We start from the raw sequence: 57,033 nt of genomic DNA, 5'->3' as shown, positions 1-57,033 counted from the left end.
ATCCATCAACATCATGCCCCAACCATCTGGTAAAGCGTCATAGACTGGACCTGGGAGTCCCATTTGATGAGTAGGAAAACCTTGTCTGAATGGTAGACCTTTTAAAGGCAGCAAGTAAGAAGAGAGCTCAACACCTTGCTGTATTGCTTCTGGACTATATTCAAAAGCAATGGTGGGTCTACCTGTCGTGGCTGTTGAACTAATCAGCGTTCCCCATAACCATGATTCGCCCCAACCGTTGTAATAAACATTAAGTCTATTGAGCATTATCCCTTCCTCTTAATACGGTGGCGCTTACTTTGACTCTCATAGCGAAGAATGTCATTCACACTGTTAAGCTGAGGTTTAAATAGTTCCTGAAGTTCGTTTAATCGACCCAAGACCATTGCAATACGGACTAAATTTTCAACAGATACATTTCGTCCCGCTTCAAGATTCGAAACTGTATTCACGCCGACACCAGCGCGTGCTGCTACCTCAGCTTGAGACATCTCCAGAAAGAGTCGTTGCTTACGTAAACGCTCACCTAAAAGAGTCACAACTTCTTCTGGTTTAGTGAAATATAAATCCATTAAATTGGGTCTTAAGAATGAATAATTTAATTAAATCACAAAATAATGGAATTAATCTATAGCTATAGTGTGGCTAAGGAGGGCTTTGTTGCACAGCACATCAGAAGGGTAGGTATAGTCCTTGGGTATCGGTTACAGAAAATCATCAGGATGTACTTTGACTGATTGTTGATACGGAGATTTCAGTATTTTCATTTTTCCTAATAGGTCACATTACTTAGAAAGGGTTCTTCGAAAATTAGTTCATACTTTAAAAATCCTATAAATATTGAGGATATTTTCTTAATGCTTTCAATATAGCATGCGGCTATATGTAACTCGAACGGGCTTAATCTGCCTTTCAGTATAAATTTTTTGGGCGTGAGAGGGGAGAGGTGTGAGGGCAAGCAATTTATATCGTGGATACTTCTAAATTACTTATGTAATAGAAGGTGGTAAACATGGATTTAGAGGTAATAACACTAAATATAAAAAAATTGGAAGAATAATTTATTAAATTATTGTTTTTATGTGGTTATTGGTGATGTTATGAATAATAATAACTTTTTCTTGATGAATTTTACCTAAAAAAATTGATCAGATAATTTTCTTTAAATGTCATGCATACATAAATTTGACAGTTTGAAGGGATCGGTATGTGCATTTTTCACAAGGTTAAAGATCGACCATAAATGTGATAAACGGCAGAGGATCATTGAAAAATGAATGGATTTAAACACTACATGTATGCACGAAAAAAAGTATCGCTGCGGTTCTGCTGACAGGCTGTATTGAGCATTGAATGCAAATGATGTAGTAATTGTCTACAGGCTATAGGACCAGCATGAAGAAGAATGAAATGTAGTTGCCAATTTATAACCTTGGTTGAAAAGCATAGCATTGTTATTCGGAGAAGTGAGGTAAGCCATCCTTCTCTTATTCATTTAAAATGATTCTTACTCAACTGATCTCGACTCATGGGCTGGTTCCAATTAGACGGATAATAACTTCCATCCCCTATCTTTTTCTTACCACATTTCTTGCATTTAATCCCTTCTTTGGAGATTTGATTCAGCATCACTGTTGTCGGTTGAATCAAATCAATGACATAGTTCGTTGGTTCAGGAAAAGCAGAAGAGGCTGCTTTATTGCAAAAGAGAACATTCGGATCAAATGGATTGGATTGCACAAAAGCCATGATACAGCCACAGAGTAATTCACCTGCATGTAATCTGTAACATCCATTCAGGTCATCAGACGAAGATTAATCTGAAATTTAAGCACTAAACGCCATAAATCTATGTATGGGCAGACTTTTTTGAGACATATGTTGATAAATATGCGGCAAGTTACATTGCTTAAAAGTCTATCTAAGTTAACGATCTATTCAATTCTGGATAAGTAATCTGAATATTACGATCCTAAATTACCCGAAGAGTATTAAGATTTCTAAGAATCGTGATTGTTGGTTTATTTGGGAAATTAATCAGTGGATTGAAGCAAAGATGATGGCTCATTAAGGATTGTGGGCTTCGACTACTTAAATTTTAGGTATTTTGAATAAAGCATATTTCAAAAATCTTAATTAATGGATTTAAATTACCATAAAAACCTTCAATATTGGCTTGAATCCATTGTTGTTGAGAGTCAATGCGAGACCAATCAATACCATAACCACAATGAGCAATCAGATGCTCAAAGAAAATCCGTTGTGTACGTCCATTACCTTCACGGAATGGGTGTATGACATTAAGCTCACAATACAAGTCGGCAAGTTGAGGAATCAGTTGTTGTGGTGCTAAGCCTTGAAAGTATTTTTTTTCTTGAAGCGGTTTGAGTAGTTTATTGGTTTCAATTTCAATACGGGAAAAATTACAAAAACGGGTGTCACCTTTGGAAATATCGATTTGTCTTAACTTTCCTGCCCAGTCGTATAAGTCGCCAAAGAGCTGCGCATGAATTGATTTTAAGTATTGTAAGTCGTAAGGTGGTTCAGCATATTCAATTAAGTTACTTGCCAATCCAGACAGTTCTAGTTCAGCTTGTTCTAAAATTTGTTCATCATGAATATTGAGTTTGTTCTTTAGGATATTTGTGCCAGGGTAACAATACAGGCTGTCACCCATTTCCCCATATTTATCCATACATGCACCTGACTAAGTTTCGGGTTGCGAATACTTCTTATATTTTTGCAAGATTTCAGCTTTACTTTGTTGAGTTGTTTGAGCTGTCGTTGTAATGCCTTCAAGCTTTAGGCTGGCTTGATAGTTTTGCGCACGTGTCGCTTGAATATATTTTTTTTTCTGTTCAGTGGTTCTGAGCATTTCGAAACTCCATTGATGCTACACGTGAAGTAAGTATAGCAGAGAATCTTTTTGATCAATGCTGCATACACAGCATTTCAAAATGAAATACAACGGTATTGTTTCATGTAATAACAGAAAACTAAAAAAAAGTGGAAGAATTTTTAAAATTTAGACCACCCATGATAAGTAAACCATATGTATTTGTTGATAATTGTAATTTTGAGAAAATTTAGTTGATAAATTAAATGAATTTTAATATACAAAGATATGCTCATTTTTTATATCGATAAAAATGTTAAAATTTGACTATTTAGTAAAAAATATAGAGATATTTATGGGGCAATTTATCATGCCCTTTTGCTTTGAGCGACAAAATGTTCAATTTAAGATAGTAAAAATTAACTCAGAACTACTGAAAATCAAAAAGATTAAACAGAGCCAGAAAGTAGTAGTACAAGCAAAGTTCAAAATAATCTATGTGAAAATTTGGCAAAAAATATTGCTATTAATGCAAACGGAGCCATGCTTACGTGTACATTCTAATTATGTTGCAATCTTACAGTTGATACATAATCTTGATGATTTTATCGAAAAATCACAGCAACACTTGTGCTTTGAGAGAAAAGCTCAGAAAGAGCTGGATGCTAAATTTTTTGCTAGATTTTTTAAGCTGACAAAGAGTTCAATAAAAGATCAACTTTTACCAAATTGTTCAGATCGTAATGAATTTAACCAATGCAATTTGATAAAAAATTAAGCGAAAGCGAATATGCCAAAGATTGAAACAGAAGAGCAATTCTTAGATTTAGCAGAAAAATTCCAAAAAGATTATTGTTTATTACGCAATCATGTTGTGAATACACAATTTGTCGATCTATCAGATGATTTACGTGAAAAAGCCCATGCTCTATATAAGGAAGCACAACAGATATATGGCTATATATCTAGTTCTAGACAATTAGGTAAATATTATTATCTAGCTTCTTTAAGTTATTTTGCATGCCCGACTACTAGTAATACTCAAGAGCTGTCGTCTGAACGTTATTTGATTCTACAAGCGAGTTTTTTAACATATCGGCAGTATCAAGAATTTGCAAAAATTGATAAAGCTGAGAATAAGCAAAAACATGTTTGTGATCTCTTTCGCTATGTATCACGATATGTTCTGGATTCTAATCATGCTGAATTATTTCAAGAATGCAGTGAGCTACTAAATCGCTATGTCATGTACGAACGTAACTTGAAAAAGGAGGATCGTAATCAACTTTTTAATATTAAAGATTTCAAACAAGTACAAGCCATAGAGTATTTATCGGCTCTATTAATAATTTTTAAAAGACTTGATGATCGTCGTGTTGTTCATCGTCAGCGTAAGTCAAAAAAAAGTAAAGTTTTGCAATGGCCGACGAAAAATGAACTCAAAAAATTTCGTGAAATTAAAACGGGTAAGCAAGTAGATATTGGACATAACGCAAAGATCAGTATTTATGATGCCGCTCTTCACAAAGATGAAGAGGGTGAAGTTGATCTATTAGATCCTGAAATGGAGTTTTATTCAGAAGATGAAAAGTCTAAAAATTTAAATTATATACTCAGCGATAATGCGACGCATCTAATGCGGCATCGCCAGCGCCGTCATGCTCCTTTTGTTACAAATCCACATTATTTGGCGCCAGATATACTGAAGCAAATTGTTTATGTGTTGAGAACCGAGTTATCCGGGCACTGGAGGGATGCTGCAATCGCTGCAGCATGTTTATTGTCACTTTTGACGGGATTATCACCCGTCGCACTGATGGATTTTAACGAGCTTATTCAAGATGGAATTTTGATCCAGAATGGTTCAAGTAGACGTCGCGAATATTTACTCAAATTAAATCTTAAAATTACAGAGCAGAAGATTAAGAGCTTAAATCATGTGCGGTGGAATGAAGTGATGACACATCAACTACATTTACCTTCTGCTTGGTTTGACTATATAGAACAAGCATCGAATCCACTAATTTCATCAACACACATTAATACGAAACTTAAGAATTGGCTTGATAATCGGTTTGTAGGTTCGATCACTGTAGAAAAACTGCAGGCTCAATTATATTTTCATATATATTATGAAACATATAATGAATATCTTGCTCATGTAATTGCTGGGCGGGATAGTCAGCATCACATGCCTGGTATCTATTATGGCGGGCTACCGAAAACTCAACTCAGTAGCACATATCTAGCCTTTTTAGAAAAAGCACTTACACCACATTCCACACATTTTACTGAGGACACGGCTGAACTAAAAATATTGCAACAACAATTCAAAGTGCAATCTGCATTATCTATAGGAAGGATAGGGAGCCAACTGGCACTTGAACCCAATTTTGTGAAAGAGCAATTCCATATTTTACATAGACATTGTCACGAAAACATCCAAGAAGATAAGCACATTATTAATCAACTTAATGCATATGCGTGTTGGATGTGGCATATCAGTTTGTTGAGTTTGGCAAGTCGGCCTAAAAAAAACCTGTTGGGGAATTTGGATGATTATTGTGTTGAGCTCAAGCTTTTATATGTGAATGATAAAAAAAATAGTAAAGCAAGAAAAGATGGTCGTTTTATCCCTTTATCTGATTTTTTCATAAAAACACTGCAAAATTACACTGCCTTTTTAGAACAAATTATTGAAGCGTACGGTTCATTTTTTAGACAAGTCTTTGCAAAGAAGAAGATAACTGTAAATGATCTTTTTGGTAAGGTCATTTTTAGTAAAGATATCTTGCCGATAACTGTCAAAGAATGGCAGAGCAGGAAAATTAAGTTAATCCCTTTATCGAGAAAATGGGTGAATTCATATATGCAAGGAGTCTTTCCAAAGAATATGTATTCGAATTGGTTACGTCATTTTGACATGAACTTTTTGATGCATGAGCAGCAAGAGGGTAAACCAGCATTAGCTTTTCACTTAATTCAGGCCCTGTATGGTCATGACCAACGTGACCGAGAGGCTTTTCATCCGCATTCTTCACTTATCCCGAATGTCTATGTACAGCAAGCCCGCCAGCAATTGCAAGATAATGTCAAATCTTTATCGATTAAACACTTAGAGCGAAAATAGTTGTATGCAAAAAATCAAAGAACTAATAAAACCACAACTAGATGATCTATTTGTTGATATTCATAAAATGGTGAAAAAGTCGCTAGATAGACAGCCTTCTCCACCTGAAGTATTGACGAAAGAAATGCAGCAAAAACTTGATCAGCAGATCGCTGAAAAATGGCATGACATTAAAGATAGTGTTGATTGTTTGAGTCAAAAGTTGAGCCGAGACGAACAATCAAAACTGATGCAATTTACTGAAGATGAATTTAATAAAAGAAGGAAGCAATTCAACCAGAATGTAGATAAAAAATCATACAGAATTAAGCTAAATCCACATACTAAACGGATCGTACTGCCTAGAAAAATTGAGAGTACAGAGTCACGGTTAGAACAGGGGCATCTACATATCCATGTACTTAAGGAATTAAGGCAGTATTGGCAAGATTCATTTGAATATTGGAATGAACCAAAGTACTTATGGGGAAATTTATGCTTAAGTTTTATATATATTTCAGGCTGTGCAGATGAACAGCATTTGATTGCTATTCAGAAGCAATTGCAGGAGGCCATTGAGCTTGGTACAGATCTGAATTGTTTTCGGTTATACCATTCGGACTACAAAAAAATCACTAATCCATTGTTACTACATTATCGTGTTGAAAACTCTCAATATGGCAACGATGTAGAACAGGGAAAGTTGTACCAATGGAAACATGTTTTTTTTAACCCATATGCGCAGTTCATTTTGCAATATTTAAAAAAGTTGAAAGCTACTCAGAAAGAATTTTGTCTGCAACATTCAGTTGAAGATTGTATTTTAGAAAGCTTGAGTAAGATAGGCAGGAAAAAAAGTCTTGGGGATCTGCAATATCAAATTAAACGCCGTGGATTTCGTGCATTTAATGATGTGCAAATGGTACTCGAATTTAATCCAAACCTCAGCATAGATATATTTTTGAGTAATGTGCTTCAGCAAGAGATTAATACTGTTGCTTTAAGGCCATCCGAATTTAGATTGCTGTGGAATAATGATTACAATCAAGTCACAGAACCAGATAATCGCCCTATTCATTTTGAACAAGAGCAGTTACTTCCTGAAGTTCCGACTGTTCAAAGCAAATTACAAACGATTCCGTATGAGTTGATGTTGTTTGGTCAAAAGAAACGTAAAGGTCAAAAAGTTGAGCGTTTAGATAAAAAGAGGAATAAAGAAGAACGCACGCTACGTTTTTGGCAAGAAACTAGAAGGGTGTTAGAGGAGAAGATAGTTGATGCTAATACGGAGGAAAAGTCTTTAATTGATGCTCAACTACGCTTAATTCACTGGTTAATGCATTTAAAAAAACGAGGGCTTCAATTATCAACTATTGAAAGCTACTTAGGATCGTTTGGCAAAGAATTTATATTTGAGATTTGGCTCAATAAATTAGATTTAAAGCAACAATCCATAGATGACTATGAGGATTTATATCGGCAGCTATTGAAATACAGCAGTGAACGTGATGAAAAAGCAGTTCAACGAGATTCGGTGAAAGGAAAAACCTCTCGTAAGATGCACCAAAGCGCAGAATACCGTTTTGGTCGCCTAAAAGATTTTCATCAATTCTGTATAGAGAATTATGATGCTCCAGGGGTATTGGTGTTACAGAATTCAAGTTTTAAGCATTTACAAATTTGCAATGCACGGCTAGTGAGTCCTTTGCTATTTGGCAAATTATTGGAAAAACTAGAAAATTTAAGTCAAGAGCCAACGGCATCAGAGTGGGTCGATCATCTGAGTTGTTTAAAGCTGATGTATTTACTAAGTTATAGAACTGGACTTCGATTAAATGAAGTTCGTTGTCTTAAAATACAAGATATTATTTGCCCAGAGCTACTTTATAAAGAAAAAGAAAATACAGTTTTTAATAATATCACGCTTCATATCCAAGACAATTCATATCGCCGTCTGAAAACGCGAAGTGCGAATCGTCAAATACCATTGAAAATTGCATTGTCAGAACATGAGTTTTTAGTAGTACAACGTTACATACAACATCGTTATGAGCAATATTTGGTTAATCAGCAGGATGATCTACTTTTTAGTGTGAATCATCGTGTATTAACTGATCAATGTATCAGCAAAATTACAGTAGATTTGTTTAGTCAAATATTAGGTATGCATCATGGCTTTAGTTTTCATACATTACGCCACAGTGCTGCTAACTATCTAGCAATAACTTTGCTCGGTTCAAAAGAAATGATCAAGACCTACACAGATTGTCCTTGGGTAAAAGCAAAAAAGATGAGGGATTTATTGTTTGGTATGAAAGCACGTGCTCAAGAAGAGATTATTCAACATAAATGGCAGGTGCTCGCCTCTTGGATGGGGCATAGCAGTATTGAGCAAACGGCTTCAAATTACCTTCATGTTTTGGATTTATTAGCAGTCGATCGAATTTATAATTCGCCGTGTATCATTTCAAAAAAAGTATTAGAACAGTGTTTTAGTCCAGTGAAGTCAAGTACAGACTACATAAACCTAAATCGTTATACTCAGCAGCAGAAATGGTTTAATTCTTATCAGCAAACACAGCCAGTTACGATGGCTGGCCGACAAGAAAAGAAGTTTAGTATAGAGAAGAGTACTCTGACACCTTTTCAACGTTTGATAAGTTTTAGAGAAGGTCGTTTAAGCGAAGATACCCAAGCTCAAGAATGGATGCAACGATGTCAATGGATGAGCACTAAATGGATGGATCGCCAAAAATTTAATTTAAAAACGAATTATGTTTATAGTAAGAATTTAGAAGAGAGTTGGTTTGATGAACTTTACGAAAAGGCTAAAAAACTGACTCGTCCAGATGAAATAATTCCTCTCCTTGATTTTCATTATAAAGATGATAGGCAGCAAGATGCACTGAAAGAAAAGAACATGGTTAAGGCGCTTAAAATATTATTATTATTTGGAAAACTGCGTAAGAATTTTCTACATTTTCAATGCCGAATGAAAGGTGATGAGCAACAAATTGTTAATTTTATTACTGGTATAGAGCCAATGTTAGGAGATCATCTGTATTTAGAAAAACAAAACTACCCAGTTAATTTGGATGCTCCTGAGCGAACCGTTAAATTTAGTTTTCAAAGAGTTGTCGGCTCTAACAAAAAAAATGTTACTCCGCTGGTTATATTTAATTTAATGTTAAAAATCATGCTAGAAGATGAACTCTGGTTGAAATAGCCTAAGCAAACTGAAAAGGGGAATTGTTTAAAAATCTCTCTGGTTATAAGTAAACTGTCTTTATGAAAAGCATCATACTAACTTTGATTCATAATAAAGGGAATTTAAAAGCTTTAGCATCACAATTTGGTCACTGGATTTTAGACAATAGTGTAAAGATTAGCACTTTGGTAAATCGATGAGCTAAAGTGTTGTAGTCCAAACTCGATCTGACAATTACCCATTTTTTAGTGTGCCCGTCAGGTTAAATTTGAACTGAATTTTTCTCAGCCCAAATTCATTTCCAATCAAGTTATGTTTCAAGTGGCGTGCGAACACTGCACAATTTAATTCACGGTGCCTAAGACAGGTATCAACTTCGGACCAGCCATTCTAGCTTTGCTAATGATTTCCACCAGCTCATCATAAGTCAGTTCAAACTTATCCTCACTATCAAATACATAGACCATATTCTTGCCTTCATGTTCAGGTGGAGTAGGTGGTACAAATCGTTTCGGGATAAGAATTTGTGCGAGTTGTTCGTCAGTTAATTTAAATAAGTGCATGTTTTTATCCTACTCTTGGTAAGTCAGACCATTTGGTTAAATACGAAGGTGATCTAAGGTTTTGATTCATGTGCCATGTGGCTTCTTTATTGTTGGCAATGCCTAGCGTGACGAGATTCTTCCCAAACCGTTCACTGATGGCTTCGATGGCATCTGAAAGCCTTTCTCGCTCTTGCTTATGTGAATAGTCCGTGAATAGATCGGGCACAAACTTGGATTGATCTGTAATTTCGAGCAGCACGATTCCCGCCTTTTTATACTTAAAGCCTTTCTTAAATATCTGATCGATGCCTTTCATCGCGGCCTTGGTGATGAGCAGTAGATCATCCGTATGCTCATGCATTTGAACGACGATGTAAGGCGAGTAGCGCTCTGTCTTATCAAAGCGACTGGTTTGGATATACACGCCGATCATCTTGCAGATTGAGCCATCTTCCCGCATTCGTTTCACGGCTCTGGCCACATAAAGCCGAACCGAAGCTTTAATGTCATCCATTTCATACACTGGGTTGCCATATGAACGGCTGCTGATGATTTGCTTCTTCGCTACAGTATCATCACTAAGGTCAATACAAGAAAGGCCCTGTAGCTCAAGCACCGTCTTTTCCATCACGATACTAAACTGCTTTTTGATTTCTTTAGGATTGGCATTGATCAGATCCAGCACAGATTGAACACCCATAGTATTGAGCTTCTTACAGTTCTGTCTGCCTACGCCCCAAACCTCAGACACATCAACCTGCGCGAGTAGCGTTTCTGTAGAGCATGGGTCCATATGGGCCAGATTACAGACCCCATTGAAGAACTTGTTTTTCTTGGCGAGATGATTGGCAATCTTGGCTTCGGTTTTAGAGCGACCAATTCCAATACAGCAGGGTAGGCCTAACCAACGCCAAGCCTTAGCCCTCATGTCTTGAGCATATACAGTCAGGTCAAATAGATGCTCGTAAGCTGTGAGCTTCAGAAAGCATTCATCAATGGAATAGACCTCTTGATCTCCTGGTGCAACATAGTCCCCAAGCAGCTCCATAAAGCGCTTGGACATTTCGCCATATAAGGAGAAATTACTGGATAGCACCTGAATGTTATGTTGTTTGATCAGCTCTTTAATTTGGAATACAGGAACACCCATCTTGATGCCTAAGTCTTTCGCTTCCTGGCTTCTGGCCACGGCACAGCCGTCATTGTTGCTGAGCACAATGGTTGGGCGATCATTCAAGGCAGGATTAAACACACGCTCACACGAGACGTAGCAATTATTCACGTCGACTAACGCGAATATTTCATTTTCACTTTGCATGGTTATTCTTCTTTTTATGAGCGGTGATAAATACGCTTTAAATTAAAAGTCACCACACCCCAGATTGATATGGTCTGACTATCATCAGGAATGATGTGATTGTAATTCGAATTTTCAGCCTTCAACCAAAGTTCTGGAAGCGGATAATCTTCATCTCCAAATATTTCTTTGATTTCAGACTTGGACATCTTATTGGTGATCATCAGCCGCTTAATGGTCGAGGCATTGTCATCAATCAGGGCAACCACGATATCGTAATGCTTGGCTTCAATACTGCGATCAATAATGATTGGATCATTAATCTCTAGGCCAGCATCGAGCATGGATTCACTGTCTACATAGGCAATAAAAGTAGAAATAGGGTTGTGAATCAGGAACTCATTCAGATCGAGTGCTTTGTCTTGCTCATCCTTGGTGCTGAAGGCCGGACCTGCAGGAATACGCTCTAAAGAGACGGGAATAGATACTTTGGATTTGGGTAGGACAGCAGTAAGCCCTAATTTTTCAACAAGCTCATTTTGAACAGCGATTTGTTCAAGCACGGTGTTGATGGTAGGACTTGGTTTACCCTCTGGACCCATGAGCTCTTGTAAAGATGACCATGCGTCGTCAGAGAAGTAAATAGGCAACTTCTTAGACATGAGATACTCCTACGCTACGAGGCGTGTTTGGAAGTAGAATTTGTTTAAATAGGATATTACTAACAGCGTTTAAAATTCAAATTTAAAAAGTTGTGGATAAACAAGGATGCGTCAGAATAAGACGTTTTGTTTCTGCTCATCGCGTGGAAATGTGACGAATTCATCGGGCATTTGAAAGAAATATTCATGCGCATGTTCATGATCGGCTGTTAGCCAGTCTTTTCTGTACTGTTCTGGAATAACGATGATGGATCGCTTCTCATCCTTCGGTGCATGGAATTGTTTCATAAAAGGGTGATGGTCCGAATTGATGGTCAACATTGAAAAGGAACGTACCTTATTGCCATTAATCACTGCATCATCATAGATCCCTGCAACAGTAAAAGGCTGATCATCTTTACGCTTGATGGTGTACCAGTGTGGCTTGCCATTGATGTATTTCGGCTCATAAAATTCTTGTACTGGGACTAGGCAGAACTTGCTGTACTTCCAAGCATGTCGAAAGCTAGGCTTATCTGCTACAGACTCAGTTCTGGCGTTATAAGTATGACTGCTGAACTTCAATTCTTTCGCCCAGCTCGGTAGTAATCCAAACTTTGCAATATCAAGCTCTAAGTGATCTGAGCCGTTCAGAATGATTGGAGCATGATAGGAAGGGAATACATGATCCTTAAGCTCAAGATCAAACTGGCTTGTATCGACACCTAAGAGTGTCAAATTTCTTTTATTTGGAAATAGGTAATTTGAGCACATAGCCTGATCACATAACTAAAGAATTTATCTGAAATTGTATACGATGCTTTATGGAACACATGGGATTTATGGTGTCAGTTCAAGTAGGCTATATGAAAAAAGTCATGATGGGGCAAGTTACATTTTCAGTTAAAGTATGACTTATGGGATGCAAAACTACGTTGGGCGTGAAGTCATAAAAAAATTAATCAGGATTTTGCATAAATAGTGCGCCGTAAGGCGCATTATTTTTAAGGAAGGTTTGTATTACTCGACAATATATAACTTATGTTTTTTCTTCGGGGGCTCAACTTTAGCTAAAGCATCAAATGTTAATTGATTAAAATCTTCTTCAGAGATTCCAATTTCATCAAGCATTTTATTTTTATCAAAAGATGGTTGTGAGGCTAAAACAGAGATAATTTTGGGCAACATCAAACTCTCATCTCGATGAGTTTCTTCAGGTTCATTAATGTTGTAGCCCAACGAATTGATCTTTATAGAGTTACTACGATTAACCCAATCACTAACTAATCCCAGCTTGTGAGCTTTATAGTTAATAGCCTTCAGGGATGTTCGCCAAATCTTTTTATACTCAATCATATTTTCTAGTGAAAAATAGCGTGGAGCAGTAGAAAGAAATGCATCTGTTGGCATTAAAAATTCAGATGAAAATTGATCCGCTTCAGTTTCGAGAACACGATTATCTTTCTCGACACGAATTTTTTTGTTATGCGTATGCATAACGATATGACCAAGTTCGTGTGCACAATCGAAGCGGGCTCTTTCGGCAGACTTAAATGTATTTAGAAATATGAAAGGGCTACCACTTTCATCATCAAAAAAAGATAGTGCATCAATTTCTCGAATTTCAGTCGGTAATCTAAAGACACGGATTCCCTTTAGCTCACACAACGAAACAATGTTATTAATAGGTTGATTACCTAAAGCCCATAAACCTCTCAACTCTGACGCTAGGTGATCGGCATACTTAGATTCACCCAAAAACTCAGTAATATCTAAATCAGGACGGTGAAAAGTAGGTAACTTTACTTTCTGATTTAAGTACTTGTTAATATTTATTGCTAAAAGAGTATATGCCTCATTAGCTTTTCTATGCTGTGCTTTAATACGAGCAACCGATCTATAGAAGATTTGGTCTGTTTCATGTGGTTGTGTGTCATTACCTGCAAAGAATGACTTGGGTAAATTTAATACACGGCATATATCATCTTGATCATTTTCATTGATTTCTTTATCCACGTCTAAAAGTTGCTTTACCTTAGAGATAGAGCAACTCAATTTTTCTGCGAAATCGGTATTGCTAAGTCCTCGTAATTCTTTAGCAATACGTAAACGATCTTTATTAAACACATTAACCTCAGATTAAACTACAAGCTGAATATCAAAATCATCTGGTTTAATTTCATTAGATGGTTCCAATACTGGCTTAGGATCAGTTTTTACAGGAACTGTATTATCTATTTCAAATGCAATTCTGCAAGTATGGTCACTTGGTAAAATTGAAATTTTTTTCGCTTTTAAGTCCTGTACGAAGCTAGTTGGGTATGCAAATTCAAAAGGAATATTTGGGATATCAATGTCTTTATAGGCTGGATGTGATGCTGAAGGAAAGTATAAAATCCATGTTCTCAATTTTGTCTCATCATCATAAGCAGACTGATTCTCCTTAATATTATTTAATGTCATTAATCCTTTTTCACAGTGTGCTGATACAACTTGATCAGCTAACCCCAATGCAATATTCCCGCTCATAAAGATAATTTGTATTTTCTTTACTGTATTCTCAATTCTTGGCTGGCTGTCATTGTGGAATATCCAAGCAGGATCAGATTGTCGAAGCAGTAAAGCAATCTGTTCTCCAATTTTTCCCCATCGTGCAATAAAGCGTGCACGGTTATAGTGAGTATTTGTTCTATAGTCAGCATCACCGATCATAATTGCGTTTCTGACTAACTCGAGATCAGGTAATCCTAACTGTTTAGCTTTTTTGATAGCATTTTCACCTTTGAAAAAATCACATGGCGTGGGTTCAGAAGGTTGGATTGATTCTTCATCAAGGAGATTTAAATTCATCTTAAAAGTTATCCTAAAGTAGCGAATGTCTTTTTTATAACATCTTTTGATGTTTTAAAAAAGACATTTTTATAAATGTGTGCTATCTTCACTTACAACTTGATAATAAGAATTTTGGAGAAGAGACGTTGAGTAACTTATTCATTAATCATAAAAATTGTCCTGAATGCGGTGGCCGTATCAAAGGCTATTATTACTACTGTGGGCAGTGTGGTAGTCAAAATGTTGTAAACTGGAAGCACACGGGGATATTTTTGTTGATTGCTGGAAAGATTTTTCTGGTTGCTATGCTTTTTTTGCTAAAAAATTTTGTTCAAATCCATTTTTTTCACAAGTTTCATTGTGCTAATTTTTTAAATAATTCATAGAGGTTGATAGTAAAATGAAAGTTAAAGATTTAATTAAATAATTAGAAGAGTTTGATCTGGAATTAGATGTTTTAATTGCTAATGAAGAGAACAAAATCATTGGCATAAAAACCCTAGCCCGATTCTTTGAAATAAGCTATGTTTCTTTTGTTCATCCAGAGACACAAAGAAATGATATGGAAAGAAATGTTGAATTTACCTTTTTAGGAATGTCGACTAAAGACTCTAGAGTTATTGTTTTTATTGACGTTGTTCCATAATTTTCAAGTAGTCAAAATGAGTATACAATATTCATGTGATGCAAGAAGATACAACTGGATAGGATGGGCCCATAAGTATTTGAAGCTGCCTCGTGTATGATCATGGGGACTGTCCAAACAAACGGCTTTTGAGAGTGCTGCCTGATACGAAAAATAATATCCAAGAGATGCTAGCGGTAAATTTAGTGTAAAATTTAATGCTAGCCATCATTAAAACTTATTTAAAAATATGAAGTTATATCGCACAGATTGGAATATGTTTCCTAAAACGGTTATTGACCGTGGTCTTGGAGATGCAACCTCTCATTACATGTATGAAGCTGCTAAAGCAGGGGATGTTGAAAGTGCGTATATTTTAGCTAAAGATTTAGTTTCGGATGAGGCGATTGCTGAACTAGAAAGAATTATCGATGGTCGGGAAACTATTATAGTACCTGTACATGCTGAGGAAGCAGTCGGTCGTAATATGATTCCTTTAGCTACTTCAGCAGTTATAGCAAAGAAACTTGGGCTTGAAGTTGATACGAATATAGTTCAAGCTATAAAAGTATCAAGAACTGGCGGTGATGGGTGGCATAGATTAGCCAACCCACCAGCATTTGATGGGACAATAAACAATGATAAATGTGTTATTATTGTTGATGATACCCAGACCCAAGGTGGTACTTTTGCAGCATTAAAAGGTCATATTGAAACAACTGGGACGAATAAAGTTATTGGAGCATATGCACTGACGGGTAAACAATACTCATCACAATTAGCTCTAAGTAAAGAAACTCTTCAGCAATTGAGGGATGTATATGGTAATCTTGAAGCATGGTGGAAATCGATTTACGGGTACGATTTCGAAAGGCTCACAGAGTGGGAAGCAAAGTATATCCTCAACTCTCGTAAAACAGCTGACGAAGTCCGAGATAGAATCATTGCGTCAAAACAAACGTGATGCTTATGCACTTATGATGAAAATGAATTAATTATTATTTAATTAAGTTAAAAGACTGCTATATAGCGGTCTTTTTTGTTTTTGAGCTCTACAAATTTTAATGAGTACATATAGTTACTTTTATAAAAATGATAATAAAGGGTAGAGGAGGTCATCTAAGAATTTAAAGCACAAGACTTATTTAACATTGATGACAGAAAAAGTGAGTTGTTGGGAACTTAAAGAAGAGGTGGTACTTATAATGGTTACTAAAATACAAATACTTAAAATATTAAATATATAAAACAATATATTACAAATATATATGATGCGTAGTGTACGCATCATATATAAAGCTTTCTATTTTGATATAATTGATCCAATCAACCCCTTATTAGGTTTCATTTAAATTCCATGAGTCTTACTGAAATTAAAGTTCGCCAAGCTCATTGCAAGGAAAAAACTTGTTTTTTATCCGATGAAGATGGACTTAGCCTGAAGATTGAGCCGACTGGAAGAAAATCTTGGTGCTATCGCTATACAGATCCACAAACAAAAAAACGTCGCCGCATTCAGTTGGGGCTTTATCCTGATTTATCGCTGAAAAAGGCACGACAAGTCAAAGATGACTTTAAAGACAATAATTATTGTTTTGAGCATGATACTGTCTCTAATGTCATCACCTTTCGTAAGGTAGGGGAGGAGTGGCTGCAGTTCAAACTGAAAAATGCATTTAATGATTCACCCCGCTGCGGTGTACTACAGTTAGCAGAAAGATGTTTACAGCAAGATATTTATCCAGACCTTCAGGATTTACCTTTTCAAAACATCAAGCGTTATGACCTGGTTTCAGTAATCAAAAAAATAGAGGGACGCCAAGTAAAAGAACCTGTCAAGAAAGCTTGTAGTTATTTGAACCAAATTTATGACTACGCTGTAGCGATGGGTTATTGTGAATTCAACATCGCGCATGGTTTAAATAAAATCGCCATTAACAGTAAAATCAAGAAGAATTATCCGTATTTGAAAGCGGAGGATATATCAGATTTTAAGAAAAATTTATTAAAATTGGATGCCCATCCGATTATTAAAAAAGCACTGCTGTTCAAATTACATACTGGCGTGCGAGGGGCTGAATTGTTATTGGCTGAGCCTCATCATTTTGATTTAAATGAAAAAATCTGGAAAATACCTGCCTTGCATATTAAACAGTTTCGACGAAAAGTCATATTAGGCCATGAGATTCCCGACTTCTTAGTTCCACTTTCAGATCAGGCTTTAGATATTTTAAAAGACGTCATGCAATGGTCATACGGTGAAAAGTACATTTTTGCTAGCCCACGGAAACATAATCAACCGATTCATTTTAATACATTAAATATGGCTATACGTAAGATGGGCTATGGAAAACATCAATTATCCTCTCATGGACTACGTTCCACTTTTAGTACCATTTTGAATGACTCAGGTTTGTTCCAGGATAACTGGATTGAGGCACAACTTTCACATATTGATAAGAACCGTACCCGTGCCAGCTATAATCACGCTGACTATTTAGCCCAGCGGACTGAAATGATGCAGTGGTGGGGTGATTATTTAAGTACTGCTAAGTGAAAATCGTACTTTTATACATAGACTTAAAACATTATGGGGTTTCAAATGGATAGTAAACAATATACTTGCCGTGTTACATGGTCAGCAGAAGATAATGAGTATGTTGGGTTGTGTGCTGAGTTTCCATCATTGTCTTGGCTTGATGCGGATCAGTCTAAAGCATTCTCAGGAATAGAGGAGCTCGTTGCTGATGTTGTCGCTGATATGATTAGCAATAATGAAAAAGTTCCTACACCACTCTCCGGGAAAATATAGTAGGCAGTTTGTTGTCCTTGTTCTCAGTGGTTCAACAAAAACTAGCCCTCGAAGCCGCAGAACGTGGCGTGGACATAAATTGTTTAGTATCAGTAAAAAGAGCGATGTAATTTTAGTACGAGTGAGTGATAGAGCAGGAACTTATGCTTCATATATTCAGTAAATGGTATGTTTTTGAATTAATAGGTATTTTTAAATAAAGCTTTCTTTGATTTAGTGCTTTTTATTTAATAAATTAATTTTAAAAACAACTTAGGCTAATTGATAAACACTATCTGGAAAGATTAAAAGAAAATATTTTTTAATTTCTGCTAATTCATTTAAGGCAGGTTCCCTTTCAAGCAGTTGAAATGTCCAAATAAGTACAGCCTGATGATTATCATAGCAAGTATTTACTCCAAGAAAATTAGCCATTCCATAACTTCTATTGATGTTCATTTCTTTAATTAATTGATTTCCTAAGTCACGAGCTTGCTGGCTGATCAATAACTCATTTGTTAACACGGCGGTCATCTCCACAAAATAATCTAGTGCAGGTTCAATCCTTATACTTAAAAAGTTATAATTTAGTTGAAATGGATAAAATATACTTTCTATAAGTTTTAATAACCTGCTGTAGGTTAATTTTAGCAAAGTATTACTCAGGCAACAACTTTAAATAACCCGCAGCAAGTTATTTTTTGTAAATTAATTTAAATATGATTACTTGTAAGTTATCTAGCCTCATGGGCGATAGAAAAATTTTAAAATTAAGTGAAGTGGTGCATGCAACAGGTATCAATCGCAATACGCTCACAAGTATGTATTATGACCGTGCTGTACGTATTGAATTACCAGTCGCCGATAAGTTGTGTAAGTACTTTAACTGTACGATGAATGATTTGTTTGAGTTTAAGGAAGAAGTTGAAGAAAAGGATTAACTAATACTTCGTTTGATAAGTTTTCCCTACAGGTCTAATACTGAATTTTATAAAGCTTCATCGAAAACATATATTTACTTTATTATTTATATAAAGGAATCAATCGAATGATAGAGGTATTTTTCTTATAACTTAGTTAAGAAGAGGGGCTAATGACCCACAATAGCGGTAACTATTGTGGGTTTGTTCCATGTAATGCAAATTGCCGTACAAGGAATTTAAAATGACTTCACTCCTCATCTTACGTTGCCCTTGTACTTATTGCAAGATTTTGAGTCTTTTTACAGGATTTTTCATTACACCATTTAAATTACTTCTTTTTATCATGTCGATAATGTTGGGTGCCAAGGCCTGTCGCCATAACATTTGAAATTGAAAGTTCTATAGATGTTCGCAATCCATCGAATAATTGAACCTCATTTGATGCACGAAGATAGTCCAATATATTTTCGCTCAAGGACTCTATGATTGCTTTGGGATTTCTAATTCTAAATTGATCACTTTCAGCCAATTTAATGAGATGTGACAGGTCTGGAAATGCTTTACTACCCGCCAGTTTGAGTGCCATTTTATGATCAATGGATTCATAAATGAGTGTATGCGTAATATCGAAAGGTGGCGAAACAAAAATGTTCTTCATATCTGAGGAATATTGCAGAGCAAAGTTTGATATACGCTGAATTATCAGGAGACTTTCCCTTGGGAGATTCTAGGCAGCCAACTTATAAAAGTCTTCGGCCATTTGATTTGGTGTCTTAAAACCCAAACCCTTTTGAATTCTTCGATGATTATAAAATAACTCAATGTATTTTATAATATCTGCTTTGGCTTCTTCTCTGGTTTGATAGTTGTAATGATGCACTAACTCATTTTTCAGTATTCCCCAAAAGCTTTCAATCGGTGCATTATCGTAACAGTCTCCGCGCTTGCTCATTGAACCTTGAAAACCATATTGCTCAAGTATATTTCGATATTCATGGCTGCAATATTGACTTCCTCTGTCTGAATGCACAATCAGTTCTTTGGTTGGTTTTTGATTGTGAATAGCCATATTTAGCGCATTACAAACAAGCTGTGCTGTCATGCGCTCATTTAAGCTATAGCCAACCACTTGCTTCGTGTAAAGGTCTTTTACCGCTGCTAAATACAGCCATCCTTCAACAGTCCATATGTACGTAATATCACTTGACCATGCTTGATTTGGTCTAGTCATTGAGAATTGTTTCTCCAGCAGGTTTTCATAGATCGCTCGATTATGGTCACTATTCGTAGTCCTTTTAAAACGCTTGTGTCGCTTACAATACAGGTGGTTCAGCGCTTTTATCTGACGTACAGCGTACATACTCATTTTTATACCCTGAGCTTGTAAGTATTTGGTTAATCGAATATAACCATAGCTCTGCCTTGTCTCCTCATGGGCTATTTTCACCAATATCGTCTGTTGATTTCGTTGAATCGTTCTTTTGCTCACGCCTCTCTTGAGCCAATCATAAAAACATGAAACTGAAACATGAAGTAATCGAGCCATTAAGGTAATTGGAAAAGAATATCTTTTTTGTTTCATATAGGCGTACCTTACTGACTTTCTTTGCCAAAGTACGCTGCTGCCTTTTTTAAAAATTCACGTTCCATTTCAGCTATTTTGAGCTGTTGTTTGAGTTTTTTATTTTCTTCGAGTAGAGCGTTTAGATCAGGTGAATACTGTTTTGTACCTGCTAAAGTTCCAGCCTTTGCTTTGGTATTCCAATTTGAAAGAGTTTGCATTGAAATGCTAAGTTGTCTAGCTGTTTCCGAGACATTGCCTTGATTGGCTTCAATTAATTTGATGGCTTCAGCTTTAAATTCTGTGGTGTAAGTCTTGTGTTTCTTGCTCATGGTAAACTCCTGATAAGTGTGTTTAGTTTACCAAGTTAAAACCTCCTGTTTTTTCAGCACACATCAGGTACAAGTTAGAGTGAAAAATAGGCTTAAGCAGCACAATATAACTGATGCAGGGTTTGCATAATCGTCAGGATTCTGGGGTCAGATACTTGATAGAAAATCTGTTTACCTTCACGACGAGTGCTGACCATATTATTTTTACGCAGTACAGTCAGTTGTTGGGACAGTGTTGGTTGATGAATATCAGTGCTTTCCTCAATTTTCTGTACATTGAGTTCGCCTTCTACCAAGACACATAAAATTTTTAGGCGGTCAGGATTTGATAAGACTTTTAAGTAGTTTGTGACTATATCGACTTCCGAAAAATCAATTTTAGCCTGATTAGTTCCAGTATTCATTACGATCTCCTTCAGTCCTGCATAGTTAAAAATCATTTATGAAAGAATATCACAGAGTGCTTGATTAATATTATATATTATATATTATATATAAATATATTGTAAAGTTAAGTAGACTCGCTATGCATGATTTCCTGATTGCTTTTCTCGGCGGTTTGATGCTCGGTGTATCGGTCGTTGGTTACCTGTATGTGCATGGTCGTATCGCAGGCATCAGTGGCTTAATCGGACAGGTGCTGAATCCTAAAATGATGTTTAAAACATCTGCGATTTGGTTCATGGCGGGTTTAATCACTGTGCCATTTATCTATGGACTGTTTGTTCAGCCAGAAATTGAATTGAATGCGAGTCCGCTGATGCTGGTGGTTGCGGGTCTCTTGGTCGGCTTTGGTACCCGCTTAGGTTCAGGCTGTACCAGCGGTCATGGCATTTGCGGGATGAGTCGTTTGTCTAAACGTTCCATCGTGGCCACCATGAGTTTCATGTTTGCTGGTTTTGTCACTGTTTATATTGTTCGTCACGTGACTGGAGCATTTTAAAATGAAAAATATTTTAGCTTTTATTTTTGGTGCTCTTTTTTCTGTCGGACTGATGGTTTCAGGCATGTCCAATCCGGAAAAAGTGCTGGATTTCCTGGATCTGTTTGGTGACTGGGATGCAAGTCTGGCCTTTGTGATGATGGGTGCAATTGCCGTGGCATTTATTCCCTTTCAAAAAGCCATGCGTTCTGCAGCACCGAAAACCGTATTTAACGAACCTATTGTATTGCCCACCAGTCAAAAACTTGATCCACGCTTAATCATTGGCAGCCTGTTGTTTGGTATCGGCTGGGGGATTGCTGGGGTATGTCCAGCACCAAGTTTCACCTTGATTGGCCTGGGGCATTACCAGGTCTTCTATTTTATTATCGCGATGTTGATTGGCGTATTGCTGCACCGTAAATGGGCTGGAGAATAACGATGGCAAAACACCCACTGGTACAGGATTTTTTTGACGAGGCGACCAATACCTTCAGTTACGTGGTATCCGATCCAATAACAAAGCGCTGTGCCATCATTGACAGTGTGCTGGATTATGATGCGGCATCTGCAACCACTTCAACCACACAGGCAGATCGTATCATTGCCTATGTCAAAGCACAGACTTTAGACGTGGAATGGATTTTGGAAACCCATGTTCATGCAGATCACTTGACTGCAGCCCAGTATTTGAAACAGGAACTGGGCGGAAAAATTGCAATCAGCCAGAAAATCGCTGTGGTGCAGCAGACCTTTGCTGCAATTTATAATCTGGATCTCAAGCAGGTGAATGCTAGTCAGCCATTTGATCATTTATTTGAAGATGGTGAGCATTTCAAAATCGGTGAGCTGGATGTCTATAACATAGCAACACCGGGGCATACGCCTGCTTGCTTGAGCTATGTGGTTGAAGATGCCGTCTTTGTCGGCGACACGCTGTTTATGCCGGACTATGGTACGGCACGTTGTGATTTTCCAAAGGGCAGTGCAGAAACGCTTTTTGATTCGGTACACAGCCTGTATCAGCTACCAGAAGATACTCGGGTCTTCTTGTGTCATGACTATCTGCCTGAGTCACGTCATGCGTATCAGTGTGAAACCACTGTTCAGATGCAGAAACAGCATAATATTCATGTGCATAGCGGGATCAGTAAAGCCGATTTTGTCGCAATGCGTCAGCAGCGTGATGCGGGACTGAGTATGCCGAAGCTGATCCTGCCTTCCATTCAGATCAATATGAAAGGTGGACAGTTTCCAACGCCAGAAGAGAATGGGGTTTCTTATTTAAAACTTCCGCTCAATTACTTCAAATAGACATGTTTCAAGATTAAACAAAAAGTTTGGTCTTTTGTTTAATTGCATTAGCAAAGAGAGGAACAGTGGCTATGTGGGTGTTAATACTGGAAGGGTTGGCCATCGGTGGCTTGCTGGGTTTAACCGGTGCTGGTGGCGGTATCCTGGCTGTACCGGCACTGATGGCGAGTCAGGGCTGGACCGTGGCACAGGCTGCGCCTGTGGGCTTGCTGGCAGTGACTCTGTCTGCCTTGGTCGGAACGTTCGAGGGTTTATTCAAGCGTATTGTACGTTATCGCGCTGCGCTCTGGATCGCCCTGATCAGTATTCCTTCAGCACGCTATGGCGTAAATCTGGCTGGTATTGTTTCTCCGGTCTGGCTGACGATGGCTTTCAGTCTAGTCATGTTGATTGTGGCTTACCGGATCTTCTTTAACAAAGTTAATGACCATGAGAATCCACCGTGTAAGGTCAATCAAACGACCGGTCGCCTGATCTGGAATGTGAAAACGGCCTCGTTCCTCGCCGGTATTGGCGTAGTGGCGGGTTTGCTGACTGGCTTGCTCGGGGTGGGCGGCGGTTTTGTGATTGTTCCAGCGCTGCGTAAATTCACCGACCTCGATATGCGCAGTATCGTCGCGACTTCCCTGATGATTATTTTCCTGATTGGCGGTGTCAGTATTACTGCACACGTGCTGGATGGTTTTCAATATCCTGTTTCGGTCACACTGACTTTTGTTCTGGCTTGTATTGTGGGAATGTTGATTGGACGCAGTCTGATGCACCGGATTGAAAGTAACCGGGTACAGAAAATTTTTGCCACGACTGTGATTGGGGTAGCTGTGTATTTAATCTATTCAGCACTCATGGGCTAGTCCCGTGAAGTGCTCTCCGGACGGAGATAGAAAGTCTGCTTCTGGATGACAGATGAATAGCCTGTTTTTCTGTCATTTGAATGAATATCCAACCGGTGTAGAGTCTAAAATGAATTTAGCAAATGGGCTGTTTGCAATAGTGTGATCGTTGTAACAGTGCTGGAATGAGAGTTTATAACAAAGTGCTTTTAAGTTGCTGATCTGGCATTTATAACAGATGAGGCTGATTTTGATGAGTGAGGAAGAGTAGAAATGATGAAAACGGCAGAGCAATTGATCCGGAATGCGAAAAGCCGGATTCAGGAAGTGAGTGTAGATGACTTACTTGAAGCCATGAAAAATCATAAAACCATTCTAATTGATGTTCGGGAACCAGATGAATTTCAGGCGGCAGCGATAGACCGTGCGGTGAACTATCCTCGTGGTGTTTTAGAAATGAGGATTCACCAGCATCCTTTGGCGAGCCATCATTGCGATACCCTACAGGCACTGGAACATCTTAAAGATCAGCCGATCTATTTGATCTGTGGTACAGGCGGCCGTTCGGCACTGGCTACAGATACTTTGCAGAATATGGGTTTTACTCAGGTTAAATCCGTTCAAGGGGGATTTCAAGCATGGCTAGAGCAGGGCTATCCGGTACAAAAATAATCTATTGAATAAGCAAAACCTTATTGTTGATTGTTTAGTTTGAGAGAAAGTCATGAAATACAAAGAATTAACCCAGAATATTTCAGGTAATTTAAGAACGCTCAGTCAGGATTCACCTGATTTAATGAAAAGTTTCAATCAATTATCCCAGATCGCAATGCATGATGGTGTGATTGATCCCAAAACCAAGGAATTGATTGCATTGGCGATTGGTGTGGCTGCACGTTGTGATGGTTGTATCGGTTTTCATGTCAGAACCCTGGTCAAAATGGGCATGACCCTGCAGGAGCTGGAGGAAGTTCTGGGTGTTGCGGTGTATATGGGCGGTGGACCTTCATTGATGTATGCCGCAAATGCCCTGGAAGCATTTAAAGAGTTTTCCAACTGATTGGATAGTGGCGTAAATGGAGGGATGAAATGAGTCAGCACTGGAATGAATTGTATACCCAGACGCAGGACCTATACGGCACAGCAGCAAACCTGTTTATCCAGGAAATTGCGCGGAAAATCCGGATTGAAGGTAAAACACTGGCAATTGCTGAAGGAGAAGGAAGGAATATCCTGTACCTGGCTGAGCAGGCAAGACAGGATAATTATCCTTTTTCGGCAGAAGTTTGGGATTATTCCGATGTTGCTTTGAAGCATCTGTCCAGCAAAGCCGAAGCCACAGGGATAAATCTTGAACTCCGACATGTTGATTTAACAGCAGCTAAATGGCCATCCGAGCGTTATCAAAACGTGATTTGTGTATTTGGTCATTTCGATACAGAAACGCAAACAAAGGTTTTAGAAGGCATAAGAAAATCTTTGCTAAACGGTGGATGGTTTATCGGTGAGCTGTATTCAAAGGAGCAGATCAACTATAAAACTGGTGGCCCTAAAAATATCGAATATTTATACGATCCGTGGGATATTTTGCAGGTTTTCAAGCAGGATCATATCCATCATTTTTATGTTGGAGAGCAAGAAAGACAGGAGGGAAAATTACATTGCGGTAAATGTCATGTTATTCAATTTGCAATACAAGTGATGAAGTAAAAACAAGTGAATTATTAAATGTGATGCAAATATTCAGCATTGCAGTACTTTAAAAAGAGGTTTTATTATGTCAAATCGGTTCAAAAATAAAGTTGCCCTAGTTACTGGTGCGGGTTCTGGAATTGGGAAAAGCACAGCTATGCTTTTAGCGAAGCAGGGTGCAAGTGTTGTAGTATCGGATATTAACTTTGAAGCAGCACAAAAAGTTGCTGAGGAAATTGTATCTTTAGGCGGTAAAGCGGCTGCGAATAAAGCCAATACGGCTGAACCTGAAGACATGAAAGCAGCAGTTGAATTTTCAGTCAGCACCTATGGTGCGCTTCATTTAGCTTTTAACAACGCTGGAATATTGGGTGACGTTCAGCCAATTGCAGATTTAAGTATTGAAGCTTGGCGTCGTGTGATTGATATTAATTTGAATGCGGTCTTTTATGGCTTACATTATCAAATCCCTGCAATATTGGCAGCCGGCGGTGGTGCAATTGTGAATACAGCATCAATTTTAGGTTTAGTTGGGACTGAAAATATTTCTGGTTATGTTGCAGCTAAGCATGGTGTAACCGGGCTTACTAAAACGGCTTCGCTAGAATATGCTAAAAAGGGTATTCGTATTAATTCAGTACATCCTGGTTATATTAAAACACCTTTAATTGGTGAGTTTGATGAAGCTGAACTGACAAAATTGCATCCAGTTGGTCGTTTAGGAAATCCGGAAGAAGTTGCTCAGGTCGTTGCTTTCTTACTTTCTGATGATGCATCTTTTGTAACGGGCAGCCAGTATGTAGTAGATGGTTCATATACTTCACAATAGTTAATTTTAGGAAAGGCCTTCACCTAATTGAGAAGGTTTTTCCTTTTAGAGTTTATATATAAGTATATGTTTTACAAATAAAAAACCTTATGGAATTCATCAGGTGTTTATATGAAATATCGTGTCAACTTATTTTAAGCCTAGGCAATTTAATTTTTTGATTAAATAGCAGTTAGTAAGATGTATTTTATTAGCTAAAGTTCCCACTAACTTTTAATGGAAACTTTAACTATGGTTTTAGATTTTATTCATAGGCGAGTTAAAGTAAACTGTTAATAAAATTATCAGGATCAATTTCATCCGTCACAATAACATGTACGCCAATATTTTTGAGTTTTTCTCGCAATCTGTCACCCATCCCTGTGGTTACGAACATGTCCATAGGTAACAGTTTTTCTAGTACCTCACCCGACTGAGAAAATGATGCTTCTTTCTCCACCTCAATGAGCTGTTTGTCCATAACTTTCCCATCTTTGAGCTCATATTTCCAGAATTTTCGGCATTTCCCAGCATGCGGAGTAATATGACGTCGGTTCTGTGATGTAATTACAATTACCATAAAGATTTCTCCAAACCAAACCGATACTACTGCTCTTTATAGGTATGTATCGGTTCATGATGATTCATAAGTTAAGCTTGTAGTGACAAAAACTATTCAAAAACATAGCTAATACTATTCAAGCAAGATTTTCCAAAACAAACTGAGGTGACTTGATAAAGAGTTTCAACAAAGCTTGGGCTGAGCTTGAGGGATGACGAACTCCACGTTCCCAACTTTCTAAGGTACGGGCGGAAATACACAGTTTTGATGCTAGTTCTGTCTGTGAAATATTGAGAGCTTGCCGGATCCTTACAATTTGTTGTGCTAAATCCAGACAACAGTTGCTATTAAAATCACTTTTTGGGAGATGTGCCTGATCATGCTGAAGTAGATTCATCATTGTCTCCTCCTTATCGATATACTAGAAAGCTGTAATAACACTTTGAAAAATCCAAAGGTCATTGAGACTGTGACAGCCGGATTTCAAATAAATTTGAATACAGATAAATTAAAAGCCATATTCATTATTACGGATAGGATCACTGTGACTGAAGATGCTAATTGTGAGCTGCTCACATGTTTTGGATAGATGAATATTTTCAGCCATATCGGAAACTGCGGCAGACTGCTCAGCGATACCACATCTGCTGATTTAGTGGATGAGTGTTAAAGGAGGAGCACGACCCTGAGGAATAAGGAACCACGGATGAGGTAGAGACAGCGTATATGGGACAAATGTACTGAAGAACTGCAGTAAGGTCTGAGTTCTGATCAGTACTAGTCTGAGTTTGGTATCGAGTAGCGGTAGGGTATAGCTGTGCACCAGGCAAAACTGGCAGTCATGACCGGTATGTGCATCATCCCGCTCTTGATGTTCATGTCGATTCTGCACATGTGTGAAGACATGTGCATTATTTTGGTCTGCTCCGCTGGCTTGATTGCTATGCGGATGTGATGTTGCGAAGCTGTGGTGTGGATGAACGTTAGTAACTTCTAGATGTAATGCTGCGGCAATAGTTTTACATACCGAAAAAACACTGTGTTTTTCTGGTAATAAAGGCTGCAGGAACACAGCGATCTGTAACAAGATTGCTGATAACCCCAGCAATCTTCCCAACATCATGAGCACTTCACTACACTTTTATGGACATTACATAGGTTATAATATAACAAAATATAAAATTTATAATTGAAAAATAGACGATAAAATCGATTTTAATCTGCTACTAAACATAATTTTATTTTTTCTTTATGGAATAGGAAGCGTAAGATCATTCTGAAACGAATAAAGTCTTATTAAAGTTGGACTGCATTGTAGGTTTGGTTATTAAAAAGTCATTGTATTTTCTATGAGGATAGATTTGAAGTTTAACCCAAGATTGGCTTATATTTATTTTACTACTTATTTTTATTTTAAATCCTTATAAATATAAGTCGCGGATAACAACTGTTCTAATAGAGGAAAATCATGTTTAATATTCTGATGTATCTACCTTGGGGCAAGGTGCCTGAAATCACTTGTCAGGAATTATTACAGAAACAGGAAATTGTACAGATTGTTGATGTCCGAAGTGCTCAAGAGTTTAAACACAGTCATATAAAAGGTGCTGTTAATTTACCTATTACACAGTTGAATGAATCTACAATACAGTCATTGGGGCTCAATCTGGATCAGCCCGTGGTGACCATTTGTTTATCGGCGCACCGGAGCATTCCAGCGACACGCAGATTGGCCAAGATGGGATATTCAGTCACACAGTTAAAAGGTGGTATGAAATCTTGGTGGAAAAATGGCCTGCCTTGTATCAAAAACTAAGTTTTAAATATGCTCTGTGAGCTTCTAAATTTTAAAAAGGAGTAAGACTATGTCGACTCAACCAAATGTAAAAGATTTTTTTGATCCTAAAACAAATACATTCAGTTATGTAGTTTCAGATCCAGGTACAAAACAATGTGCGATTATCGACAGTGTTCTCGATTATGACTCTGCTTCAGCAGTGACATCTACCACGCATGCCGATCAAATCATCGCGTATGTCAAAGAGCAGGGCTTACTGGTTGAGTGGATTTTGGAAACGCATGTACATGCAGATCATTTAACAGCAGCACAGTATTTAAAACAGCAGCTCGGTGGAAAAACAGCGATGAGCAAACGGATTTCATTGGTACAGGAAACCTTTAGCTCAATCTATAACATTGATATCAAACAGTTCAATGCTTTCCAGACATTTGATCATGTATTCCAGGATCATGAAAAATTTCATATTGGCAACTTACAAGCCTATAATATTCCTACCCCTGGACATACACCTGCATGCTTGAGTTATGTGATTGGAGATGCTGTTTTTGTAGGTGATACCTTGTTTATGCCTGATTATGGAACGGCACGATGTGATTTTCCGAAGGGCAATGCTGAAACTTTATTTGATTCTGTGCAGACCCTCTATCAGTTGCCTGAAGAAACTCGTGTTTTCCTGTGTCATGACTATTTACCGGAATCACGTCATGACTATATCTGTGAAACCGATATCAAAACTCAGAAAAAGTCTAATATTCATATTCATACTGGTACAGAAAAAGCGGAGTTTGTTGCAATGCGTCAAAAACGTGATGCAACCTTAAGAATGCCTGAACTGATTTTGCCATCCATTCAGATTAATATGAATGCAGGACGTTTTCCTCAGCCAGAAAAAAATGGCGTATCTTACTTAAAATTGCCTCTCAATTATTTCAAGTAAGCAAAGTATTCTTCTGAACACTTTTTGTACAATACATAACTTTCTCCTGCATCAATCGTAAGAGAAAGTTTTTTAAATTTTAAGCATTTAATTTAATTGACTTTTTATTTATTTATTTTGCTTTTCAAAACTAAGTATATATTATATATTTGTAGAATGAAAAGTTGAGTAAATACGTAGGAATTTATCTTTAAATTTCATGTTTTTATTCAGCGTATCCCTCTTATTCGATGCCAGTCGAGAGAAAACTTGCTGAAGCGAAGTGGAATCTTTATTGCATTTGCAGCCATACTTTTGCAAATTGCAGTATATTTACAGCCTCTGCTGCCGGAAAAATTTCACATTGCTCCGGTCTGTATGTCGATTACCCACAATCTTCTTTCGCCTGTCGATCATCATCATGTCCACTCAGTTCATCATGAGCTGCTCAAGGATTTGATTCCTCAACATTCCCACGATCACAATAAACATAACCATCAATGCCAATATTGTACGGTTTATGGTGATTTGGTACTGCCATTTAAGCTGGGGATTGATGAAGTTCTGGACCGGATTCAGGTTCGACTTAATTTCTATCAGCCTGTCTTCCGGCATGTCTATTTCAGCTTACAGAAGTTGTATTTGCTGCCGCAGGGCAGGGCGCCTCCTTTGGCTCTTTAGGACATGATTGGTCACGTCAAACAGTTGTTTTGTTTGCACTACACAACATCTTAAAGAGTTTTAATCATGAGAATTCAGTTTTCGCTGTTCGCTAACAGTGTAATGGTTTCGTTCGCCCTCAAAAAAGTCTATAGCGTATCTGGTATACGGGTTTCATCCCTATACCAGAAGATCGATGTCTGGCAAGGGGTGTCAGTTTCACTGCATCAATCGGTGCTGTTGATGTCCTCCCTGTATTCAATTGATCAGCAGGAGGCAGCATGAATTTAGGGCTAACCGCGCTGGAACTGGCACGTATCCAGTTTGCATTTACCGTATCATTTCATATTATTTTCCCGGCAATTTCTATTGGTTTAGCCAGTTTTCTGGCCGTTCTGGAATGGCGTTGGCTTAAAACTAACGATCCAGTATACCGGGACTTATTTAAGTTCTGGATCAAAGTCTTTGCACTGTCCTTTGGTATGGGCGTGGTCTCTGGCGTGGTGATGAGCTATCAGTTTGGTACCAACTGGAGTGAGTTTTCACGGATTTCCGGCAGTGTCACAGGACCATTACTCGCTTATGAGGTTTTAAGTGCGTTTTTCCTTGAAGCCGGTTTTCTGGGGATTATGTTATTTGGTTGGGGCCGAGTGGGACCGAAAACCCATTTTTTCGCAACGCTGATGGTGGCTATAGGCACCTGTATTTCAATGTTCTGGATTCTGTCCTCGAATAGCTGGATGCAAACCCCTCAGGGCTTCACCATTGAAAATGGCATTATTGTCCCGCAAGACTGGTTTGCCATTGTCTTTAATCCATCTTTCCCTTATCGATTGGCACATATGGCAATGGCTTCCTTTCTGGTCTCTGCTTTGCTAGTAGCTTCCACAGCCGCATTTCATTTATTAAAAGGCCGTCGTGATGCCTTGGTGAAAAAATCATTTTCCATGGCCATGTGGATGATTCTGGCATTGGCACCTCTACAAATGTTTGTCGGAGATATGCATGGCTTGAATACCCTGGAACACCAACCAGCCAAACTGGCAGCTATGGAAGGACACTGGGAAACCAATAAAGATCATGGCATGCCACTGTATTTATTTGGTATTCCAGATATGGAAGCAGAAGAAACCAAGTATGCGATCGGAATTCCGAATCTGGGCAGTCTGATCATGACACATACCTTAGATGGTGAAGTCAAAGGCTTAAAGGAATTTGCACCTGAAGACCGTCCAAACTCGCTGGTCATATTCTGGAGTTTCCGGATTATGGTCGGACTGGGTGTACTGATGATTTTAATGGCAGTTCTAGGTGCATGGCTAAGAAAAACTGACAAGTTCTATGACTCGGTATGGTTGCATAGATTTGCTCTATATATGGGACCTTCAGGATTTATCGCTTTGCTTGCAGGTTGGTTTACTACTGAAGTCGGTCGTCAACCCTGGGTGGTTTATGGCATTTTACGGACCAAAGATACGCTTTCTCCCGTTTCAGCGGAACAGGTGGGTTTAACCCTGATCATTTTTGTAATGGTCTACTTTATTGTGTTTGGTGTTGGCATTTTCTACATGCTGAAATTGATGCGTAAAGGTCCGGAGTTTATACATTCGGCACCCCATAGTGAGCAGGCGGTCATACAGGCATCAAAACGTCCTTTAAGTACAATTGATGAGGAGAGCGATCTGGATAAAGTAAGTCCTACACAATCTCAGGAGAATCAAAAATGATCGATTTATCATTAATTTGGATTCTAATTATTGGATTAGGAGTGCTGATCTATGTCGTGCTAGATGGTTTTGATCTCGGTATCGGTATTCTATTTCCCTTTATTGGTGATCGACAGGAACGTGATGTTATGATGAATACCGTCGCGCCCGTCTGGGATGGCAATGAAACCTGGATGGTACTGGGTGGTGCAGGATTATTTGCTGCATTTCCCTTAGTGTATTCCACTGTACTGTCCGCCCTGTATATCCCAATCATTCTAATGGTGATCGCGCTGATTTTCAGGGGAGTTGCCTTCGAATTCCGGTTTAAGGCCAATAAAACCAAACATTTATGGGATCAGGCCTTTATTTGGGGGTCGATCTTGAGCTCATTTTTCCAAGGACTGATTTTGGGAGCCTATATTCAGGGGATTGAAACCACGAATGGCATCTATACTGGCGGCGGTCTGGATTGGTTAACACCTTTTTCCCTGTTTACCGGTTTAAGTGTAGTCGTATTGTATGCAACGCTAGGATGTGGCTGGTTGATCTTTAAAACCGAAAAAATGCTGCAGAACCGCATGTTTGAATTGATGCCAAAACTGCTGATTTCATTACTGATGATTTTTGTTTGTGTCAGCATCTATACGCCTTTGGCTCATCCTCAAATTGCAGAACGCTGGTTCAGTCAACCGCAACTCTTTTATTTTAGCCCGGTACCCGTACTGGTTCTGCTGTTTACTTTCCTGGCAATCAAAGCCTGTAAGCAGCGCAAAGAGTTCCTGCCATTCATTTATACTTTGGCTTTGGTGATTCTCGCTTATAGCGGTTTTCTGATTAGTTTATGGCCTTATGTCATTCCACCATCAGTCACCATTTGGGAGGCTGCAGCACCTGCCAGTAGTCAATTGTTCGCCCTTATTGGCGCACTGATTTTAATTCCGATCATTCTTATTTATACCGGACTATCGTATTGGGTTTTCAGGGATAAAGTGCGCGTGGGTGATGAGGGTTATCATTAAGGAGGCTGAATGAAAATTTCTGAATTGAAATGGTTTATTGGCTTATGGCTGGCTGGTTTTTTAAGCTTGGCCTTGGTCGCAGGACTGTTTAGATTTCTGTTAAAATTGGCGTATTAAGTTTTAAACACAGGTCAGTGAGGTTTTCCTTACTGACCTATTTTCTATAGAGGTTCAGTTTTTTTAGATGCAAAAAATTGCTGGATCTGAATAAGTTTGATGAGAGATTTGGACTAAAAATAAATGAGGAGTAAATGATGAAAAACCATCTTTTTTGTGTAGGCATTGAATTTAAAAAAGCATCGGATCCATCGGAATCCTATGCGTATGTGACAGCTTATTTAGGCGCAAAAAACATTGATGAAGCAATTCAACGGGTAGAAAAACAGCTGGAGCAAGAAGGAAATGAAATCCTATTTGTCCGCGGCTGCTGGGTCGTCGATTCAGACTGTGATGATGGTTTCTGTCCAACAGATGAGAGTAGGACGCTAGCAAACAATGATTTGCTTTTTAATGACCAGATCAAGTTTGGAAAATTACAAGAATGGTCAATCAATAATAACTACGAATACTAATTTCGTAAGTGATGCATCAGTTGGTTTTTTCTTTCTGATGCTGTAGTACTGTTTTCAATTTAATATATTAATCTAGGCTCTTAGCACATACTAACCAAGCATCAAAAAAGTGATTTAATGAGATAAATTTGTATATAATTTAATCTGCTTGTAAATAAAAATATAACAGGCTAAAAGAACCTATACAAAAAATCAGCATCAGGATTGATCAATTATAGTGCTTTGGTCGGCTATGAAAAATTTTGTTTTTTAAGCAAAATTAACTAGATAGTATAATCTCATCTATTCGAATTTTATTAGGATCAGAAGACTAGAATGGATTGATGTTAGTGATCTACATATGACCTAAGATCAGAAATGAAATAGAGATTCTAAAGCCGGTCATTGAATAACACTTTAACGATAAAAAAGATTCGAAAGGAGAATACATGAGTATTCGTAATAATCGACGGGATTTTCTAAAAATGGCAGCTGGTGTCGGACTCATCACTACAGCAGGTCTGCATTTAAGTCATACCACTCAGGCTTCAGCAGAAACGAATGCGGTTACTGTGGTTGTAGTAGGAGCAGGATTGGCCGGGCTGGCAGCGATTAACCGCTTAAGCAAACAGTTGCCGAATGCCAAGCTAATACTTATTGATCATAATACCACGCATCGATATCAACCAGGTTATACCTTATTGGCAACTGGGATATGGCAATCAGTTGATAAAGTATTAAATGATAATACAAGCCTTGTACCCAAAGATGTGAATTGGATTCAATCTAATGTGCAAGCATTTGAGCCTGACCAAAATCAAATAGTGACAGAGGCAGGTGAAACAATAAAGTATGATTTTTTGGTGGTTGCTACCGGACTGCGTTTAGGGTATGAACAAATTCAAGGTTTATCCAAAAGTGATTTGGGTAAAAATGGAATTGGTAGTGTCTATGCTAGCCCCGAAATAGCTTTAGCAACTTGGCATCAGATGGACAAATTTCGAAAACGTGGTGGACGAGCGGTAATGACTATGGCGCATACGGATATGAAATGTGCAGGTGCACCGTTAAAAATGACATTCATGTTATATGACCGCTTGCAACAAGCTGGGACACTGAGCAATAGCCAAATCGATTTTTTTAGTCCAAGCAAACAAGTCTTTAGTGTTCCTAAGGTCAATGAAAATGTGCTTAACCGTTGGCAATCACTTGAAAAACCAATTGATGTTTATTTTGAACGAAAATTAACAGGTATTGACGTCGATAAGAAAACTGCATTTTTTATCGATATACAGGGAAATCAGCATACAGAAATGTATGATTTTATACATCTTGTACCACCGATGGTTGCTGTAGATAGTGTAAAAAACAGCCCGCTTGCTAATTCTATTGGCTGGCTAGAGGTTGATAAATATACATTGCAACACACTCGCTACCCGAATGTTTTTGGATTAGGTGATATCAATGGCACTCCAAAAGGTAAAACTGCAGCTACAGTCAAATTATCTGCTCCAGTGGTAGTACAAAATTTGATTGATGTGATGAAAGGTCAGTTGCCAAGTCAGAAGTTTAATGGTTATACCTCTTGTCCACTTTTAATTGAAGAGGGTAAAGCAATGTTGGTTGAATTTGACTATGAAAATAATTTAACACCAACTGTACCATTTGTTGATCCATTGAAAGAAAGTTACTTTGCTTGGTTTTTAGAGGAAATGATGCTCAAGCCAGCCTACATGGCTGTGGCGAAAGGGCGTGTTTAATTTAGCAATCAGGAACAGGAAATTATAATGATAATCTATCAAATGCTTATGATGTTATGGGAAGCTATTTTAGAAAATAGACTACTTGTTGCCATTCTTATAACGGTTCTTGTAGCACCATGGTTATATTGGTTTATCAATGGTAGAAAAAAATCATTCAATCATCAACGAAGTTTAATTGTCGCCTTGGTTGTTTCAGTTACTGGCTTCTTTTTCTTACCATTATACTTTTCAGCCACAATATTGGATCTAAGCTATTGGGTGGATTGGGCATTTCATATTACGATGGTCTTAGCAGTTTTAGTCTATAGTTATTTAGTTTGGTTACCATTAACAGCAAAGCACAAGATTATTGAATAGATGAAAGTATCCAGTGAACTCCACTTTCTCTATTGGGGTCTGTTGAGAATTAGCCAAATTAGGATGACAGATCCATAATGGCTAGACTACGGGGGCAGAAGTGTAAAAAACAGGCTATTTCTTGAATCTGTACTGTGTGGATCGCTCGAGCCGGCAGTCATTGGCATGATTTACTTCCTGAATTAGGTAAATGGAATACTATCTTTAAAAAGTATAGAGACTGGGTGAAATCCAGTCTATTTGAAATAATATTTGCAGCGATTAAGATAATCTGGAGATGGAATGTGCCATGAATGATGTGAGATACTATATTGAACGTCAATCAAATTTTGAGATTATTTTGACCAATAAATGATTTCTCTGATAGGCGGTCTGATATTTTTGCATGCAATAACACCGACGTACACGCTTGCAGATTAGTGCATTCAAGGCACACATTTTACCTTTACCCAGACTTAACAATCATTGATTAATTTTCAGTACATCCTACTTCTTTTTATTGTGGGACAATAAAAAAGCCCACCTTGCAATGAGCTTTTCAGCGATTAGATCACTACTTTATCAATTCATATAAATACACTAGTCCATAGAATGGATACTGAATTCATCATTTTTTGCAAAGACAATAGATGTCAAGATTGGAATAGCCAAAATAATAGGGAATGAAATGATCCATATGTCCGTTGTTACCTTACTTGAAAATAAAAATTGAGTCGCGATAACAACCAGAAGTAATAATGAAAACAAAATACTCGCGAATCGGATTACAAATTTGAGAGGCATTTGTCTGCTCCTAGGTGATTCTATTTGTTATTAGAAAGTATACGCCTTCTCTTAAGTTATGTATTTTTTTTTGAACGAAAAAAGTAAACATCCAGCTAATATCTCTTGGTAATCAATCTGAAGATTGTCAATAAATAATTTATATAGTTCTTATATAAAGTCTATGCATGAGGGATCTTTTTGTTCTCAATTAACTTACCAAAGAACAAACCTGTTTCAAACAGCAACCACATCGGGATAGCGAGCATAATCATGGATAGTGGATCCGGTGGCGTGACAAACATGGCGATAAAAAAGCAGCTGACAATAATAAATTTACGCTTATCGACCAGTTGATCTGTGCTGACCACGCCAATCAGGATGAGAATCAAGGTTAGAATCGGAATTTCAAAGGTCATCCCAAACACCAAAAACAGCTTTAAACAAAAGCTTAGATAACTGTTGATGTCAGTCATCGGTGCAACCGTGTCAGGGGAAACACTGATAAAAAAGTGCAAAACGGAGGGCAGGGCGATGAAATAGGCGAAAGCAATCCCGGCATAAAACATTCCGATACTGCCGAGCAATAGTGGTAAAGCCAAGTTTTTTTCCCTTTGATACAAGGCGGGTTTTACAAAGGCCCACAATTGATACAGGATGAACGGCATGGCAATCATCAAGGCCATAAAAAAATTCAGTTTAAACGGTGCCATGAAGGTTGCCGTGACATCGGTGGCAATCATCGAGGAACTTACTGGCAACTGGGCGCGTAGCGGTTCAGACAGCCACTGATAACTTTGATTAGCAAAGGGTAACAGGCAGAAAAAAAGGACAATCAGTAAGCCTATTATTTTAATCAGATGCTGGCGCAGGATAATCAAATGCTGGGTGATTGGCATATCCTGTAGCGGCATCTGCTGCTCCGGATCTACCATGGTGGGCGTAGCTTTAGGTTTCATGCTATTTCCCTGATCTGTTTTTGAAACCGAGTAAGTTGTTGAACTTGAGAACCAGTTTGGCTGAGCAAATTTTGTGGCTTGGTTTCAACAAATTGATAGATGGGAAACTTATTTTTTTGATTATTATCGATTTTGATGTGCGTCCGTTGGTCATAATCCATGATTTTATCATGCTGTAACTGCTGCATCTGGCTCTGCATTTGCCGCTCCAGCTCATGCAGACGCCGCATTTCATTCTGCATGTCCTCACGTAGTTCTGACAGTCGAAGTTCACGGTCAATATCCTGCTGGACATTATTGATCAGGCGTTTGATGTGCCCGTACCATTTTCCGGCAAAACGTGCGGCCTCGGGCAGTTTCTCAGGACCTAATACCAATAAGGCAATCACACCGAAGACCAGCAATTCCGTCATGCCTACATTCAGCATTTGATCCCTCCATCCACTTAGTTTTTGCTGGTGGTATTGTCGTTATTGTTCTGGTGCTGCTGTTCTACGCTACGTGGTTCATTCAGTTTTGTAGCCGGCTCTTCATCCTGTACCGACTTTTTAAAATCCTTGATGGCGCCACCAACATCTTTACCCAGATTTTTAAGTTTTGATGTGCCAAATAAAAGAATCACGACAATTGCAAAAATGAGTACGTGCCAAATAGATAACCCTGCCATCCCTATTTCTCCTATAATTTTATTTTATATCGCAATTACTTATCATAATTATATGCCATTCGGCACGGGCTTGAAAGGCAAGCTGAACCTTGGTCGTAGCTTAAACTTGTTTGTAGCTTAAACTTGTTTAAGGCTTCCTACTTATTAAGCATAATAATCCTCAACAAGCACTATTCAGGATAATTGAATATTTGAACACATGAGCTTTACATCAAATAATCAGCATCTAGACTTCATTTAACTTGATAATGGCACTGTATTTGAATCAGCGATATTCTAGGGGTTTCATTTTCAATATTGATACTCTTCTAAAAAGGAGAAATGATCTTGATTGCCTGAAAATGTGAGAGTAAGTACAGATAATTTGCTCTTTTACTATTAATTGTATATCTAACAATGCTATGGTCGTCTAATTACATTTCAAAACATCAGGATGTTAATATTATGGGTAGTTCAAAAAAGCAAGCTAAAATGGTAGCAATTGATATTGGTATCTCTCAAGATAACCGTGAAAAAATTGTCAAAGGTTTATCACGATTACTCGCTGACAGTTACACTTTATATTTGATGACTCATAATTTTCACTGGAATGTCACTGGTCCACAGTTTAACAGCCTGCATAACATGTTCATGGGTCAATATACTGAGCAGTGGAATGCTCTAGATGTGATCGCAGAACGTATTCGTGCGTTAGGTTTTCCTGCTCCGGGCACTTACAAGCAATTTGTAGAATTAGCATCAATCAAAGAAGTAGAGGGTGTTCCAAAAGCGAATGAGATGATTCAATTGCTGGTCAATGCACACGAAGCTGTTGCAAGAACTGCAAGAAGTATATTTGATGTTGTGGATGCAGCGAATGATCAACCTACTGCAGATGTACTCACACAACGATTAGATATTCATGAGAAAACCGCATGGATGTTAAGAAGTCTTTTAGAATAAAAATTAGATCTCTTGCGAAAGTCATTATTGAAAATTTATCCGGTTTACCAGTGCAGCGATTAAGTTAATGCGTAAACCGAATCTTTTCCGTCTATTTCGATAGCGTTCACTTAATATTCTAAATGTCTTCAATTGACTATTGATGTGTTCGATCACAACTCGTATTTTTCCAATCATTTTATTGTACTTTTTCTCAACATCAAATAAGGGTATATTCTTCTTTTTCTTTATTGGCATCAATAATTTAAAGCCATCTTGCTCTAATCCGTAGTACCCTAAATCGGTCATAACATATTCACAATGTTTGAATTTCTTAACCGTTTTTCTTGCCAGTTTAATGTCATGCTGACTGCCATTCGATATATCTAGCCCTATGATTTGTTTGCTCTTCGGATGATAGATCACTTGTGCTTTTAGCGTATGTTTCTTCTTTTTACCACTGTAGAACTTACTCTGATTTTTTTTTCGGGCGTTCTATTGAACATTCTGTCGCATCGATAATGACCCAGTTAAAGTGTTCGTCTGCTGTGGTAATGCTTCGTTTTGGCAGAGTAAAACATCTTGATTTCATCAATGCATCTTCAACCTTTTTAATGGTTCGATTCACATTACTTTCAGCGATATGGTAGTGTGCCGCCAATTCCAGTTGAGTACTGTAGTTGCGTAAGTAATTGAGCGTTAATAACAACTGATCCTCTATAGCTAAAGTATGAGGACGACCTGATTTCTTTTTGAGTGATTCTGCTTTTTCTAAAACCTCTACCATTTCGGTAAAAACTGGTCGAGGTACGCCAACCAAGCGTTTAAATTCAGAATCTGAAAAACGGTTTAAGTTCTGATATCTCATGAAACTTAGATTGAGGTGGTTTTTACTTTCGCAAGAGATCTATTCATTTCATTATAAAAAACATGAGGCTAATAGCCTCATGTTTTTTATATTTTAAAGTAAATAATCACTTTAAAAATTATAGCGATTTAGTACTGTAGTACCAATCTACATAATTATATCCTTCAGATTTACGTGTATCTGCAGCTTCCATTGTTGCTGGTGGTGGTACAATTACTTCTTGGCCAGGTTGCCAATTTTCTGGTGTAGCCACTTTGTATTCATCAGAGGTTTGTAACGCTTTAAGTACGCGAAGAAACTCATCAATACTACGTCCATTACTCATCGGGTAATAAACCATTGCACGTAAGATACCTTCAGGATCGATAATAAAAGTGGCACGAACAGCGGCTGTATCACTAGCACCTGGTTGGATCATGCCATAAGCTTTAGCAACTTCCATTGAAAGATCGGCAATAATCGGGAATGGAATTTTAATACCAAAGTTTTCTTCAATACTACGTGCCCAAGCAATATGTGAATGTACACTATCAATTGATAAACCTAATAGTTCACAGTTCAGTTCAGCGAATTGCTCAGCGCGAGTTGCAAAACCCATAAATTCAGTAGTACAAACAGGTGTAAAATCAGCTGGATGTGAGAAAAGAACTAACCATTTTCCCTTGTAATCTTCTAAACTTTTCATACCATGAGTAGTTTTGGCATTGAAATTTGGTGCTGGCTTATTTAATTGTGGAAATGTTACAACTTCATCTAGGTTAGACATTTACAGTCTCCTTAGGGGGGGAATTAATTTAAATAAGAAATGGTTGGATAACCTGCATCAATCCAAGCTTGCATACCACCTTCTACAGAATAGAGTTTTTCAAATCCCATATTTTGAAGTGCTTGAATTGATAGAGCTGAACGAGCTCCTGTACCACAGATTAAATAAATATCTTTTTCTGATAATTCCTGTAAAGAATGTTCAATTTCGCAATGGTGATTCACTAGGGGATGTTGAGCTATTTTCATTTCCAACATCCCTCGTGGAAAATTTACAGCTCGATCAATTGCTACAGTTTTGTATTCTTCAGGTTCACGAACGTCTATTAAAATTAAGTCAGGGTATTCTAAATATTTCTCGTACAGCTTCTCGACTTTTATTTCAATAACCTTATTTTTAGCTTCAGTTATCAGCTGATTTGGGGTTTTCATACTATCCCTCTGGAAGTCGATATCACTATACTTTATATATTTATAATATAATAAGTATTCTCATTATTGTCTAATATTATTAGACTTCTTTTCATAAATCAAAAAGCAATCTTCTTTCTGATCCTCAGTTCAAGCGATACATAGGTATCTGATTGTCAACTTTTTATTTAATGGTTAAGCAATTGAAAATGCATATTCCATCTAAAGGCAGACCATCCAAATTAAGCTTGGAAAATCAAGTTCTTCTCTTCCTGAGCTATTAACAGGAATACCGAATGCTATTCTTGTTGCGAAAAGTTGTGGTATTTCTATAAAGCTACAGCCCTGAAATTTCACGGCTGTAGCTTTATAGTTCTCTGAGTAACGTCATGTGAATTTAATAGGTTTTATTATACTTTGTTGTAAGAAATCTGATTAAATCACCATGATAGAGTTTTGGTACCAGGTTGAAAAATTGCTTCCCCCATATCATCAGGGTTCGCATATTTTAAACCTTTGATAAGATCACCCTCTTTAACACCATATTGATCCATACACATTTTACAGATAAAGACTTGTCCACCATTGACCATTATATTTTTCAGCATGGCCTGATGCTCTGCATATCTATGTTCGAAGCGGCTAGAAGCAAGCATAACCCCTTGATCGACTAAATATACAGTCAAGGGATGCCCTTTTTGGAATTGATTATTACTCATGCCGATGGCCATCTTTGTACGATGAGCATCATTACTGGTAAGCAATACAAATAATGGATCTTTTGTTGTTTCTGCTACTGCAATCGATAAACTTGAAAAAAACAGCAGAAAAGACAAGCACAAGTTTTTAATAAATTTCATAGGATTTATACTCTTTTTAAATCAATATAACCTGAATTGTGGATAAGAAATTGGCTTGAAAAAAAAGGTGGCTACATACTATTAGGGAGTTACCACACAACCTACGCTTTCAGCGACCATGTTTGATTTTACATATTTCTTCTGCATGATTGATGACTTTTTTCAAAAATCGAAGTAACTTATTGGCAATTTTTAAAATACGATCCTCTCAATTAAAAGTTTCGTAAATCGTGTTTATTGCCATTTAGTATAAATTTTCGTATTTCCATAATCTCAAAGTTTTATTCTTTTCATTAAAGCAAAATCACGGTCAACTCTTTAGATATTTACCTTGTTAACAACGGATAGTTTATCTCATTAGAGCACATCGATTGGCACTGTATGCTTTACATTTTGCCTTGATGAAAGATTATCAGAGCAATTTTATTTATGGATCAATCGACTACGCTGCCTGTATGCAAAAATCAGCGTATTCAACGGTATAAATATCTACCATTGCAACACACGGTAAAAGCTCAATGGACTGGTTCTTTGGCTGTAAGCTGCATTTAATCATGAGTCAGTCAGGCAAAATTGTCAGTACAGCTTTATCTAATGAACATACAGCGTAAGCGTCCGCTGAGCCCCACTTTTTCTAACTCATTAATACCGCGATAGTGTCCACTAAATTTTAAGTGGACACCTATTTATGGATTTAAAGACAGTTATAGACAGCACACCAACGCTAAAAAAGCCTCGTCGAACCTTCACGGCTGAATTTAAACATCAACTTATTCAGCAATGCCAGCAGCCAGATACATCAGTGGCCAAGGTCGCAATGCAACATCAGATCAATGCCAATCTGTTGCATAAATGGATTCGTCAATCCAGATCAATACCCCCTGCATTAACAACCCCATCTAGTCCACAGACTGACTTTCTTCCGGTCATGCTTCACCCGACTCCAGCCAAACAAGACGCACCTCCGCTATCTGTGCCGGAGAAGAATACTGTCGCTCATATCAGAATTCCACTGCATCAGAAACAATGTTCTGCAAGAGATCAGGTGATCGAAATCGAATGGCCAGTGGAATCGGCCAAGGAGTTGCTGCTTTTACTTCAGGGCTTGATCAAATGATCCGTATCGATGAAATCTGTAAGCGTCCGCTGAGCCCCACTTTTTCTAACTCATTAATACCGCGATAGTGTCCACTAAAATTTAAGTGGACACCTATTTATGGATTTAAAGACAGTTATAGACACTGCACCAACGCTAAAAAAGCCCCGTCGAACCTTCACGGCTGAATTTAAACATCAACTTATTCAGCAATGCCAGCAGCCAGATACATCGGTGGCTAAGGTCGCAATGCAACATCAGATCAATGCCAATCTGTTGCATAAATGGATTCGTCAGTCCAGATCAATGGTTCCATCATTAACAATCTCATCCATTCCACAGACCGACTTCCTTCCCGTCATTCTTCACCCGACGCCAGTCAAACAAGAAGCACCTCCGCCACCTGTGCCAGAGAAGAAAGCTACCGCTCATATTAGGATTCCATTACATGATGAACAAGGTTCAGTAAGGGATCAGATGATCGAAATCGAATGGCCGGTGGAGTCTGCAACTGAATTACTGCTTTTACTTCAGGGCTTGATCAAATGATCCGTATCGATGAAATCTGGTTGTCTACCCAGCCCATGGACATGCGTGCGGGTATGGATACGGCCATGGCGCAGATTATGAAAGCCTTTGGCTCAATCAAACCGCATTGCGCCTACCTGTTCTGTAATAAACGTGGCCATCGTATGAAAGTGCTGGTACATGATGGACTGGGCATCTGGCTCTGTGCCCGGCGGCTGGAACAGGGAAAATTCCACTGGGCTAAAGTTCACCAGGGTGAAAACGTAGCTCTCAGTCCAGAACAGTTACAGGCACTAATTCAGGGTTTGCCCTGGCAGCGCATTGGACGACAGCAAGTGGTAACAATGCTCTAAACCAGGCTGCTACATTCTGCTATTCTCCAAACGTTCTATTTCCTCTGCGTCATGACCTCAGGCATAGAGGTTACACGCCCCTTCCGCTTCGGAGAGTCCTTATTCCGAAGAAAAATGGCAAGATGAGACCTCTCGGGATACCCACGATGAAATGCCGGGCCATGCAGGCGCTCTATCTGCTGGCTTTGGAACCCATCGCGGAGACCACCGCCGATCCGAACTCTTATGGGTTCAGACCGCAACGCTCAACCGCGGATGCTGCAGCACAGTGCTTTGGTGTGCTGTCACGAAAAGCAAATGCGGAGTGGGTGTTAGAAGGTGACATTGAAGGCTGTTTCGACAATATCAGCCATGACTGGTTGATCGCCAACATCCCGATGGACAAGGCGATTCTACGGAAATGGCTCAAAGCCGGTTACGTCTACCAAAGCAAGCTGTTTCCCAGTCTTTCCGGAACACCGCAAGGAGGTATCATCTCCCCGGTGTTGGCCAACATGACCTTGGATGGGCTGGAAACAATGCTGGCGAAGAGATTCCCTAACGCCAAATGGACAGGCAAAAAGCTGCAACTGGTAAGGTATGCGGACGATTTCATCATCACGGGATACTCTAAAGAGTGGCTCGAAAATGAAGTTCGCCCTGCCGTGGTTGAATTTCTGGCGGAGCGCGGTCTCGTGCTCTCTCAGGAAAAGACCAAAATCACGCACATAGGGAACGGGTTCGATTTTCTTGGCTGGAACGTGCGCAAGTACAACGGCAAGCTACTGATCAAGCCGTCAAAGGCAAACATCAGTGCTCATCTCGTCAAGCTGCGAGCATTGATCAAGGCAAACAGAGCGACACGACAGGCCACTTTGATCGGTTTGCTCAACCCGATTCTAAGGGGTTGGGCCAACTATCATAGTCATGTCGTTGCCAAGAAGGTCTTCAACCAGGTAGACAGCACAGTGTGGGAAATGCTCTGGCGATGGGCAGCACGTCGCCACCCTCGCAAAACACTCCGATGGGTCAAGGATCGGTATTTCAAAGTACAAGGGGCGCGTCGATGGGTGTTCTCATGTGATGAACAGTCCGCCGATGGTCGAAAGCGGCAATACACATTAGTGTCTGCCTCGGACACGCCAATTGTGCGACATATCAAGATCAAGGCTGCTGCCAATCCTCACGACCCCGCATGGAATGAGTACTTCGAATCCCGATGGGGCATGATCTCTGCAAAGGGTCGAGCCAAGCTGTATCGGGTGTGGCTAAAACAAGGTGGTCGCTGCTGCGCCTGCCTTAAACCAGTCACTAAAGACACACCATGGCACAGCCGCCATATTGTGAAGCTAAGTCATGGTGGGACGGATGCGGTCGCTAATCTTGAGATCTACCACCTGTATTGCCCAAGGAATGTGCAATTTGCCAATGTCAACGATGTATAACCGGGTGCCGAATGGCGCCTTAGCAGAGGCTTGAGCCGTGTGCTGGGAAACTCGCATGCACGGTTCTTAGGGGGTTGGACGTGGGTAACTGCGTCTGACTACCCGACAATCAGATGCGCCCCTGGGCGTTGGGACGTAAGAACTGGCTGTTTGCTGGCTCGCTGCGCAGCGGCCAACGAGCTGCCAATATCATGACTTTAATCCAGTCAGCAAAGCTGAATGGACTGGATCCGTATGCCTATTTAAGTGATGTGCTGAAAAGGCTGCCGACGCATAAAGTGACCCAAATAGAAGAATTACTGCCACACCGCTGGAAATCCGACCAAAATTAAAAAATAGGCATGGGATTCAGCGGACGCTTACCATACAGCAGACATTAAAATGATTGAGCATTTGGTAGAAGGCTTAAAAACAAAACTCTATGCTGTTCGTGGATATATCAGTCAAGAATTAAAAATCAAATTTGAGGAATCAAGACATTTGGTTTAATTACATATCATCGTAAGAATATGAAAACTATTCGTTTATCCAAAGCAGATGAATACCACTTAAAACAACGCAATAAAAAGAAAATTTATTCAGCTTATTGAAAAAATTAAGCTATTAATCTAAATCTATCAACTAGATAAAATACTTTAAATTTCTAAGCTTTTAGAAACTACGACCCTCTCCTTTTTCTTCATACGTTATTCCCTCACGAATATGATACAGTCGCTGGAAAGTCGGAATAATTTTATCGTCATGTGTAACAACAATAATTGCTGTTTGAAATTTTTCCGCCATTTCGTGCAACAAACGAATTACAGTCATGGCACGAACGCTGTCTAAAGGTGCCGTTGGCTCATCTGCCAAAATGACAGGTGGCTTATTAATCAAGCCGCGTGCAATAGCTACACGTTGTTGTTCACCACCTGATAATTGCCCAGGCATGGCATGAACACGATGCTGAACATCTAAAGCAGTCAAAATTTCTAAAGCACTTGCACGTGCAGTGTCATTAGGAACACCTGCAAGCATAGGTAATAGCGCAACATTATCTAAAACATTCAAAAAAGGAATCAAATAAGGTGTTTGGAACATAAAACCAATTTTGTCACGTCGCAATGCACTTAAATCTTTTACCAACCAGTGTTGATCAAAAATCACTTCACTCCCTAAAGTCATACGTCCTTCAGTGGGATCAATCACAGCGCCTAAACATTTTAATAAGGTACTTTTACCTGAACCTGACGGACCAATCAGTCCAACAACTTCTCCTGGATCCACCCACATATTGACATCTTTTAATGCATAAAAAGCATTATCACCTTGCCCAAAACGTTTTTTTAAACCCTCAATTAAAATTCCGTGGGTCATGTGTTATCCTCCAATTGCTTCGGCTGGATCAATACGTAATGCCATACGAATAGCTACTAGACTTGCCAACATACAAATCAACATCACAGCAATAAATCCAAGAATAGAATCCTGAGGAATCAATAATACATACTTTGGAAAATATGGCGCAGCAAAGGTTGAAGTGATTTTACCTATAGTAAATCCAATTAGACCAAGTGCGAGCGCTTGCTGTAAGATCATCCAGGCAATCGTTCGGTTGCGTGTTCCAATTAGTTTCAGAACTGCAATTTCTCGAATTTTATCCATGGTTAGGGTATAAATAATAAATGCCACAATTGCCGCGCTCACCAAAGCCAAAATTACTAAAAACATCGCAATCTGCCTTGCTGATGTTGCAATCATCTTGCTAATTAAAATATGTTCCATTTGAAGACGCGTGTAGACAGTCAGTTGCTGCCAACGTTGGATGTGTTCAGCAGTATCTTCTGCGGAAGTACCAGTTTTAAGACGGACTAAAATTGCATTTACATAACGATTGCTGGTTTGAGCACTCAGAACACTGTCTAATAAATCTGGATACGCAGGACGATTGTAAATCGGATTTTGTGCGGTACGTCGGCGGTCTTGTAAAATTGCCGCATTATCTTTTTGAAATTGGGCTTGTTGTGCATCTTTAAGCGGAATAAAAATCATCGGGTCACCACCTGATGACACCATTCGTCGAGTCAATCCTACTACAGTAAAATAATTACGACGGATTTTGATGCGATCACCTAATTTAAGTCCTGAAGTGATGTCTACAACAGCTTCATAGTGCCCCCGAGTCAATTGACGTCCCGATAAAAGGTAAGGTGGCCAGCCTAAATTATTCCAGGCATGTTCACCTGTATGGATTCCAACCACCATCGCACGGATATCTTTATCTTTATAATGAACTTGTGTGGTCAGATAAGTAATATTTGAGGCATGTTCTACTTCAGGTGTAGTCATGACACTACGATATAAATCATCACGCACACTAGAAGGTTCAGCATATGGACCAAGCGTATCTTGTTGTACCACCCATAAATCTGCACCGCTATTATTTAATAAAGCCTTGGCATCATCCACCATACCACGGTAGACACCCGCCATAATTAGAGTCACGCCGATCAACAAGCCAAGTCCAAAACCAGTAAAAACAAACTTACCCCATGAATGGAATATATCCCGACCGGCTAAGCTAATCATTCAGATGTTCCTGCAAGATTTTTTACAATACGCAAACGGTTTTTCGCATTAAGTGGTTTTTCACTATATAAAACGATTTGATCATTTTCTGATAGACCATCGAGTACTTGAACATCACCCTCTAAATTAGAGCGACCTAGTTTAATTTCAATAAATTGTAGTTTTTGATCTGTCACTTTCCAGACACCGACTTGGTTATTGATGCGGTGAATAGCAGCATTTGGAATAGCAAGGCTGCGAGACAGTGGTGCTAATTTAATTGTCACTTCTGCTAATTCACCTAAAGGGGGTAGAGGGTTAGGTTGTTGACTAAAGACTACTTTGGCTAAGATTTCTTCGGTAATAACATCTGCACGAGGCTCTACCCATAAGACTTGACCTGAAAGCGTGTTACTTTGACGCGAACGTAAATGAATTTGTGCAGGTAAACCTGAGGCTAAGCCAATCGCACTAGATTGATCGAAGCGTGTATTCAACCAAATAGACTTCGGGTCTACAATTTCCAATACGGTTTGCCCTGCAACTACAGTAGAGCCAGGTTCTGCATAACGGGCTGTGACTATACCTGGTGCTGTTGCCATTAAATTTAAATTGTCGCGCTGGGCTTGTAGTGTATTGAGGTCTGCACGAGCTTTATTAAGTTCTTGTTGCATTGAGCCAAGTGCTGTTGTAGCGAGATCAAGCTCCTGCTGCTTAATCGCGAGTGACTCTTGACTGGTGGCATTGATTTTGGTGAGTTGCTGATAGCGTTGAACTTGTTGCTGTGTAAACTTTTGACGAATTTGAATATCTTGTTGCTGAGAGATGATTTTTTGGATAATGGCACGTTGTGCAAGTGTTTTTTCTTCCAAATCGACTGGATCCATTTCTCCCAAGAGCTGTCCAGTTTGTACAGCATCGCCAATATCGACTTGAAGGTTTTTAAGACGACCTGCCGCTGTGGGACCAATTTTGTAATTATGACGAGCTTCAACAGTCGCTATACCAAACAGACTAGGCTGAATAGATTTATACTTAACCTGTGTCAGACTGACCTTGACTGGTGCAAAAGGTCCTGTACGCAATAGGACATAAACCAAAAATAAGATTAATGTAATAAGCACTACAAGAACGGAAAGAGCCCTCTTTCCTAATAGAAATGTTTGCATCTGTATTTTGCTTATCTTATCTAATTAAGAATAATATAATCTATTTCTAAGTATTATATAAAACAATTCCTTCCCCAAAAAGGATTGTAGCAACCTCTCTAGTGAACACACTTTATCAAGCTATCCGATAATCCTTAATTTGGTCCCCACTTAAAATAAGTGGAGACTTAATTCATGACTACAAATACTCATGCATGGGACGTAAGAGCTAGCTGTTTGCAGGATCACTGTACAGTGGTCAACGAGCTGTGAACACATGATGCTTACAGTCAGCGAAACTGAATGGACTGGATCCGTATGCCTACATGAGTGATTTATTCAGTATTGATGATGCAAAATGACTTTATTGCACCAAAAATCAACGTGACTGAACTGGATGAAGGTGCAAAACCATTTGATATCGTGCTTGAAAAATGTGACATAAAATTGAATACTATGATGAGTAACAGTTTCGATTTTGGCGGTGTAAATGCATGTCTTGTTTTCAAAAAATTGAGAAGGCTAAGCTAAGAATTGTTGATCATTCGGCAACGGATGATCAACTTCTGCCACACTGCCCTTAAAAGGGTGAATAGATGGATGCTCCTTCTGATGCTTTCTTGTGGGTAAAAGCATTACATATTATTGCTGTAGTTTGCTGGTTCGCCGCTTTGTTCTACTTGCCACGTTTATATGTTTATCATGCGATGAGTGAAGATGCCACGAGTCATCAGCGTTTCCAGATTATGGAACGAAAGTTGTACCGCGGCATCATGTGGCCGTCAATGCTTGCCACTCTCATCACAGCGCATTTTTTAGTGGATTGGGGTGATGCAACTCGGCATTACCATGAAGCACTCTGGTTTTACCTGAAAGTTGGATTAGTGGGCTTACTGGTGATTTACCATTTTGTTTGTGGTTATTACCGTAAAAAACTGATGGAAAACCCGCATTACAAATCACATAAGTTTTGGCGTTTCTTCAATGAAATGCCAACGCTTATTTTACTCGCAGTAGTGATTTTAGTGGTGGTTAAACCGCAGTTTTAATCCAGTTGATTTTAAAACCTCCTTAAGGAGGTTTTTTTTATTTTAAATATTTAAAAGTACATTCTCTCTATTAAATGAGGAATTTAAAGCCTCCTCAAAAATAGAATCCCTCCATCTACAAAGCAGTGCTTTTCACCTTCATAAAAGGCAAGAGTAATCTATATCTAATGCTTTATATGATTAATGGCACTGTTGCAAATAGGGATCTGAGTCGATGATATCCCGATTCAAAAAATCTTAGAGACAGAAAACTCTATTCACTAGATATCTATTACCTGTTCACCGACATGAATAAAGTTAAATCAAGTAATCAACTTAGTAAGCGTCCGCTGAACACACCTTCTGAATTCATCCTATAAGCCTTAATTTAGTCCCCACTTAGAAACAAGTGGGGACTTAAATTTATGACTACAAATAATCAGACATCCATCGCATCTCTTGCGAAAAAACGAACATACAGTGCTGAATTTAAACAGCAGATCGTTCAGGCTTGTAAAGCACCGGACGTTTCAATTGCTTCAGTCGCTTTGCAACATGGATTGAATAACTAAAAACTATAAAAAACTGGAAGAATAAATTTTTAAAAGATGTTTTATTACAGATGCTTACTAAATTTATTTTGATTTATGAAATAAAAAATAGAAAAAGTGTTATAACTATTTGTATTAATATTTTGAGCTAATTGTGTCATGAGTTTTGATCAAACGATAAAAAATACTCTCGTATTTTTTTATCAATTTGTTCTACCCTTATCAACCAAAACAGAAGACTTGGAATACATCAAAGCTAAGCTGAAACAACTAGAAAAAATCAGGCCGGGCAACAACAAGAGTAAGCAGAATAATTTTAAAAAAATTTATGTAAAACTCTGGCATCGTATTTTAGAACTTTTGAAAACAGATAGGGCAGTACGTGCAAATGTCCAATATATTCCGCAGATTCAGCTTATTTGCGATATGGAAAAATATATCGATTCAAAAATGGCATTAGAAATTTTTAATACACGTAAGGAACTCACTACACCACTACTACTTCAATTTTTTGACATACGTAACGATGAAACGAGACAAAAAGTCATGGAGAAATGTTCTAAGAAGCAGCTTGGTATGATCGAGACTTCAACTTTAATCAATGCAGAGCAAGAGTGAACGAATGGAAGTTCAGAAAAAGAGAGAACGGAGACAAGATCTCTTTTTAACACAATACCAAGAGTACAGAACAAAGTTTATTTCGCATGCTGTATTTGATGATTTAGATGAAAGTGATAAGCAGACTTTTAGTGATTTTGGAAAAACTGCGCATAATGTTTTTCACGAGATAATTAAAGCGCGTAAACTGGGTGAAGAATATCGAGTTGCGGCCTTAAGCTTTTTTGCTTCGGGTGATGTATTAGACCATGCTGGATGGTCATACCTCATTTTGAGAACGAGTTATTTTGTTGAAGCGCTTTATATAAAATTAGCCGTTATCCCAGATTCCCAAGCTAAACAAAAAGAAATTTTTGATTTATTTCGATATATTGCAAAATCAATTCTACAACAAAGTGAAGAAAGTTCTTTAAAAGACGAGAGTAAAAGGCTCTTAGAATACTTTATAGAATATATGTTAGAACTCGAACAGGACAAGGTGACGAGTGACTGGGAGAGTTTCCTTAAGAATAAAATAAAACAAAATTTGCACGAGTTCACTCAAACTAAGGTGCTAAATTATATAAATGACTTAAAAATTATCTTTAAACGATTAAAACAAGGGAGGATTGTAAAACGCTCGCGTCGTAAAAAAATAAAAATTTCAGATTGGCCGACAAAGAAAAAATTAAGAAGTTTCCAAAAGAAGAGAGAACAAAGACAGCTTATTAAAGGATATCCAGCATATATTCAAGCTCGACAGGAGATCTTTTATGCTGATGATGGAGATGTTGAATTTATAGATGAGGGGATTGCTGTACATACAACATCTAAATCTACAGCTCGTTTTAATACAGTATTGAACAATCATAGTGAACATTTGATGAGGCATCGTCAAAGACGTCTACAACCGTTTGTAACCAACACAAATTACATGAGCAAAGATGTGATTCAACATCTTATCTATATTTTGAAGGGTGAGTTATATAATGCTCCTACTCAAGATTCAGCGATTGCAGCAGCATGCCTATTGAGTTTAGCGACGGGTTTATCACCAATGCATTTGCTTCAATATAAACAACTGATTGATGAGGGAGTGCTTATTAAAGGTGGTAGTTCTAAAAAGCCAGAGTATCGACTCAGATTACATTTAGATATTACAAAACAAAAAGTTGAAACTTTAAAGATTCACCAACTGAATAAAACAGTGACGCATGATCTCCATGTATCAAGCAGTTGGTTTGAATATCTTATTTTGAATGGATCACAACAGGTACTTACAGTACAAGAGATCAATCAAAGACTCAAAAAATGGACTCAGAATCAGGGGCTAGGTTCAATTACTGTTGAGAAACTCCAAGCCCAGCTGTATTTCTATATTTTTCACCGTACTTTTAATGAATATATTGCCCATGTGCTATCGGGCAAAGATAGCACCCATGAGCTACCGAGTAGTTTCTACAATGGTGTGAGCGCATCGGAATTGAATCAGCATTATTTGATCTACTTAGAGACACTCAGTGTTGAAGAAACGAAAACAGAAATTGAAATGCTTAAAGAGCAGTTTGTTAAACATGAACCTGCGTCTATATCACGTTTTGGTAGCCAATTAGCACTCAATCAAAATTATGTTGGTCAATTTTTTACACGATTACATGCCATTTGCGTTGATAAAATACAGATACATCAACATATAATTGAGCGAATTAATGCCTATAGTGCTTGGATGTGGCATATCAGCTTATTGTGCCTAACACGCCGTCCTCGCGAAAACTTATTAGGAAAGTATAGTGACTACGATTTAAAACTAAAGTTGTTGTATGTAGATGATAAGCAAAACAGTCGATCACGAAAAGATGGTCGCTATATACCGCTCCCAGCATTTTTTATCCAAGCTTTTAAACGTTATACGCAATTTTTAAATACGGTCACTCAGCAGTATGAAGAGCTCCTCCGATTTGTATTTGGGAAAAAGATTACATTGCAAGATTTGTTTGGCCAAGTGATCCATTACCCGAAATCGTTACCGACCACTGCTGAGGAATGGGCAAGTAAGAAAATTAAGATTGCTGCGCTTAACCGAAGTTGGATTAATGACTATATTGAAGGTCATCAACTCAGCAGTTTATATAATAACTGGCTACGACACTTTGATATGAATATGTTGATGAAGCAAGGTTTGGCTTTTAATGTCATACAAGCAGTTTATGGGCATGATCAGCGTAATCAGGAGCTCTTTTATCGCTATTCATCTGCATCTTTACCACAATATATCAATCAATTTACCCAAAATATTGATCGCATGATTAAGCAATTGCAGATTGAGCATCTGTCATACATTTCAGTACTTCAATCTGAGGGCTTATCATGAGTATAGATGAGTCATTGATTCAAAAAATTCAGGTTCAGGTTGATTCTGCATTTGCCGAAATGAAAAGTCAGATTAAGAGTTTAAGAGACCAACCTGAATTATTAGATAACACACTAAATACCTTGTGGTACGAGTTTTATGATGAATTTATTTGTTTTTTAGAGCAGAAGAAATTTACTCGGAAAGATACTCAAAAACCGTATATTCAAGCTATTGAAAAATATTTTTTATCTTTGCGTCAGACCTATTTATCTCAAGCAAAGAATGCGTATCCAATCAAAGTATGGCCTAAAACTACTTTTCTAGAACCTATACCCAGACAACTTCGTAGTACTGAATCACATCTTCGGCAAGGACAAAAACATTATCATATTGCTATAGCCTTAAAATCCTATTGGAATTGTCCATACAAGGATGAAGTTACTCCGGCATGGTTATGGGGGAATTTTTATTTAAGTCTGATGTACTGCTCTGGCTGTACTGATCTAAGTCAATTAACAGCAATTGGTAATACCCTGGTCAACGCTATTGTCAAAGATGAACTCCAAATCTGTACTAAACTTTATCATGCTGGATATAAAACAATCATCCAACCACTCGCACTGCATTATCGAGTACCACAGCGTACTTATGGTAATCAAATCGAAAATAGACAGGTGTATCAGTGGCGTTATATTTGGCTTAATCCCTATGCACAGTTGTTTATACAAGGGATAAAACAGCATGGCTCTCAAGCCTTGAATCAGCAGATGCCACGATATGTTTTGGAGTCTATCTCTACTGTATTAGGGAAATTACCTAAAGAAATTGATCTGAGTCATCAGTTCGTAGGTCTGAAAAAACTACTACGCCGTAATGATAAACAGTTAGCAGAGCTTCGTTCACTTACACCTTTTGATCATTCAAACTTAGCCATTGAGCTTGACTCTTATTCGGGCTTAGATATGTGCTTAAGCGAGGTTATGCGAGGTCGTCTCAAAACGGTGTCGTTAACACCTATTGATCAGGCGAGAGCATGGTTAGATCACAACATCTTGCAGACGCAGTTAACACATATTGAGCGGGATATACCACTACAGACAGAAAAGGCGGTACCAGACTTAATTACAGCTCACCAGCAACTCAAAGAAATTCCATTTGAATTGATGCTATTTGAAAAAGATCAGACTGAAGTTGATAAGCGTCAGAAACGGCAGCGTAAAAGTGAACGTGTTAAATGGATCAGATGGACAAGCATTCAGAAGCGACTAGAAGAAAAGAAGCCTCACGTTGGCCTGTATGAAAAAAATCTAATAGAAGCACAGCTCAGGCTACTGGGTTGGATTTTTCATCTTAAGTCTCAAAAAATGAAACTCAATAGCATCGAGCGGTATTTAAGTAGTATCGCTAAAGATTACTTATTCCATGTCTATATGTTCCCAGGTGATATAGATAACATGGATCAAGAAGATTGTGAGGAACTGTACGACGCTATCTTAGATAGTATTGATGATCGAGATCAAGCCAAACGTGAGACTGATCCTAAGGCCAATCACGGACGTGCACAGTATGCATTTGGCAGACTTAAAGCATTTCATCAGTTTTGTATGAAACAATACCGTGTCCCTAAGGTCGGTACCTTTCAATACAATGATTATCATCGTGTACAATTTTGTCATGCCAAATTAATTAGCCCAAAATTGTTCAATCAGCTTAAACAGGTACTAAGTTTAAAGATTGAAAAATGTCAAACAACTAAAGAGCAAGCGTATCTTTTTCAGCTACAGCTCATGTATTTACTCGCATTTCGTTTGGGGATGCGATTGAATGAAATTAGGGGACTTACATTGGCAGAGGTCATTTGTCCTGAACTGATTTGGCGTAATGATACGCTGACCAAACCTGTGCAGATCCGTTTTAATTTACGTAACAATGTTTATCGGAAACTCAAAAGCCAAAACGCAAAGCGTCAGCTTGATCTGAACGCCGTCATGCTCGATGAAGAGTTGGCATTGGTACAGCAATATCTAAAACAATGTATTACACATAATCCAGCGAAAACTAATCATGCGGACAAATTGATTTTTGCCCAAGATGGCGAAATTTTAAGTGAAGCTTATATTAGTGAAATGACCCAAGTGATTTTTGATGAGATATTGGGTGAAGGGCATGGTTATACTTTCCATAACTTTAGACATAGTGCCGCGAATCATTTAGCAATCGCTTGGTTAGGCTCAAAAGAGATGATCATGACCTATACGGATTACACTTGGAGCCGGTGTAAAGTCATGCGTCAGCATTTATTTGGAGAAACTGCAATTCAGCATGAAGCTGTCATACAGCATAAGTGGCGGTTACTAGCTGACTGGATGGGGCATGCAAACATAGAGCAAACAGCATCTCACTATCTACATGTGCTGGATTTGTTGGTGATAGATCGAATTTATCATTTGCCTTGTACAATTCATTGGGACACGATCAAACTGATACTTCAAAATGACTTAACAAGTGCTAACACAGAAATTGTGGATCTTAATCATATAATAGGAAAAGGCCAGTATTTCGATTTTTATCATGCCACATATGCACTCAAAAAAGTGGATTCAGTTAAACCTGTTCAGCCTAAAATAAGTAAAAATGCATCTGTATCTACCATCATCCATGATTACATTAAATATAGAGCCTATGAGGACCATGATTGGGTATTACGCAGTAAAAAGCTCGCTACTAAGTGGGTGGCGGTAAAAAAGCCTCAAAATAATGAGGATTTTAGTGAAGATGAACTCCTCTCCTTATATGAAAAAGCCTTAAAGAAAGGTTTTGAAGCAAAGCAATGCGTAGAGATTTCAGCACTGCCAAAGCGGGTTCAACATCAGGTTTTAGAAGCCTTGAGTATTTTAATTGAACATGGAAAGCTGAGAAAAAACTTTATTCATTTTCAATATCGTTTTGATAAGCAAAATAGGCCACGTGTCGATTGGTCCATTCAACATCTGATTACGGGACTGAAGTATTTACTCCCTGAGGATACGCAGCTAAAAGTTGATAATGATCCACCGGATAAGTCACAAAAAAGTCGTGAAGTTAAATTAAGCTTTATCAATGAAAACAATAAAAATACGACACTTTGTATTGCGTTTATTATGTTGATACATGCGATTCAGCAAGAAAAATTGAGCATTTAAAATGAATTGTTTTAATGTGTTTAAGGCGAGCTGTATTGAATATAAATCAATTTAGAAAGGGACGAGCGATATCGTCGCTGAAGTTGTAGGTTAAAATCGTTTCTCAATGATAAGCGAACTCTGATATCGTATATATACATGGCTGAGATGTATCCAACTGAATGAAAACAATAGATTATTACAATAAATAGGCTGATCAATTTATAAAGTCGACCTTGAATGTGGATATGGAAGCACTATACCAACCTTTTTAGAGCAATTAGCACATGATGCCTACATTTTAGATTGGCACTGTTGCAAATAGAGATTTGAGTCGATGAAGTTCCCTTTAAAAAGTGCTTAGAGACCGAAAACCCTGTTGATTAGACACACTTCACCCTGAGGCTGACCATAATAAAATGACGAT

The 57,033-nt window shown here is 38.3% G+C and carries 62 protein-coding genes and 5 pseudogenes (1 of these 67 only partly in view); 39 read left to right on the top strand and 28 right to left on the bottom strand.

The features are described 5' to 3' along the window. The 5 genes from ACE01R_RS12815 to ACE01R_RS12795 all read right to left on the bottom strand — a co-directional run. Positions 1-267, bottom strand: partial view of a type II toxin-antitoxin system HipA family toxin gene (locus tag ACE01R_RS12815; RefSeq protein ID WP_000934717.1) — the 5' end (the start) only. Its footprint begins 999 nt before the window's first position; only the first 267 of its 1,266 coding nucleotides appear in the window; the start codon lies at positions 265-267; its stop codon lies off the left edge, out of view. After that, positions 267-572, bottom strand: coding sequence for a helix-turn-helix domain-containing protein (locus tag ACE01R_RS12810; RefSeq protein ID WP_000366814.1), 306 nt, complete (start codon positions 570-572; stop codon positions 267-269). Before ACE01R_RS12810 ends, ACE01R_RS12815 begins: the two co-directional genes overlap by 1 nt. 919 nt (positions 573-1,491) lie before the next feature. Then, a complete protein-coding gene (locus tag ACE01R_RS12805) occupies positions 1,492-1,749 on the bottom strand; it encodes a hypothetical protein (RefSeq protein ID WP_004726728.1) in 258 nt (85 codons plus the stop codon). Positions 1,750-2,098: 349 nt separating this feature from the next. Continuing rightward, positions 2,099-2,695 carry a putative adenosine monophosphate-protein transferase Fic gene (locus ACE01R_RS12800; RefSeq protein WP_004658347.1) on the bottom strand — a complete coding sequence of 199 codons (597 nt, stop codon included), beginning with the start codon at positions 2,693-2,695 and terminating at the stop codon, positions 2,099-2,101. Positions 2,696-2,707: 12 nt separating this feature from the next. Then, complete coding sequence (locus ACE01R_RS12795; RefSeq protein ID WP_002125865.1) at positions 2,708-2,875, bottom strand: YhfG family protein; 168 nt, start codon at positions 2,873-2,875, stop codon at positions 2,708-2,710. 274 nt (positions 2,876-3,149) lie between these two features. Here ACE01R_RS12795 and ACE01R_RS12790 point away from each other — a divergent pair, with 274 nt between their 5' ends. The 3 genes from ACE01R_RS12790 to ACE01R_RS12780 are packed head-to-tail and all read left to right on the top strand — an operon-like array spanning position 3,150 to position 9,171. Then, entirely contained in the window at positions 3,150-3,614 is a 465-nt protein-coding gene (locus ACE01R_RS12790; RefSeq protein ID WP_000911011.1) for a hypothetical protein, read from the top strand. 12 nt (positions 3,615-3,626) lie between these two features. Continuing rightward, on the top strand, positions 3,627-5,966 hold the full coding sequence (locus ACE01R_RS12785; protein WP_002058482.1) for a hypothetical protein: 2,340 nt from the start codon (positions 3,627-3,629) through the stop codon (positions 5,964-5,966). 4 nt (positions 5,967-5,970) lie between these two features. Then, complete coding sequence (locus ACE01R_RS12780; protein ID WP_057061493.1) at positions 5,971-9,171, top strand: site-specific integrase; 3,201 nt, start codon at positions 5,971-5,973, stop codon at positions 9,169-9,171. Positions 9,172-9,497: 326 nt separating this feature from the next. On the opposite strand, the gene ACE01R_RS12775 is transcribed toward ACE01R_RS12780, so the two are convergent. The 6 genes from ACE01R_RS12775 to ACE01R_RS12750 form a co-directional block, all read right to left on the bottom strand. Then, the gene (locus ACE01R_RS12775) at positions 9,498-9,716 is read right to left on the bottom strand and encodes a hypothetical protein (RefSeq protein WP_000550047.1); all 219 of its coding nucleotides are present in this window, start codon (positions 9,714-9,716) and stop codon (positions 9,498-9,500) included. Positions 9,717-9,720: 4 nt separating this feature from the next. Further along, a complete protein-coding gene (locus tag ACE01R_RS12770; RefSeq protein ID WP_001190352.1) occupies positions 9,721-11,016 on the bottom strand; it encodes a Y-family DNA polymerase in 1,296 nt (431 codons plus the stop codon). A 14-nt stretch (positions 11,017-11,030) separates the two neighbouring features. Beyond that, a complete protein-coding gene (locus tag ACE01R_RS12765; RefSeq protein WP_000038641.1) occupies positions 11,031-11,657 on the bottom strand; it encodes a LexA family transcriptional regulator in 627 nt (208 codons plus the stop codon). A gap of 111 nt (positions 11,658-11,768) precedes the next feature. Next, complete coding sequence (locus ACE01R_RS12760) at positions 11,769-12,410, bottom strand: SOS response-associated peptidase (protein ID WP_002046584.1); 642 nt, start codon at positions 12,408-12,410, stop codon at positions 11,769-11,771. Positions 12,411-12,656: 246 nt separating this feature from the next. Then, entirely contained in the window at positions 12,657-13,763 is a 1,107-nt protein-coding gene (locus ACE01R_RS12755; RefSeq protein ID WP_000482094.1) for an ImmA/IrrE family metallo-endopeptidase, read from the bottom strand. Between the two features lie 12 nt (positions 13,764-13,775). Next, positions 13,776-14,486, bottom strand: a complete 711-nt coding sequence (locus ACE01R_RS12750; protein WP_001052588.1) for a hypothetical protein — start codon at positions 14,484-14,486, stop codon at positions 13,776-13,778. Between the two features lie 857 nt (positions 14,487-15,343). On the opposite strand from ACE01R_RS12750, the gene ACE01R_RS12745 reads away from it, so the two are divergent. The 3 genes from ACE01R_RS12745 (at position 15,344) to ACE01R_RS12735 (ending at position 17,905) form a co-directional block, all read left to right on the top strand. Next, entirely contained in the window at positions 15,344-16,057 is a 714-nt protein-coding gene (locus tag ACE01R_RS12745; protein ID WP_001986287.1) for a phosphoribosyltransferase, read from the top strand. Between the two features lie 393 nt (positions 16,058-16,450). Next, positions 16,451-17,650, top strand: a complete 1,200-nt coding sequence (locus tag ACE01R_RS12740; protein ID WP_000059658.1) for an integrase arm-type DNA-binding domain-containing protein — start codon at positions 16,451-16,453, stop codon at positions 17,648-17,650. 33 nt (positions 17,651-17,683) lie between these two features. Next, positions 17,684-17,905 (top strand): hypothetical protein, encoded by a 222-nt coding sequence (locus ACE01R_RS12735; RefSeq protein ID WP_005403786.1) that lies wholly within the window; start codon positions 17,684-17,686, stop codon positions 17,903-17,905. Between the two features lie 252 nt (positions 17,906-18,157). Here ACE01R_RS12735 and ACE01R_RS12730 read toward each other — a convergent pair whose 3' ends face one another. Next, positions 18,158-18,409 (bottom strand): hypothetical protein, encoded by a 252-nt coding sequence (locus tag ACE01R_RS12730; RefSeq protein WP_004758991.1) that lies wholly within the window; start codon positions 18,407-18,409, stop codon positions 18,158-18,160. 194 nt (positions 18,410-18,603) lie between these two features. On the opposite strand from ACE01R_RS12730, the gene ACE01R_RS12725 reads away from it, so the two are divergent. Then, complete coding sequence (locus ACE01R_RS12725; RefSeq protein WP_004658364.1) at positions 18,604-18,825, top strand: helix-turn-helix transcriptional regulator; 222 nt, start codon at positions 18,604-18,606, stop codon at positions 18,823-18,825. Positions 18,826-19,135: 310 nt separating this feature from the next. On the opposite strand, the gene ACE01R_RS12720 is transcribed toward ACE01R_RS12725, so the two are convergent. From ACE01R_RS12720 to ACE01R_RS12710, 3 genes are all read right to left on the bottom strand, one after another. Continuing rightward, positions 19,136-19,393 (bottom strand): hypothetical protein, encoded by a 258-nt coding sequence (locus tag ACE01R_RS12720; RefSeq protein ID WP_228157021.1) that lies wholly within the window; start codon positions 19,391-19,393, stop codon positions 19,136-19,138. 141 nt (positions 19,394-19,534) lie between these two features. Continuing rightward, a protein-coding gene (locus ACE01R_RS12715; protein WP_395551549.1) for an IS3-like element ISAba22 family transposase occupies positions 19,535-20,700 on the bottom strand; the annotation gives its coding sequence in 2 pieces (ribosomal slippage) (positions 19,535-20,442 and positions 20,442-20,700; 1,167 coding nt in all). Between the two features lie 92 nt (positions 20,701-20,792). After that, positions 20,793-21,104: a metalloregulator ArsR/SmtB family transcription factor gene (locus ACE01R_RS12710; protein WP_016165477.1), complete on the bottom strand. Its 312-nt coding sequence runs from the start codon at positions 21,102-21,104 to the stop codon at positions 20,793-20,795. 122 nt (positions 21,105-21,226) lie between these two features. Here ACE01R_RS12710 and ACE01R_RS12705 point away from each other — a divergent pair, with 122 nt between their 5' ends. The 8 genes from ACE01R_RS12705 (at position 21,227) to ACE01R_RS12670 (ending at position 26,290) form a co-directional block, all read left to right on the top strand. Then, positions 21,227-21,643 carry a YeeE/YedE family protein gene (locus ACE01R_RS12705; protein ID WP_016165476.1) on the top strand — a complete coding sequence of 139 codons (417 nt, stop codon included), beginning with the start codon at positions 21,227-21,229 and terminating at the stop codon, positions 21,641-21,643. A gap of 1 nt (position 21,644) precedes the next feature. Continuing rightward, the gene (locus tag ACE01R_RS12700) at positions 21,645-22,061 is read left to right on the top strand and encodes a YeeE/YedE family protein (protein ID WP_016165475.1); all 417 of its coding nucleotides are present in this window, start codon (positions 21,645-21,647) and stop codon (positions 22,059-22,061) included. 2 nt (positions 22,062-22,063) lie between these two features. Beyond that, a complete protein-coding gene (locus ACE01R_RS12695; RefSeq protein WP_121594995.1) occupies positions 22,064-22,936 on the top strand; it encodes an MBL fold metallo-hydrolase in 873 nt (290 codons plus the stop codon). 71 nt (positions 22,937-23,007) lie between these two features. Next, on the top strand, positions 23,008-23,790 hold the full coding sequence (locus ACE01R_RS12690) for a sulfite exporter TauE/SafE family protein (RefSeq protein ID WP_016165473.1): 783 nt from the start codon (positions 23,008-23,010) through the stop codon (positions 23,788-23,790). 255 nt (positions 23,791-24,045) lie between these two features. Next, positions 24,046-24,441 (top strand): rhodanese-like domain-containing protein, encoded by a 396-nt coding sequence (locus ACE01R_RS12685; protein ID WP_121595002.1) that lies wholly within the window; start codon positions 24,046-24,048, stop codon positions 24,439-24,441. Positions 24,442-24,493: 52 nt separating this feature from the next. Next, a complete protein-coding gene (locus ACE01R_RS12680; RefSeq protein WP_086197102.1) occupies positions 24,494-24,829 on the top strand; it encodes a carboxymuconolactone decarboxylase family protein in 336 nt (111 codons plus the stop codon). Between the two features lie 29 nt (positions 24,830-24,858). Further along, on the top strand, positions 24,859-25,479 hold the full coding sequence (locus ACE01R_RS12675) for a class I SAM-dependent methyltransferase (RefSeq protein ID WP_086197101.1): 621 nt from the start codon (positions 24,859-24,861) through the stop codon (positions 25,477-25,479). 67 nt (positions 25,480-25,546) lie between these two features. Next, positions 25,547-26,290, top strand: coding sequence for an SDR family NAD(P)-dependent oxidoreductase (locus ACE01R_RS12670; protein WP_121594997.1), 744 nt, complete (start codon positions 25,547-25,549; stop codon positions 26,288-26,290). Positions 26,291-26,549: 259 nt separating this feature from the next. Here the strand turns inward: ACE01R_RS12670 and ACE01R_RS12665 are convergent, their stop codons facing one another. The 3 genes from ACE01R_RS12665 to ACE01R_RS12655 all read right to left on the bottom strand — a co-directional run bounded on the left by ACE01R_RS12665 (position 26,550) and on the right by ACE01R_RS12655 (position 27,954). Continuing rightward, positions 26,550-26,849: a NifB/NifX family molybdenum-iron cluster-binding protein gene (locus ACE01R_RS12665; protein WP_120366198.1), complete on the bottom strand. Its 300-nt coding sequence runs from the start codon at positions 26,847-26,849 to the stop codon at positions 26,550-26,552. A 118-nt stretch (positions 26,850-26,967) separates the two neighbouring features. Continuing rightward, complete coding sequence (locus ACE01R_RS12660) at positions 26,968-27,228, bottom strand: DNA-binding transcriptional regulator (RefSeq protein WP_120366197.1); 261 nt, start codon at positions 27,226-27,228, stop codon at positions 26,968-26,970. A gap of 255 nt (positions 27,229-27,483) precedes the next feature. Next, positions 27,484-27,954 (bottom strand): DUF2946 domain-containing protein, encoded by a 471-nt coding sequence (locus tag ACE01R_RS12655; RefSeq protein ID WP_121594998.1) that lies wholly within the window; start codon positions 27,952-27,954, stop codon positions 27,484-27,486. Between the two features lie 345 nt (positions 27,955-28,299). Between ACE01R_RS12655 and ACE01R_RS12650 the strand changes: the two genes are divergently transcribed. From ACE01R_RS12650 to ACE01R_RS12610, 9 genes are all read left to right on the top strand, one after another. After that, a complete protein-coding gene (locus ACE01R_RS12650) occupies positions 28,300-28,647 on the top strand; it encodes a rhodanese-like domain-containing protein (RefSeq protein WP_086197098.1) in 348 nt (115 codons plus the stop codon). Positions 28,648-28,696: 49 nt separating this feature from the next. Then, entirely contained in the window at positions 28,697-29,569 is an 873-nt protein-coding gene (locus ACE01R_RS12645) for an MBL fold metallo-hydrolase (protein ID WP_395551548.1), read from the top strand. A gap of 249 nt (positions 29,570-29,818) precedes the next feature. Next, on the top strand, positions 29,819-30,229 hold the full coding sequence (locus ACE01R_RS12640; RefSeq protein ID WP_121523966.1) for a DUF2946 family protein: 411 nt from the start codon (positions 29,819-29,821) through the stop codon (positions 30,227-30,229). Positions 30,230-30,295: 66 nt separating this feature from the next. Continuing rightward, the gene (locus ACE01R_RS12635) at positions 30,296-30,493 is read left to right on the top strand and encodes a hypothetical protein (protein ID WP_121523968.1); all 198 of its coding nucleotides are present in this window, start codon (positions 30,296-30,298) and stop codon (positions 30,491-30,493) included. Then, positions 30,490-31,935, top strand: coding sequence for a cytochrome ubiquinol oxidase subunit I (locus tag ACE01R_RS12630; protein ID WP_086197094.1), 1,446 nt, complete (start codon positions 30,490-30,492; stop codon positions 31,933-31,935). Before ACE01R_RS12635 ends, ACE01R_RS12630 begins: the two co-directional genes overlap by 4 nt. After that, positions 31,932-32,936 (top strand): cytochrome d ubiquinol oxidase subunit II, encoded by a 1,005-nt coding sequence (gene cydB / locus ACE01R_RS12625; protein ID WP_395551547.1) that lies wholly within the window; start codon positions 31,932-31,934, stop codon positions 32,934-32,936. The genes ACE01R_RS12630 and cydB overlap by 4 nt, the downstream gene beginning before the upstream one ends. 251 nt (positions 32,937-33,187) lie before the next feature. Next, on the top strand, positions 33,188-33,508 hold the full coding sequence (locus ACE01R_RS12620) for a hypothetical protein (RefSeq protein WP_026438522.1): 321 nt from the start codon (positions 33,188-33,190) through the stop codon (positions 33,506-33,508). 428 nt (positions 33,509-33,936) lie between these two features. Then, positions 33,937-35,247 (top strand): NAD(P)/FAD-dependent oxidoreductase, encoded by a 1,311-nt coding sequence (locus ACE01R_RS12615; RefSeq protein ID WP_395551546.1) that lies wholly within the window; start codon positions 33,937-33,939, stop codon positions 35,245-35,247. Positions 35,248-35,274: 27 nt separating this feature from the next. Next, positions 35,275-35,607: a hypothetical protein gene (locus ACE01R_RS12610; protein WP_395551545.1), complete on the top strand. Its 333-nt coding sequence runs from the start codon at positions 35,275-35,277 to the stop codon at positions 35,605-35,607. A 944-nt stretch (positions 35,608-36,551) separates the two neighbouring features. Here ACE01R_RS12610 and tatC read toward each other — a convergent pair. Genes tatC through tatA form a run of 3 tightly spaced genes read right to left on the bottom strand, consistent with a single transcriptional unit; the run spans position 36,552 to position 37,995 of the window. Then, the gene (gene tatC, locus ACE01R_RS12605) at positions 36,552-37,328 is read right to left on the bottom strand and encodes a twin-arginine translocase subunit TatC (protein ID WP_121523809.1); all 777 of its coding nucleotides are present in this window, start codon (positions 37,326-37,328) and stop codon (positions 36,552-36,554) included. Further along, a complete protein-coding gene (gene tatB / locus ACE01R_RS12600; RefSeq protein ID WP_121523811.1) occupies positions 37,325-37,756 on the bottom strand; it encodes a Sec-independent protein translocase protein TatB in 432 nt (143 codons plus the stop codon). The genes tatC and tatB overlap by 4 nt, the downstream gene beginning before the upstream one ends. Before the next feature lie 17 nt (positions 37,757-37,773). Then, positions 37,774-37,995 carry a twin-arginine translocase TatA/TatE family subunit gene (gene tatA, locus ACE01R_RS12595; protein ID WP_119062934.1) on the bottom strand — a complete coding sequence of 74 codons (222 nt, stop codon included), beginning with the start codon at positions 37,993-37,995 and terminating at the stop codon, positions 37,774-37,776. Between the two features lie 444 nt (positions 37,996-38,439). Between tatA and ACE01R_RS12590 the strand changes: the two genes are divergently transcribed. After that, complete coding sequence (locus tag ACE01R_RS12590) at positions 38,440-38,937, top strand: Dps family protein (protein ID WP_121523815.1); 498 nt, start codon at positions 38,440-38,442, stop codon at positions 38,935-38,937. Positions 38,938-38,961: 24 nt separating this feature from the next. Here the strand turns inward: ACE01R_RS12590 and ACE01R_RS12585 are convergent. The 4 genes from ACE01R_RS12585 to ACE01R_RS12570 form a co-directional block, all read right to left on the bottom strand. Beyond that, positions 38,962-39,784, bottom strand: a protein-coding gene (locus ACE01R_RS12585) for an IS5 family transposase (RefSeq protein WP_107010335.1) whose coding sequence is annotated in 2 segments (ribosomal slippage) — positions 38,962-39,402 and positions 39,404-39,784 — 822 coding nt in all. Because the reading frame shifts where the segments join, the coding sequence is not laid out codon by codon here. Positions 39,785-39,902: 118 nt separating this feature from the next. Further along, positions 39,903-40,550, bottom strand: a complete 648-nt coding sequence (locus ACE01R_RS12580; protein ID WP_119062932.1) for a peroxiredoxin — start codon at positions 40,548-40,550, stop codon at positions 39,903-39,905. A 23-nt stretch (positions 40,551-40,573) separates the two neighbouring features. Next, positions 40,574-40,981 (bottom strand): rhodanese-like domain-containing protein, encoded by a 408-nt coding sequence (locus tag ACE01R_RS12575; protein ID WP_121523817.1) that lies wholly within the window; start codon positions 40,979-40,981, stop codon positions 40,574-40,576. 419 nt (positions 40,982-41,400) lie between these two features. Beyond that, the gene (locus ACE01R_RS12570; RefSeq protein WP_068912717.1) at positions 41,401-41,820 is read right to left on the bottom strand and encodes a DsrE family protein; all 420 of its coding nucleotides are present in this window, start codon (positions 41,818-41,820) and stop codon (positions 41,401-41,403) included. Between the two features lie 518 nt (positions 41,821-42,338). On the opposite strand from ACE01R_RS12570, the gene ACE01R_RS12565 reads away from it, so the two are divergent. The 7 genes and pseudogenes from ACE01R_RS12565 to ACE01R_RS12535 all read left to right on the top strand — a co-directional run. Then, entirely contained in the window at positions 42,339-42,431 is a 93-nt protein-coding gene (locus tag ACE01R_RS12565; protein WP_395551544.1) for a hypothetical protein, read from the top strand. 77 nt (positions 42,432-42,508) lie between these two features. Then, positions 42,509-42,937 (top strand): IS66-like element accessory protein TnpA, encoded by a 429-nt coding sequence (tnpA, locus tag ACE01R_RS12560; protein ID WP_005108355.1) that lies wholly within the window; start codon positions 42,509-42,511, stop codon positions 42,935-42,937. 99 nt (positions 42,938-43,036) lie between these two features. Continuing rightward, the gene (tnpA, locus tag ACE01R_RS12555; RefSeq protein ID WP_004783683.1) at positions 43,037-43,465 is read left to right on the top strand and encodes an IS66-like element accessory protein TnpA; all 429 of its coding nucleotides are present in this window, start codon (positions 43,037-43,039) and stop codon (positions 43,463-43,465) included. Next, a complete protein-coding gene (gene tnpB, locus ACE01R_RS12550; RefSeq protein ID WP_004783682.1) occupies positions 43,462-43,797 on the top strand; it encodes an IS66 family insertion sequence element accessory protein TnpB in 336 nt (111 codons plus the stop codon). The genes tnpA (ACE01R_RS12555) and tnpB overlap by 4 nt, the downstream gene beginning before the upstream one ends. Then, the gene (ltrA, locus tag ACE01R_RS12545) at positions 43,755-45,221 is read left to right on the top strand and encodes a group II intron reverse transcriptase/maturase (RefSeq protein WP_395551561.1); all 1,467 of its coding nucleotides are present in this window, start codon (positions 43,755-43,757) and stop codon (positions 45,219-45,221) included. Before tnpB ends, ltrA begins: the two co-directional genes overlap by 43 nt. A gap of 104 nt (positions 45,222-45,325) precedes the next feature. After that, positions 45,326-45,553, top strand: a pseudogene (locus ACE01R_RS12540) (transposase domain-containing protein); the annotation flags it as partial. A gap of 31 nt (positions 45,554-45,584) precedes the next feature. Next, positions 45,585-45,813, top strand: a pseudogene (locus ACE01R_RS12535) (transposase); the annotation flags it as partial. 59 nt (positions 45,814-45,872) lie between these two features. Here ACE01R_RS12535 and ACE01R_RS12530 read toward each other — a convergent pair. From ACE01R_RS12530 to ACE01R_RS12520, 3 genes are read right to left on the bottom strand one after another with little or no spacing between them, the layout of a single operon-like run. After that, positions 45,873-46,577 carry an ABC transporter ATP-binding protein gene (locus ACE01R_RS12530; protein WP_074947794.1) on the bottom strand — a complete coding sequence of 235 codons (705 nt, stop codon included), beginning with the start codon at positions 46,575-46,577 and terminating at the stop codon, positions 45,873-45,875. Positions 46,578-46,580: 3 nt separating this feature from the next. Then, entirely contained in the window at positions 46,581-47,789 is a 1,209-nt protein-coding gene (locus ACE01R_RS12525; protein ID WP_395551543.1) for an ABC transporter permease, read from the bottom strand. Continuing rightward, complete coding sequence (locus ACE01R_RS12520) at positions 47,786-48,853, bottom strand: efflux RND transporter periplasmic adaptor subunit (RefSeq protein ID WP_257223436.1); 1,068 nt, start codon at positions 48,851-48,853, stop codon at positions 47,786-47,788. Before ACE01R_RS12520 ends, ACE01R_RS12525 begins: the two co-directional genes overlap by 4 nt. A 296-nt stretch (positions 48,854-49,149) precedes the next feature. Here ACE01R_RS12520 and ACE01R_RS12515 point away from each other — a divergent pair. The 7 genes and pseudogenes from ACE01R_RS12515 to ACE01R_RS12485 form a co-directional block, all read left to right on the top strand. Further along, positions 49,150-49,254: pseudogene (locus tag ACE01R_RS12515) on the top strand (transposase domain-containing protein); the annotation flags it as partial. Beyond that, positions 49,250-49,447, top strand: a pseudogene (locus tag ACE01R_RS12510) (beta-ketoacyl-ACP synthase I); the annotation flags it as partial. The pseudogenes ACE01R_RS12515 and ACE01R_RS12510, both read left to right, overlap by 5 nt. Before the next feature lie 65 nt (positions 49,448-49,512). Then, positions 49,513-49,965 carry a protoporphyrinogen oxidase HemJ gene (gene hemJ / locus ACE01R_RS12505; RefSeq protein ID WP_074947791.1) on the top strand — a complete coding sequence of 151 codons (453 nt, stop codon included), beginning with the start codon at positions 49,513-49,515 and terminating at the stop codon, positions 49,963-49,965. A 404-nt stretch (positions 49,966-50,369) separates the two neighbouring features. Continuing rightward, positions 50,370-50,510, top strand: a pseudogene (locus tag ACE01R_RS12500) (transposase); the annotation flags it as partial. Between the two features lie 144 nt (positions 50,511-50,654). Continuing rightward, a complete protein-coding gene (locus tag ACE01R_RS12495; protein ID WP_019383657.1) occupies positions 50,655-51,113 on the top strand; it encodes a hypothetical protein in 459 nt (152 codons plus the stop codon). 4 nt (positions 51,114-51,117) lie between these two features. After that, positions 51,118-53,463 (top strand): hypothetical protein, encoded by a 2,346-nt coding sequence (locus ACE01R_RS12490; protein WP_395551542.1) that lies wholly within the window; start codon positions 51,118-51,120, stop codon positions 53,461-53,463. Beyond that, complete coding sequence (locus ACE01R_RS12485; RefSeq protein WP_395551541.1) at positions 53,460-56,627, top strand: site-specific integrase; 3,168 nt, start codon at positions 53,460-53,462, stop codon at positions 56,625-56,627. The genes ACE01R_RS12490 and ACE01R_RS12485 overlap by 4 nt, the downstream gene beginning before the upstream one ends. Positions 56,628-57,033 lie beyond the last annotated feature (406 nt).

The organism is Acinetobacter sp. BSP-28, assembly GCF_044130285.1.
GTDB lineage: Bacteria > Pseudomonadota > Gammaproteobacteria > Pseudomonadales > Moraxellaceae > Acinetobacter.
This window is presented reverse-complemented; position numbering and strand designations above follow the sequence as displayed.

Coding starts and splice junctions, on each gene's coding strand:
- ACE01R_RS12485 (WP_395551541.1), top strand. CDS start 53,460: ATGAGTATAGATGAGTCATTGATTCAAAAAATTCAGGTTCAGGTTGAT.
- ACE01R_RS12795 (WP_002125865.1), bottom strand. CDS start 2,875: ATGCTCAGAACCACTGAACAGAAAAAAAAATATATTCAAGCGACACGT.
- tatB (WP_121523811.1), bottom strand. CDS start 37,756: ATGCTGAATGTAGGCATGACGGAATTGCTGGTCTTCGGTGTGATTGCC.
- ACE01R_RS12635 (WP_121523968.1), top strand. CDS start 30,296: ATGAGAATTCAGTTTTCGCTGTTCGCTAACAGTGTAATGGTTTCGTTC.
- ACE01R_RS12565 (WP_395551544.1), top strand. CDS start 42,339: ATGGACTGGTTCTTTGGCTGTAAGCTGCATTTAATCATGAGTCAGTCA.
- ACE01R_RS12710 (WP_016165477.1), bottom strand. CDS start 21,104: ATGAATACTGGAACTAATCAGGCTAAAATTGATTTTTCGGAAGTCGAT.
- ACE01R_RS12660 (WP_120366197.1), bottom strand. CDS start 27,228: ATGAATCTACTTCAGCATGATCAGGCACATCTCCCAAAAAGTGATTTT.
- ACE01R_RS12770 (WP_001190352.1), bottom strand. CDS start 11,016: ATGCAAAGTGAAAATGAAATATTCGCGTTAGTCGACGTGAATAATTGC.
- tnpA (WP_004783683.1), top strand. CDS start 43,037: ATGGATTTAAAGACAGTTATAGACACTGCACCAACGCTAAAAAAGCCC.
- ACE01R_RS12765 (WP_000038641.1), bottom strand. CDS start 11,657: ATGTCTAAGAAGTTGCCTATTTACTTCTCTGACGACGCATGGTCATCT.
- ACE01R_RS12650 (WP_086197098.1), top strand. CDS start 28,300: ATGTTTAATATTCTGATGTATCTACCTTGGGGCAAGGTGCCTGAAATC.
- ACE01R_RS12695 (WP_121594995.1), top strand. CDS start 22,064: ATGGCAAAACACCCACTGGTACAGGATTTTTTTGACGAGGCGACCAAT.
- ACE01R_RS12575 (WP_121523817.1), bottom strand. CDS start 40,981: ATGAAAACCCCAAATCAGCTGATAACTGAAGCTAAAAATAAGGTTATT.
- ACE01R_RS12525 (WP_395551543.1), bottom strand. CDS start 47,789: ATGATTAGCTTAGCCGGTCGGGATATATTCCATTCATGGGGTAAGTTT.
- ACE01R_RS12620 (WP_026438522.1), top strand. CDS start 33,188: ATGATGAAAAACCATCTTTTTTGTGTAGGCATTGAATTTAAAAAAGCA.
- ACE01R_RS12740 (WP_000059658.1), top strand. CDS start 16,451: ATGAGTCTTACTGAAATTAAAGTTCGCCAAGCTCATTGCAAGGAAAAA.
- ACE01R_RS12685 (WP_121595002.1), top strand. CDS start 24,046: ATGAAAACGGCAGAGCAATTGATCCGGAATGCGAAAAGCCGGATTCAG.
- ACE01R_RS12645 (WP_395551548.1), top strand. CDS start 28,697: ATGTCGACTCAACCAAATGTAAAAGATTTTTTTGATCCTAAAACAAAT.
- tnpB (WP_004783682.1), top strand. CDS start 43,462: ATGATCCGTATCGATGAAATCTGGTTGTCTACCCAGCCCATGGACATG.
- ACE01R_RS12720 (WP_228157021.1), bottom strand. CDS start 19,393: ATGGCACTCAAACTGGCGGGTAGTAAAGCATTTCCAGACCTGTCACAT.
- ACE01R_RS12735 (WP_005403786.1), top strand. CDS start 17,684: ATGGGGTTTCAAATGGATAGTAAACAATATACTTGCCGTGTTACATGG.
- tnpA (WP_005108355.1), top strand. CDS start 42,509: ATGGATTTAAAGACAGTTATAGACAGCACACCAACGCTAAAAAAGCCT.
- ACE01R_RS12705 (WP_016165476.1), top strand. CDS start 21,227: ATGCATGATTTCCTGATTGCTTTTCTCGGCGGTTTGATGCTCGGTGTA.
- ACE01R_RS12580 (WP_119062932.1), bottom strand. CDS start 40,550: ATGTCTAACCTAGATGAAGTTGTAACATTTCCACAATTAAATAAGCCA.
- ACE01R_RS12655 (WP_121594998.1), bottom strand. CDS start 27,954: ATGATGTTGGGAAGATTGCTGGGGTTATCAGCAATCTTGTTACAGATC.
- tatC (WP_121523809.1), bottom strand. CDS start 37,328: ATGAAACCTAAAGCTACGCCCACCATGGTAGATCCGGAGCAGCAGATG.
- ACE01R_RS12490 (WP_395551542.1), top strand. CDS start 51,118: ATGGAAGTTCAGAAAAAGAGAGAACGGAGACAAGATCTCTTTTTAACA.
- ACE01R_RS12530 (WP_074947794.1), bottom strand. CDS start 46,577: ATGACCCACGGAATTTTAATTGAGGGTTTAAAAAAACGTTTTGGGCAA.
- ACE01R_RS12760 (WP_002046584.1), bottom strand. CDS start 12,410: ATGTGCTCAAATTACCTATTTCCAAATAAAAGAAATTTGACACTCTTA.
- ACE01R_RS12570 (WP_068912717.1), bottom strand. CDS start 41,820: ATGAAATTTATTAAAAACTTGTGCTTGTCTTTTCTGCTGTTTTTTTCA.
- ACE01R_RS12725 (WP_004658364.1), top strand. CDS start 18,604: ATGATTACTTGTAAGTTATCTAGCCTCATGGGCGATAGAAAAATTTTA.
- ACE01R_RS12790 (WP_000911011.1), top strand. CDS start 3,150: ATGTTAAAATTTGACTATTTAGTAAAAAATATAGAGATATTTATGGGG.
- cydB (WP_395551547.1), top strand. CDS start 31,932: ATGATCGATTTATCATTAATTTGGATTCTAATTATTGGATTAGGAGTG.
- ACE01R_RS12785 (WP_002058482.1), top strand. CDS start 3,627: ATGCCAAAGATTGAAACAGAAGAGCAATTCTTAGATTTAGCAGAAAAA.
- ACE01R_RS12750 (WP_001052588.1), bottom strand. CDS start 14,486: ATGAATTTAAATCTCCTTGATGAAGAATCAATCCAACCTTCTGAACCC.
- ACE01R_RS12675 (WP_086197101.1), top strand. CDS start 24,859: ATGAGTCAGCACTGGAATGAATTGTATACCCAGACGCAGGACCTATAC.
- ACE01R_RS12680 (WP_086197102.1), top strand. CDS start 24,494: ATGAAATACAAAGAATTAACCCAGAATATTTCAGGTAATTTAAGAACG.
- hemJ (WP_074947791.1), top strand. CDS start 49,513: ATGGATGCTCCTTCTGATGCTTTCTTGTGGGTAAAAGCATTACATATT.
- ACE01R_RS12780 (WP_057061493.1), top strand. CDS start 5,971: ATGCAAAAAATCAAAGAACTAATAAAACCACAACTAGATGATCTATTT.
- ACE01R_RS12800 (WP_004658347.1), bottom strand. CDS start 2,695: ATGGATAAATATGGGGAAATGGGTGACAGCCTGTATTGTTACCCTGGC.
- ACE01R_RS12775 (WP_000550047.1), bottom strand. CDS start 9,716: ATGCACTTATTTAAATTAACTGACGAACAACTCGCACAAATTCTTATC.
- ACE01R_RS12810 (WP_000366814.1), bottom strand. CDS start 572: ATGGATTTATATTTCACTAAACCAGAAGAAGTTGTGACTCTTTTAGGT.
- ACE01R_RS12610 (WP_395551545.1), top strand. CDS start 35,275: ATGATAATCTATCAAATGCTTATGATGTTATGGGAAGCTATTTTAGAA.
- tatA (WP_119062934.1), bottom strand. CDS start 37,995: ATGGCAGGGTTATCTATTTGGCACGTACTCATTTTTGCAATTGTCGTG.
- ACE01R_RS12690 (WP_016165473.1), top strand. CDS start 23,008: ATGTGGGTGTTAATACTGGAAGGGTTGGCCATCGGTGGCTTGCTGGGT.
- ACE01R_RS12670 (WP_121594997.1), top strand. CDS start 25,547: ATGTCAAATCGGTTCAAAAATAAAGTTGCCCTAGTTACTGGTGCGGGT.
- ACE01R_RS12665 (WP_120366198.1), bottom strand. CDS start 26,849: ATGGTAATTGTAATTACATCACAGAACCGACGTCATATTACTCCGCAT.
- ACE01R_RS12700 (WP_016165475.1), top strand. CDS start 21,645: ATGAAAAATATTTTAGCTTTTATTTTTGGTGCTCTTTTTTCTGTCGGA.
- ACE01R_RS12630 (WP_086197094.1), top strand. CDS start 30,490: ATGAATTTAGGGCTAACCGCGCTGGAACTGGCACGTATCCAGTTTGCA.
- ACE01R_RS12745 (WP_001986287.1), top strand. CDS start 15,344: ATGAAGTTATATCGCACAGATTGGAATATGTTTCCTAAAACGGTTATT.
- ACE01R_RS12805 (WP_004726728.1), bottom strand. CDS start 1,749: ATGGCTTTTGTGCAATCCAATCCATTTGATCCGAATGTTCTCTTTTGC.
- ACE01R_RS12590 (WP_121523815.1), top strand. CDS start 38,440: ATGGGTAGTTCAAAAAAGCAAGCTAAAATGGTAGCAATTGATATTGGT.
- ACE01R_RS12495 (WP_019383657.1), top strand. CDS start 50,655: ATGAGTTTTGATCAAACGATAAAAAATACTCTCGTATTTTTTTATCAA.
- ACE01R_RS12615 (WP_395551546.1), top strand. CDS start 33,937: ATGAGTATTCGTAATAATCGACGGGATTTTCTAAAAATGGCAGCTGGT.